Here is a 54,839-nt window from a genome sequence, read left to right as displayed (position 1 = left end):
GTCCTCGCCCTCGATCTTGATCTCGGTGCCCGCGTACGAGCCGGACGGCTTCGCCTCGCTGTCCTCGGCCATGGCTCCTCCTTTCGGTCGACACGGTGTCGACCCGCGCCGATCCTGCCATGACCAACCGTCACCGGGCTATCGCCCTCGGTGGACCAGAGCTTCCCTGTTGATGCCAACCTGCCGATGACATCGGTGACTTGATGTCATTTCAGAATTTCGGACGCGTTGCCGCCGACGGACCACGGGCCGGACGGGTCCGGACTTCGTCACACCGAGGTCAGGGTCAGGTTCGCGGGGCCGCTGGCACCGGTGATGGTGCCGCCTCCGACCGGACACAGCTCCGGCCTGGTCCCGGTGATGTCGGCAGCCTCCGTGGCCTTCACGGCGGCATCGCCCAGGTAGCGGCCGGCGGTGACGGTGCCGGTGAAGGTGGCGGCGCCGCCGGTGTCCTCCACGGAGGCCCAGTGCACGGTGCTCGTCGTCTGGTCGCTCCAGGTGATGGTCTCGTCGAACGGGGTGAGGGTGTGGAGCACGTTGAGGCAGGTCTCGCCGGGCTCGCTGTTGGTGACCGAGCTCGACCCGGGGAGGCCGGTCACGCACGTCGCGTAGGAGTTCTGGGTGGCGATGGTGACGTTCTGCGGCTGGTTGGTCAGCGCGGGGGTGAACTCGTCGGTGAACGTGCCGGTGCACTGCACGTCCATCACCCCCTGGGCACGGGCCGGCGCGCTCGCCGGGACGAGGAGGAGCCCGCCGGCCAGCGCCACGGCCCCGGCCGTCGCGGCGAGGCGGGAGAACACGACTCGGGACGGAACAGCGTTCATGCGAACCTCCGACGAGGGAACCCCGAACTGCTTTGCCCACTGACGGTGCCACGGAGCGCCGCCGCCCGGGAGGCGTGCGAGGACGGCGTGACGGATCGCGGCGGCCGCCCTGGCCCGTCCGCGCCCCGGCGGGCACAGCGGACGGGCCGGGCACACCGCGCCGGACTCTGCTCGTCGGCGGGCCCTACGCCCCGTCCGGGGCGCCGAGGAGGTCGGCGACCAGGTGGCGGGCGTAGGCGGGGGTGAGGCCGGAGGGGCGGAAGAGGATGCGGTACATCAGGGGGGCGACGAGGCGGTCCATGGCGGTCTCGACCTCGGGGGTGTCCTCGCCGCGGGCGCGGGCCCGGGCGAGGACGAGGTCGAGCTGGTCGGCGGCGTAGGCTGAGCACTGGCCGGCGTTGCCGCCGTCCGGGTCGCCGAGGAGGGCGTCGCGGACGTAGGCGCGGCCGGAGGCGGAGGCCATCTCGTCGAGGAACTGTTCGGCCCAGGCGGTGAGGTCGGCGCGCAGGCCGCCGCGGTCCTCAGGTTCGGTGTCGGGGCGCAGCCGCTCCACCGCGACGTCCGACAGCAGCTCGGCGAGGTCGCCCCAGCGGCGGTAGACCGTCGACGGGGTGACGCCGGCCCGCTGGGCGACCATCGGCACGGTGAGCGCCTCGCGGCCCACCTCCGCGAGCAGTTCGCGGACCGCGGTGTGCACCGCCTCCTGGACGCGGGCGCTGCGCCCGCCCGGGCGGGCCATCTGGCGAGGACTCATACCGTCATCTTAAAGCGTCGCCTTTGCGTTAAGGCGGGCCGGGCCCGGTCAGACCACCGGTGCGAGCGCCCGCGCGGGCTGCGTGCGCTCGTAGGCGTGGCCCACCCGCAGCAGCGTGCGCTCGTCGAAGGGCCGCCCGAGCAGCTGCAGGCCGATCGGCAGGCCCGCCGCGTCGTGGCCGGCCGGGACGGACAGGGCGGGCAGGCCGGTGACGTTGGCCGGGGCGCAGAGCCGGACGTAGGCGTCGGCGACGCCCTCGGAGGTGCCGTCCGGCCAGGTGACCGTCTCCTGGCCGGCCCGGACCGCCGTGGTCGGCACCGTCGGGGCGGCGATCACGTCGACCTCCTCCAGGATCCCCGCCCACGCGTCGCGGATCAGCGTCCGGGCGCGCTGGGCGCGCAGGTGGTCGCCCGCGTCGATCAGCTCGCCGGCCTCCAGCAGGACCCGGACGTCCGCCTGGTACAGCTCGGGGACGGTGCGCAGGGTGCGGGCGTGGTAGGCGGAGGCCTCCGGCGCCACCAGGCCCCACAGGGTGGGCAGGAGGTAGCGGGCCAGCGGGACCTCCACCTCGACGGGCCGGGCACCGAGCGCCTCCAGCCGCGCGACGGCGTGGTGGACGGCGGCCGCCACCTCCGGGTCGACGTGGTCGACGTAGTGGTTGACCGGCACGCCGACCCGCACGCCCGTCAGGTCCGGCTCCCGCTCCGGCCGGTAGTCGACGGCGGGGGCGGCCACCGAGGCGGGGTCGCGCGGGTCGTGCCCGGCGAGGGCGGCCAGGACCAGCGCCGCGTCCTCCACGGTGCGGGTGATCGGGCCGACGTGGTCGAGCGACCAGGACAGCGGGGTGACGCCGTGGCGGGGCACCAGTCCGTAGGTCGGCTTGAGGCCGACCACCCCGTTCAGCGCGGCGGGCACCCGGATGGAGCCGCCGGTGTCGGTGCCGAGGGCGAAGGTCGCCGCCCCGGCGGCCACCGCGACGGCGGACCCGCCACTGGAGCCTCCGGCGACCCGCTCGCGGTCCCAGGCGTTGGCGGTCTGCGGGGTGGTCAGGCCGTAGGCGAACTCATGGGTGTGGGTCTTGCCGGCCAGGACCGCGCCGGCGGCCCGCAGCCGGGCGGCGACGGTGCTGTCGGCGGCCGCGCGGTGGCCGTCCCGGACCCGGGAGCTCGCGGTGGTGGGCGATCCGGCGACGTCGATCAGGTCCTTGAGCCCGACCGGGACGCCGTGCAGCGGCCCCCGGTACCGGCCCCGGGCGATCTCCCGCTCGGCCTCGCGCGCCGCGTCCCGGGCCTGTTCGGCGGCGACGGCGACGTACGCGCCGAGGTGGGGCTCGACCCGGTCGATGCGGCCGAGGACGGAGTCGACCAGCTCGACGGGGGACAGCAGCCGCTCCCGGATCCGCGCCGAGGCGGCGGCGATGGTCAGCTCATACGGCTGCATCGGGGTGCCCCCCTTCCGCACGGAAGGCGGCGGCGGGCGGGGCGTCCCCGAGGTCCAGCTCCCGCAGGACGGCGACGACGGACCGGATGTGCCCGGCGGTGGCCGCCACCGCGGCGTGCCGGTCGGCCGGCAGGTCGAGCCCGGCCCGGGCGGCCCGGCGGGCCGCCTCGGGCGGGGTGAGCTCCGCATTGGACATGGATGCGCTCCTGATCGTGGGCGAGGCGGGGGTGGTGCGAGGCACCACGAGGCATCCCCGCCAAAAGCTAAGGGTTTGCGTTAGCGAGACTGTAGGTTCTATGGTCGCGTTAACGCAAACGAATGGCTTTTGCAGCGGAGGAACCGCCCCATGCCGAACACCCCTACCCCCTCCTGGACGGTCGGCGACCTCACCGTCCACCGCGTCGACGAAGTCCCGCTGCCGCCCGCCACCGGGCCGTGGCTGCTGCCCGACGCCACCCCCGAACTGGTGGCCGGCCAGGACTGGCTGCGCCCCGACTTCGCCGACGCCGACGGCGTGCTGCGCCTGGACAGCCACAGCTTCGCCGTCGTCGTGGACGGGCTGCGTGTCCTCGTCGACACCGGCATCGGCAACGGCAAGCAGCGGGCCAACCCGGCCTGGCACGACCTGCGCACCGACTACCCCGAGCGCCTGGCCGCCGCCGGCTTCCCGCCGGACTCCGTCGACCTGGTGGTCCTCACCCACCTGCACGCCGACCACGTCGGCTGGAACACCCGGCAGGTGGACGGCGCGTGGGAGCCCACCTTCCCCGGCGCGCGCTACCTCACCACCCGCGCCGAGCGGGAGTTCTGGGCCGGGTACCCCATGGACGAGGCGCGCGCGCAGCTGTTCCGCGACTCGGTGCTCCCGGTCGAGCGGGCCGGCCTGCTGGACCTGGTCGACGTCCCGGCCGAGGGCCTGCGGATCGTCCCCGGCCTGCGCCTGCTCCCCACCCCCGGCCACACCCCGGGGCACGTCGCCGTCGAACTGACCAGCCGGGGCCGGACGGCGCTGATCACCGGCGACTGCCTCCACCACCCGGTACAGCTCGCCCACCCGGCCATCGGCGCCTGCGTCGACATCGACCCCCGGCGGTCCGCCGCCACCCGCCGGGCACTGCTCGCCTCCCTCGCCGGTACGGACACCCTGCTGCTCGGCACCCACTTCGCCCCGCCCACCGCCGGCCATGTCCTCGCCGACGGGGAGGCCTACCGGCTGCGGCCCGTGCCCCCGACGGTCGGGGAGAGCGGCCCGCCCGTCGGCGCCGACGGAGCGCGGTGAGTGCGCACCGGGCGGGGCCGCCGAGCCGGCGCGCCGTCGGTTCGCCTCCGCTCGACCCCCTGACCGTCAAGTCGACCCGTCCGAGCGCCGGTCCGATCGTCTGATGAACCGTAGGCTCGACGGCACCCGCTTCGCCGAACCGGGATCGGTGCCCGCCCTCCCGGGGGCGGGCGGGACGATTGAGACGGCAGGAGGAGTTGAGGACGCTGGGAGCGTTCGTCGAGCCCTTCGGGCAAGGATGGGTCCACTTCACCGACTTCGCCATCGCCCTGGTCCTGGCCAGCGCGATCGGCCTGGAACGGGAGATCAGACAGAAGGCCGCCGGACTGCGCACCTACACCGTCGTCGGCCTCGGGGCGGCGCTCTTCACCCTGGTGAGCAAGTACGGCTTCAGCGATGTGGTCCAGTCCGGCGTGGTCACCCTGGACCCGTCCAGGATGGCCGCCCAGATCGTCTCCGGGCTGGGCTTCATCGGCGCCGGGGTGATCTTCGTCCAGCGCGGCTCGATCCGGGGGCTGACCACGGCCGCCACCGTCTGGCTGACCGCCGCGATCGGCACGGCGGCCGCCGCCGGACTGCCGCTGCTCGCCACCGCGGCCACCGCCGCCTACTTCTTCGTCGGCTACGTGCTGCGGCCGCTCACCCACCGGCTGCCGAGGCTGCGCACCCGCCCGGTCAGCTGCCACGTCACCTACACCGAGGGCAACGGCCTGCTGCGGCTGCTGCTCGCCCGGATCACCGCCGCGGGGTTCGCCGTGGCCGAACTGGCGACCGTGGACCGGGCCGGGCCGCCCGACGAGGGCGGCGGCGGCGTCGACGAGCGGATCGCGGAGGTGCACATCACCGTGCACGGCCGCGGGGACCTGTCCGCCCTCACCGCCGAACTGGCCCGCCTCCCGGGCGTCCTGACCTGCGCGGTCAGTCACGCCGAGGACTGAGGCCGGCTCAGTCCGCCGACCCGGCCAACGCCGCCGGCGCCACCGGGGGCGTCCGGACGGCGAGCAGGGCGGTGTCGTCCGTCAACCGGCCGCCGGTGTGCCGGAGGACCTCGGCCGCCACCTCGTCGACCAGGCGCCCGGGGTCGACCACCCCGGGGAGGGCGGCCAGGCGCTCCAGGTGGTCACGCAGGGCGAAGAAGGCGCCCGTCCGGTCGCGGGCCTCGGTCACCCCGTCCGAGACGATCAGGACCGTCTCCTCCGGGCCCAGGCTCAGCCGCCGGACCTCCGGCAGCCCGCCGGCCAGCTGGGCCAGCCCGAGCGGTGCGCCGTTGCCCGGCGGCAGCTGGCGCACCCCCGCGGGCCCGAGGACGTGGGGGCTGTCGTGGCCGAAGTTGACCACCTCCACCTCCCCCGGGGCGTCGGCCGGGAACCAGACGACCACCGCCGTGGCGAACCGCTCCTCCTGCTCCCCCAGCCGCTCCGCCAGCAGGTTCTGCCGGTGCAGCCGCTCCTCCAGCCAGGACGCGACGGTGGCCAGGTCCGCCTCGTGGAAGGCGGCCTCCCGGAAGCAGCCCACCAGGGCCGCCGCCGCGGAGACCGCCGGCAGGCCCTTGCCCTGGACGTCGCCGAGGATGACCCGCGCCCCGAACGGGGTGGCCAGCACGTCGTAGAAGTCGCCGCCCACCCGGGCCTCGACGTCCGCGGCCAGGTAGCGCGCCGCCGAGTCCACCCCGCCCCAGCCCGGCGGCACCGGGCGCAGCACCACCTGCCGGGTGGTCTCGGCCGTGCCCTGGAGGTGGTGGACGTAGGCGGCGGCCCGGGCGCGGAAGATGCTGATCGGCACCGAGACGGCGGCCCCCGCGATCACCAGCAGGAAGTCCTCGATCCCCTGGGACTTGCTCCAGATGCTGTCCAGGGCCGGGTAGGCGACGACGGCGAGGAGGGCGAACAGCATGGTGGCCGCCGGCCCGCAGAGCCCGGCGGCCACCACCGGGACCATGGCCAGCCAGCTGACGGACGCGAACGTGGCGGGGGTGGCCGCGTCCACGCCCACCACCGCCGCGAGCACCGCCAGCGGCACCAGCCAGGACCGGTGGCCGTACCTGATCAGCACCGGCAGCCGCGGCCCCGGCTCCTCGACGGAACGCGCCCGCAAGCCGTCCCTCCCGTTCTCGCGACGTCCCCCGCTGTTCGGGCGCCCCGCCCGGCGCGCAGCCGCCCGGCGGAGGTTGCGCCCAAGGTACGGGGCCCGGTCACGGCAGGGGCGGTGCGGCGGCGTGGTGGGTCCGGCGGTCGCACGTTCGGCCCAGTCGGAGCACCGCTCGCGACACCCCGCCCGGCCCGCCACCGCTCCACCGCGTGCGGCTTTCCGAGTGAGGGGGCAGGGTGGTGCCGTACGGACCTGCCCGAACCACGCGGCGCCACCGGTGACCCGGCGGCCGGCCGAAGGAGGCGCCATGCGCACCCTGAAGATCCCCCGTCGGAGCCTGGCCCTGGCCGCGGCCCTCGCCGCCCTGCCGACCGCCGCGCTCGTCGCCCCGGCCCAGGCCGCGACCGGTGCCCGGGCCGCGACCGCCGCCGCGCCGGTGTCCTTCGTGGAGCTCCCCGAGACCGCGCTGCCGCGCGACCACGCGACCCGGCCGATCACCGTCACGTACCGCAACGACTCCTCGGCCGACCGGACGGTGGCCCCGCAGATCCTCGTCGAGTCGCCGGACAACGGGCCCTTCCTCAACCCGGCGAGCATCCGGATCGAGGTGCTCTCCCCCGACGGCCACTGGCGCGCCATTCCGCTCGGCAGCCAGACCGGCACGCTGTACACCCGGCTCGTCCCGGCCAAGACCGTCCTGCACGGCCACCAGACCCTCACCGCGCACTACCGGGTCACCGTGGTCGGGAAGGCGCCGCTCCAGGGCACGGTCGAGCCCCGGGTGGCGCTCTACCGCTGAGTCACCGGCTGCCCCGAGCCGGTGCCACGGGACACCGGCTGCCCCGGGTCACCTGCGGCTCAGGGCAGCTGCACCGGGGTGAAGGTGCCGGCCGGGGTGCCCGCCAGCGCGCCGTCCATGGCGTCGCGCCAGATCGGGCCGGCCAGGGTGCCGCCGAAGGCCTGGCCGACCACCTGGCCGCCGATCCGCTGGCCGTCCAGCGGCTTGGGGTTGTCGGTGTCGCTGACCACGGTCGCGCCCGCCATCTCCGGGGTGTAGCCGACGAACCACACCTGGCGGCTGTCGTTGGTGGTGCCGGTCTTGCCCGCGCTGTCCCGGCCGGTGAGGCCGGCCGTCTGCCCGGTGCCGTCCTCGACCACGCCCTTGAGCATCGCGCTGACCGTGTCGGCGGTGCCGGCCGACATCACCGCCGAGCAGTTCGCCTGCGGCACCGCGAGCGGCTTGCCGTCGGGGCCGGTCACCGAGGCGATGGCGGTCGGCGCGCAGTAGGTGCCGTGGGCGGCGAAGGCCGCGTAGACGGCCGCCATCGTCAGCGGGGTCAGGTCGTTGCTGCCGAGCGTCATCGACGGGACCACCTGGAGCTTCTCGCCGCCCGCCTGCTGGGTGATGCCCAGCTTGTTCGTCATCCGCGCGACGTTGCACAGGCCGGTGTCGGCCTCCAGCTTCGCGAAGTAGGTGTTGACGGACTGCGCCATGGCCGACTTCATGTCGAACCGGCCGGTGAGGCTCTGGCTGTCGTTGTGCACCTGCCCGGAGGACGGGAACCTCCCGCCCGAGCAGTCCGTCATGGCCGGCCACGGGATGCTGTAGTCCGTGGTGTAGGCCTGGTCGGCCGGGATGCCGCTCTCCAGGGCCGCCGCCGCGACGACCGGCTTGAAGGTCGAGCCGGTCGGGAACCCGAGCCCGCCGCCCATGGCCTTGTCGGCGTTGTAGTTGATCTGGGTCTGGTGCTGCTTGCCGTCGACGCCGTACGGGCGGCTCTGGCCCATCGCCAGGATCTTCCCGGTGCCCGGCTGGACGATGCTCATCGCGGTCGCCGCCTGGTCGCCAGCGTCGACGTGGCCGGTGACCGAGGCCTGGAGCGCCGCCTGGGCCTTCGGGTCGAGCGTGGTGCGGATCTGCAGGCCGCCGCGCTTCCAGACCGCCTGCCGCTCGGCGGCCGACGCGCCGAAGGCCGGGTCGGTGAGCACCGTCTCGCGCACGTAGTCGCAGAAGAAGCCCTCGCCCTGCTTGGCCAGGATGCACCCCTGCTGCGGCGCCTGGACGTTCAGCCCGAGCGGGGCGGCGATCGCCTGCCGGGCCTCCTCCTGGGTGATGTGCCCGTATCCGGCCATCTTGCGCAGCACGGTGTCGCGCCGCTCCTTCGCCGCCGTCGGGTTGACCGTCGGGTCGTAGCCGGTCGGCGACTGCACCAGGCCCGCCAGCAGCGCCGCCTGCGGCAGGGTGAGGTCCGCGGCGTGCACGCCGAAGTAGCGCTGGGAGGCCGCCTCGATGCCGTAGGCCTGCTCGCCGAAGAAGGTGATGTTCAGGTAGTTGGTGAGGATCTGGTCCTTGCTCAGGGTCTCCTCGACCTTGATCGCGTACTTCAGCTCCTGGATCTTGCGGCCGACGGTCTGCCGCTGCGCCTCGGCGACCTTCTGCGGGTCGTCGCCCGCCTCCTCGACGAAGACGTTCTTCACGTACTGCTGGGTGAGGGTGGAGGCGCCCTGGGCGGTGGTGCCCGAGGAGGCGTTCTTGTCCAGGGCGCGCAGCACGCCCTTGAGGTCGATCGCGCCGTGCTCGTAGAAGCGGTTGTCCTCGGTGTCCACCAGCGCGGTCTTCACCAGCGGGGAGATCCGGTCCGCCGGGACGACCGTGCGGTCCCGGTCGTACACGGTGGCGATCGTGCCGCCCTGGGCGTCGAGGATCGTCGTGGCCTGGGACAGCGGAGGGGTCTTGAAGTCGTCGGGCAGGCTCTGGAAGTCGTCCGCCGCCGACTGCGCGCCGAGCCCGACCGCCGCCACCGCGGGCAGCACCATCCCCGCCGCCACCACCCCGGCGACCACGCTGACCGCGACCAGCCGCGTCCCGTGTCCCAGCTTCCGTATGCCCGCCACCACCCGCAGTTCCGCCATGACGCGTGACCGTACGCGGCGCAGATGAGGAACTCCTTGGAAGCCCGGCCTGCCGCCGGGCGCGGACGGCGCACCCGGCGGCAGGCCCGTGGGGCGGGGTCAGCAGGCCTTGACGTACCAGACCGGGGCCCAGTTGGCGTTGGGGTCGCCGTAGGGGGCGCCGGGCGTGGTGTAGATGAGGTTCTTGTACTTGTCGTACATCTTCGCCTTGGTGCCGGTGGACTGGTTGTTGTACCAGGACCCGCCACTGTTCAGGCCGTTGGGGATCTCCTGGAGGACGCCGCAGTCGCTGAAGCGGAACGCGAGCCCCTGGTAGTTGCTGTACTTGTAGCCACAGATGTAGCCCTTGTAGCAGTCGGACGGGGCCGCCGAGACGGCCGGCTGGGCGTTCGCCACGGGGGCGAGGAGCGTGGTCGCGGCGGCGAATCCGGCCGCGAGGACGATGCCGGCCTTGTGGACGAAGCGCATGGGGGACCTCCTGGGAGCAGTGACGTCGTGGTGCGGGCCGCCGGGTCCGGCGCCCGCACCTCAGTCTCGGAGTCCGGGGCACCGCCGCTCGACGTGTTTCGGCCTGGCCCGAATCACGGACGCACCGCTCAACTCCCCTACGAACCGGGCACATCGGGAACGTCGGGCGCGTCGCCGAGCAGCCCGAGGCCGAGGGCGGTCGGGCTGTGCAGCGCGGTGTTGCGGTACCGGGAGGTGCCGATCAGCCTGGCCTCGCGCAGCACGGTGGCGTGCTCGCTGGCGCTGGAGGGGGTGATCCCGGCGAGGGCGGCGAGCTCCTTCGTCGAGCAGCCCGGGTGGTCGGCGATCACCCGCAGCACGGCGGCCCGGGTGCGCCCGAGCAGGGCGGTCACGGTGGGCCCCGACCCCGCCGGGGCCGGCTCGGGGCCGAGCAGGTCCGGCCAGCCCGCGGGGCGGCCGTCGTCGATCGGGAAGGTGACCGCGGGCTGGGGCAGGCCGTGGGAGTCGTCGCTGACCATGGCCCGCTTGGCGAACACCGAGGGGGCCAGCAGGACGCCCTGCCCCTGGAGCCGCAGGTCGTGGTCGACCCTGCTGCGGACCTCCAGCACCGGCGGCTTCCAGCGCATCCACCGGGGGCTGGCGCCGGCGAGCAGGAGCTCGACGCCCCCGCCGAGGAACTGGCGCATCCGCACCGCCCGGTCCGCGGCGTAGCAGTCGGTGATCCGCGACCAGTAGCGGCCGACCAGGTGCTCGTAGAGGAGGCCGAGGCTCTGGGCGAGTTCCTCGCGCAGCGCGCCGTCCTCGGCCAGGCGGCGGGCCCACCCGGGGACGGGCTGGTGCTCGGCGATCGCGGCCAGCTCCGCCGCGACGAGCCGGCCCGGGGTCGCCCGTACCCGCTCCAGCAGCTCCTCCGGCCGGCCTGCCACCGCGGGCATCAGGAAGGTCGGCCCCCAGCCGTCCGCCGGTGCCAGGGAGAGCGCCATCCGGGCCCGCTCGGGCAGCCGCCCCAGGACGCTCCGCCGCCACGGGTCCAGCCGCGCCGCGCGGCTCCGGTCCTGTAGGGCCCGCGCCGCGGCCAGGAGTTCGGCGAACGGCATCGGACCCGCTGGCCGGGTCCTGGCCAGGTCCTGGGAGGTGAAGTGGATCCGGTAGACCATGGGTTCCCTCCGGTGGCGGGCGACGGGGTCAGGTGCGTTTGAAGAACTCCACCTCCGCGAGCGCGATGGCGCGGCCGGGGCCGGTCCCGGCGGCCTCCCGGACGGTGAGCTTCACTTGAGTGACGTCGCTGATCCCGGTCTGGACGGTCTGCGGGCCCGGCTGGTCGTTGAGCGGGACCTGCTGGGTGTGGACCTCGCCGTCCTTCCCGGTGACCTCCAGGGTGAGGACGACGGGGCGGGCCTGCTGCTGGAACTGCTGGGGCTCCGGGGACGCCCCGGTGTGGACGATCAGGTCCACCAGCCGGAACGGGCTGCGGAAGGAGAAGGTGACGGAGTCCCCGATCGCGGGCGCGCCCCAGTAGGTGTTGCTGAGGCCGTCGTCGGCCAGGGTGGCCGGGTGGCCCTCGACGGCGGCGCTCGCCGAGGTGGCGGCGGGGGCGATCGGCGCGGTGCCGCGGACCTTGTCCAGGACGTCCTGGAAGACCCGCTGACCGGCCGGGAAGAGCAGGACCCCGGCCACGACCACCGCGACGAGCGCGAGCAGGGCGATGGTGCGGCGCAGCGCGTTGCCCGAGCCGCCGATCCGCACCCGGCGCCGGAACGGCCAGCGGGTGCGCCACCAGGGCAGTTCGGCGACGGCTTCGGTGGGGGTCAGCGGTGCGGCGCAGCGGCGGCAGAACTTCCGCCCGGGCAGGTTGGGCGTGCCGCAGCTGGGGCAGGGCGGGCCGTCCTGGGTCTCGACGGCCTCGGTCGCCCGGCTGACGGGGCGGGGCGCGACGGGCTTGGCGGGCTGGACGGCCACCGGGTCGGCCGGGGCTGCGGGGGCCTGCGCACCGGGGACCTGCGCTGCGGGGTCGGGGGCCGGGGTCCGCGCGGGGGCCGGCCGTACGGGGGCGGTCGCGGGGCGCGCGGGGTCGGCGGCGGCCGGGGGTTCGGCGGCCGGGACGGGCGGTTGCGATGCTTCGACCCGCTCCTTCGCCTCCTGCTTCGCCTCGCCGTCCTTGGCTTCCGGTTCGGCGCGCGCCGTCCGGCGCGAGGCGCTTCGCCGTACGGGTTCGGCAGGCGCGGAGGCGGGCTTCGGCTCGGGCGCGGGCGTCGGCTTGGGCGCAGGCGTCGACTTCGGCGCGGGAGCAGGCACCGGCTCCGCCTGCGCGGCCGCGGGCGCGGCCGGCGCGGCGCCGGCGGTGCGCGACCAGCCGAGGTAGGCGCCGCAGTTGCCGCAGAAGTCGTCCCCCTCCCCGTTGGCCGTTCCGCATTCGGGGCACACCGGCATTCGTCAGCCCTCCGCTCGCCCGGGTGGGCCGGGCAGGATCTCCACCCGGCAGGTCAGATGGACCGGACAGCCGGTCCTGACGACGGACCGCACCTGGTCCTCGTCCGGTTCCGCTCCGCGCAGCGGCCAGACCCGGACCAGCAGCTCGCCGCTCGGCGCGGGCGGCAGCGGGGCGTCCGGGTCGGCGGACCAGGAGGCGCCGCCGCCGTCCACGATCTCGGCGCCGACGCCGAGCACCAGCCGCAGCCGTTCGGTGAGGCCGCGCCGGGTGCCGCGCCAGCGGTGCAGTTCCACCGCGCGCCCGACCACGGCGCGGCGCACCTCCACCGGCCAGGCCGGGTCGACCTCGACGGCGACCCAGGAGGCCAGCCAGTCGAGGAAGTCGGCGGGCGCGAGGCCGGGTTGGAAGTAGGCGGGCAGGTTGTCCAGGGTGGCGAAGACCGGGGCGAGGACGGTGTCCAGGCCGGACGTGAACCGCTGGGCGAAGTCGTCCTCGGCGAACATCGCGGGCAGCAGTTCGCCGATCGGGTGCGGGCTGGGCAGCCCGGGGACGGCGGCTCTGGTCATGACCGCCCGTCCTCGGCCTGCGCGGTGACCACGACCTGGTGCTGGTGGGAGAAGACCAGGGCGTCCGGCGGGACCTCGACCCGCTCGGTCGGCGCGCCCCGGCGGCCGGTGATCGGGTCGGCCGGGAACAGCCGCAGTTCGTCGACGCCCGCGACGGCGGCCACCCGCTGGAGCACCGCGAACACCTCCCCGTACTGCACCGCCCGGCCGAACGGCCAGCCCGTGCCGTCGGCGCCGCCGCGCAGCGGGTTGAGGTACCGGTACAGCGCGGCGAGCACCTCCTCGCGGACCCGGTCGGGGTCGGCGGCGCGGGTGGTGAGCCGGGCGACCACCGTCACGCCCTGGTAGGCGGGCGGCTGGACGACCAGCCGGGTGCCGATCAGCCGCCGCTCGTCGAGGGCGGTCGCGACGGCGGCCAGCACCTGGTCGTCGGGGATCAGCTGCTCGAAGCGCAGCCGGTCGCCCTCGTCCGCGACGGCGTCGGGGACGACCAGCACCCGCACCGCGCCCGCCTCCCCGCCGGTGGCGGGCACGCAGCTGATCCGGGCGGCGGACGGCGCGGCCTGCCGGGCGATCAGCTCGAAGTCCCCGGCGGTGACGGCACGTTCCTGCAGGCGCAGCTGGTGCGGGGCGCGGGCCTTGGCGTTCTCGACGGTCTCGCCGTCGACCCCGCCGCGGGCCGCCTCCCGGTTGTCGACCCGGGCGATGTACGGGACGGAGCTGCGCAGCACTGTGATGGTGCCGCGGGCGACGTTGCCCGCGATCCCGCCGCCGGTGCGGTAGCGCGGGACGCGCAGGTGGGCGCCCTTGGGCGGGACGGCGCCGAAGGCGCGCAGGCTGCCGTCCGGTTCGCGGACCGCGGGCGGGAAGAGGAACTCGCCGGTGGTGGCGTCCAGCACCACGTGCCGGTCGGTGGGCGAGGACTCGCCGAAGTGCTCGACGACCGTCCACCGTTCCCAGCCCTCGCCGGCCGCGACCTCGACCACCGGGGGCTCGCCGTCGAGCAGCACCGGGGGCCGGGCGAGCCGGAAGCGCTGGCCCGCGACGCCCTCCGAGGTGCCGAGCGGCGCGTCGGTGACGGTCTGCGCGTGGACGGCGGTGACGGTGCCGCCGACGGTGAACACCTCGGCCCGGCGGATGGTGGGCGACTCGGAGTAGAACGGCTGGCCCGGCTGCGGCTCGGTGACCCGGCAGCGCAGCCAACCGGCCCGCCGTCCGGCGACCACCGAGGCGGTGTGCCCGGCGGGCACGAAGACGACCACCTCGCCGGGCCGGTTGAGGCCGCCGGTGGTGTCGCTGCCGGTCTCGCAGGCGATCCAGCGCGCGCCGTCCCAGACCTCCCAGGCCAGCGGCGGCTGGCGCGGGTCGACGCCGACGCCCTCGACCCGGCTGTCCAGCCGGACGACCAGGATGCAGCGCGGCACCACGGCCGGCAGGGCGAAGAGCATGGCGTCCCCGGCCACCGGGCGCTGCTGGAAGCACCGGACGTCCGCGCCGTCGGCCAGTCGGGCCGTGCCGTCGGACTGCTCCCCGGAGGCGGAGACGGTGACCAGCCGCTCCAGCGAGCTGGGGACGACCGGCAGGTCCTCGGCGGTGGAGAGGACCACCGCCTCGTCGGTCTCGGTGCGCAGCGTGGAGACCTCGGTGCCGGCCCGCAGCAGGACGGTCTCGGTCTGCGGGGCGGAGAGCCAGAAGTCGACCTCGGCCCGGGCCGCGGCCGGCGGGAAGAGCCGGATGCCGAGCAGGTCGAGGAAGGCGGCGTAGTTCTTCTCCGGCACCCGGTTCAGCCGGTAGAGCAGCTGGTCCACCAGGTAGGCGAAGGTCTCGATCAGGGTGACGCCCGGGTCGGAGACGTTGTGGTCGGTCCACTCGGGGGCACGCTGCTGGACGTACCGCTTGGCCTCGTCGACGAGCTGCTGGAAGCGGCGGTCGTCCAGGTTCGGGGAGGGCAGGGCCATCAGTTCGCAGACCCCTCGGCCGAGTTCGGGTGTTCCGGGATGGTGTAGAAGGGGAAGACCAGGTTGCGGCGGTCGTTGGTGGCCCGCACGGTGTAGTGGACGTCGATGTAGAGGGTGCCCTCCTCGACGCTGTCGAAGGCGATCACCACGTCGTCCACCTCGATCCTCGGTTCCCAGCGTTCCAGGGCGATGCGCACCTCGCGGGCGATCCGCCCGGCGGTGGTGCTGTCGCCGGTGGCGAAGACGTACTCGTGGATGCCGCAGCCGAACTCCGGGCGCATCGGCCGCTCGCCGGGGGCGGTGCCGAGGATCAGCCGGATCGCCTCCGCGAGTTCGCGGTCGCGCTCCACCAGGGCGATGCCGCCGGTGGCGTTGACGCGCAGCGGGAAGGCCCAGCCGCGGCCGATGAAGCTGCCCGTCATACGGCGCCGCCGATCAGCACGTTGAACGCGCCGACGGTGACGGTGGCGCCGCAGGTGGTCTTGTCCCCCACGCGGGCCGCGGGCAGGCCGCCGATCAGCACCACTCCCCCGGCGAGCGCGCCCGGGGAGGGCAGCACCACGTCGCCGGGGCCCAGGGCCAGGTGCGGGGGGACGACGCAGGCGTGGACGGTGCCGACGACGGCGGCGGGGCGGCCGCCGATCAGCACGGTCGCCACCTTGAGGGCGCCCGGCGGCGGGGTGGTGAGGGCGCCGCCGTGATCGGTCAGGTCGCCGGTCCGGGCTGCGGGGGGCATGTGCGGTCTCCGTTTCGGATGGTGCCCGCTGGTCGTGGGGCACTCGTCTACTGCCAAGTGTCTGTGACGATACGTCAGTTGATCCGGACGATGGCCCCCTTGAGCACCGCCTCGGCGCCGCCTTCCACGGTGACCGCCGTCGTGCCCCGGACGGTGACCGATCCGCCGCGCACGTCCACCGTGCCGGTGCCCGCGTCCAGGGTGATGCCGGAGGGGGAGAGCCGCACGGTGCTGCCGGCCGCGCCGCCGAGGCCGTGGACGGTCAGCACGATCTCGCCGCGCTGCTGGTCCAGCTTGACCTCCAGCTTGCCGTCGCCGCTCGCCAGCCGGACGCCGGACTTGCCGCCCGGCACGTCCAGCAGCTCCATCCGGTGGCCCGAACGGGACACCACGGAACGGCGGTTGACCTTGCCGGAGCCCGTGTCGACCAGCGGCACGTCGTGCGGGGAGGGCCGGTCCACGCCGTTGTAGAGCCCGCCCAGCACGTACGGGCTGTCCAGGTCGCCCTGCTCGAAGCCGACCAGCACCTCGTCGTTGACCTCGGGGCTGACCACCCCGCCGCCGCCGGCGCCGCCCCACTGCACGGTGCGCACCCAGTCGGAGACGTAGGTGTCGTCCAGCCAGGGGAACTTGAGCTTCACCCAGCCGCGCTGCCCGCCGCCCGGCTCCCGGACGTCGGTGACCACGGCGACGGCCAGGCCGGGTATCCGCGGCCCGCGCGGCGGCGCGTTGCCACCGCTGGTCAGCCCGGCCAGCGAGCGGTCGGGGGCCGCGCTGACCACCACGGTGGTCCGGTAGCCGCGGAACGGTTCGAGCAGGTGGCGCACCCCGGTGGCGGTGTAGCGGCCGGAGAAGGCGGCGCCGACGTTGCCCAGGGCGACCGCGGTGCCCGCCCGCAGCCGCGGGTTGCCCTCGGCGACGACCTCCAGCTCGCCGAAGCCGGCCGCCACCGAGGCGGCCAGCGACCGGGCCACCGAGGCGGTCTCCGCCTGGGTGCGGTACGGGGTGTCGGCGACGGTCAGCCGGGCCCGGCCGGGGAAGGCGGAGGTCACCGCCGAGGGGCTCATCCCCGGCTGCACGGTCTGCGACGTCACCGCGGGCTCGGTGGCGACCAGGGCGCTCTTGGTGGTGACGTTCCAGCCGCGCGCCTCGACGGTGTCCGCCCCTCCGGCGCCGGTCAGCACACCGCGCAGCTCCAGCAGGTTGCGCCCGTACTCCAGCACCAGCGGGTTCTGCGGCGCGGGGGTGGAGGGGGCCGGCGCGCCGGAGGCGGGGTCGGGCTTGACGAACTCCAGCTTCCCGTCGTCGTCCACCCGCACCTGGGCGCCGCTCTCCTGCGCCAGGAACTGGAGGAACTCCCAGTCCGGGACGTTGGCCTGGGAGAGCTGCTGGTGGACGACCGGGAAGGCGTCGACCCGCCCGCAGGTCAGGCCCGCTCCGGAGGCGACCTCGCGGACGATGTCGGCGGTCGTCATGTTCCGGAAGGCCTTCACCCGGCGCCCGCGCATCAGCCGGTGGGTGACGGCCGAGGCCCGCACCACGGTGTACGAGCCCGTGGTGTCCACCTCCAGCTCCAGCGCCGTCACCTCGCCGGTGAACAGCCGCGCCCGGGTGTTCCCCTGGACGGTCACCACGGACACCTTCAGCGGGGTGCCGATGGTGATGCCGGTGGCGGAGAGGAAGGTGTGGTCGGCGTCCCGGAAGGACAGCACGGCGGTGTCGGGCAGGCCGACGCTCTCCTCGATGTCGCAGGAGACCAGCTGGGTCGCCCAGATCGGCGGCAGCGGGCCGGGCGCCTCGACGACGGGGTCGGCGGCGAAGGAGCGGCCGCCGCGGGCCTCGGGCGTGGTCATGGCCGTACCCCCTGCGCGGAGCCGCTCGGGGTCCGTCCGCTCTGGGTGAGCTCCTCGATCCCCGGCACGATCAGCTCGGCGCCCGGGATCAACGCCAGCGGATCGTCGATGTCGTTGGCCTCCGCGATGGTGCGCCAGGCGGTGGCGTCCCCGTAGGCGCGCCAGGCGAGCAGCGGCAGGCTGTCGCCGGCGATCACCCGGTGGGTGCTGCGGGCCTCCGGCGAGCCCGAGGTCGGGTTCTGGCCGGCCGGGTCGACACTGGCCTCGTCGATGGTGAGCGAGCAGACCGCCCGCAGCGGCTTCCCATCGACGTCGAAGAGCGAGTAGGTGACCGAGAGGCCGGTCAGCACCCCGTTGAACGACGTGGTCTTCAGGGTGCCCCAGTCCAGCCTGATCCACGGGCTGGCCGGGGTCTTGCGCGCCAGGCTGGCCGGGGTGGGCACGCAGGCCGTCATCAGCTGCTCCACCGCCCGCTCCACCGAGTTGTCGTGGGTCGCGGTGGAGTCCAGGAACACGTCGAGGGAGAGCGAGCGCGGACCGCTGCCGACGAACTCGGGCAGCGCGGACTCGCCCGCCATGCGGGACGGGGTGCGCCGCCACTCGGTGGTCTTGCGCAGCACCAGGGTCGCCGGGTTGAACTGGAGCCGGAGCTGCGCGAGCGTGCCGCCGGGCTGGGCGCCGACCGTGGACGGTGGCTCCATGATGGTCAGTTGGGCCCGGGTGACGCTCGCGGGGACCGCTGGGGACATCCTGGTGCTCCTTCCGTGGGTCGGGCCGTCGGGCGGGGGTCGGGTAGGCGGGTGGTCGGGTCAGAAGGGGCGCAGGCCCGCGTGGGCGATCTCCAGGGTCTCCATCGCGGCCTGGGAGTTGGCCGGGTCGAAGGACGGGCCCTCCCAGCGCACCGGGACGATCCCGAGCACCTGCCAGCCGACGATCCGGCTCAGGTCCGGCCGCAGCGCCACGATCTCGCCGTCCTTCGGCTCGACCTTGCGGACGATCTCGGACAACCAGCGGGCGATCTTCGTCGTATCGGCGGTGACCGCCCGGGTCAGCGTGATGTTCGTCCAGGTGATGCGGCCCGGCAGCTGCCAGGCGAAGCCGTTGTTGCCGCCCTCCGCGTACTGCTCGATCTCGACCTGGGCGCCGAGTCCCGAGCAGGTGGTGAACTCACCCAGGTCGTTGCCGCCGATGGTCAGGCTGAAGAACACACTGGTCGCGAAGATGGTGTCGGTCATCGGTTCGGCTCCCTGCTCCCTTGCTTCCGATCACGTCGCCGCGGCCCGCTGGCGGCCGTCCGGCTGGTGTGCGTCGTTCTGGTGTGCGTTTCCCGCTCCGCGCTCAGCGGCGCATGTCGTACGGCTTGCCGCCGCGCTCCCGGCCCCTGCGCAACTCGGTGCGCAGCAGCCGGCCGACCGGTTCGACCAGCCGCCGGGCCAGTTCGTCGAGGTCGGCGGGGTCGGCGGACGACGCGGCGGGCGGTCCGCCGGGGGCGTTCCCCGGGGTGGTCGCGGCCGTCGAGGCGGCCGGGGACGGCGCTGCGCGCTGCACCGTGGTGGGCGTACGCGCCGGGACGGCGGTCAGCGGCACCCCGGTCAGGCCGTTCTGCTCGGCCACCCGCTGCAACAGCCGCGCCGTGGCGGGCGAAGGCGGGGCGGGCGCGGTGACTGCGGCGTTGGCGGCCCTGGTGGCGGTGGTGGCGTGCCCGGTGGGCAGGGCCCGTGACACGACGAGCGCGGGTGCGCCGGAGGGCCCGGTGGCGGCCGGGACGGCGGGCTGCTGCGCCGGGGACGGCTGCGGGGGCCGGGACGTCGCCGGGAGGCGCTGGACCGGCGCGGCCGTCACGGGCCTGAGCCGGACGACCGGCGGGCGTGGGGCGGCGGCCGCCGCCGTCGTGGACGCCGTACCGGGGGTGCCGGGGCTCGGGCGGCCTGCCGACGTCGGCATGGCGGAACGCTGCAACGCCGGGGCGCTCGGGTTCGGGACCACCCCACGGGGTCGGTCGGGCACGGCGTACGACGGGTTCGCGGGTCCGGCTGCGGTCGGGCCGGTGCCTGGCTGCGCTGACGGGTGCTCCGCCGCCCGGTCCGACGACCGCCGGGAGAACGCGCGTTGCACGGCAGCCATGACCCCGCGCGACGCCCCCGCATCGGAGACGGCCGCCGCCGGGGTGCTGAACCGCGCCGGGGGGCCGAACCTCGCCGGGCCCGCCTGCGGAGCCGACGTCCTGGCGGTGGCACCGCTGCCATCCCCGGTGCCCGACGGGCGCCGCACCTGCGCACGCGCGTGCTGCGGAGCACCCGTGGCCGGCGCGGCCGCCGCTCCGCCGTCCGTACGGGAGGCGAGCGCGTTGGGCCAGACGGCCGGGACCACGGGCTTGGCGGGCGCCGTGCCCGCGCCGGTGGGCACGGAGGTGCCGGTCGCGGGCGGCGCCGGCGGAGTGGCGAGGGCGACCGTCATCCGGCGATCGCCGAGCAACCCGCGCCGCTGGCCGATGAGTTGGACGGCGCGCTGCACGCCCAGACCGCCGGAAGCCGGACGTGCGGGAACCGTCACGGGAACCACCTGGCCGCTGCCACCTGCGGGCGCGGCGCCCGCAGGGCGGGGCCGGGCGCCGGGGACGATCGGCTGCGCGGAGGTACCCGGCCGCCGCTCCGGGCCGCCGCCGGACGGCGAGGCGGCGGGGGTGCCCGTCGTTGCCTGCGGGGCCTCGGAGGCTGCCGGGCGTCCGGCGGCCGGTCCGCGATGGCTGCGTTCCCCCTGCGGGTGCGCACCGTGGGTGCCGGCAGCCGGGCTGGTCGAACCCGCCGATCGTCCGCCATCACCGCTCCGGGACAGGGAGTTGGGCTCCGCCGGGCTGTCGCCGGGCTGCCCGACGGCGCGCTGCACGGGCAGCCCCTCACCGGCCACCGTCGAGGTGACGGCAGGGACGGCCTGGCCTGCCGCCGGAGGCGTGATCCGCTGGACCGGTCGGCGCCCGCCGAGCAAGGGAGCGGCGCCCCCCGCCACGGCCGCCGTCGGCGGCAGCGCGTCGAGCGGCGCGCCCAGGCCCCCGCGCGTCCGGGCAGGGGCCGGGTCGGGCTGGGTCGGTGCTGACGGCGCGGGCGAGGACGTCGCACGCTGGACGGACGTACCCTCGGCGGTCCCGCTCCTGCGGGCGGGGGCCGGGTCGGGTTGGGTCGGCGCTGACGGCGCGGGCGCGGACGTGGTGCCCTCGACGGTCCCGCCCCGACGGGTGGAGGTCGGGTCAGGCTGCGCCGACGCGGCACGACCGGGAGCCGGTGCTGACGGCGCGGGCGAGGACGTCGCACGCTGGACGGACGCGCCCTCGACGGTCCCGCTCCTGCGGGCGGGGGCCGAACCGGACTGGGCAGGCGCGGCACGTTCGGGAGTCGGCGAGGACGTAGCGCGCTGGACCGGCGCACCCTCGACAGTCCGGCCGCTACGGGCGGGGGCCGAACCGGGCCGATCCGACGCGGCACGACCCGGGGTCGGCGACGACGAGGGTGCGGGCGCGCCGGTCCCGGACGGCGCGCGCTGGACGGATGCGCTCCCGGCGGACCCACGGTCGGGCCGCACCGGTGCCGAGTTCCCCGACCCGGAGGCCGTACGGGCACGGCGGGCAGGGGTGGTGGCGGCGTCACGGCCCCCGCCGCCGGACGGCCGGGCGCCATCGGTCCCGCCCGCCTCGGGGCCGGTGGGCCCTGGGTCGGCGGCGGAGACAACGGGCATGGCCGGCGCACCCGAAGGGGCGTCAACGGCCCGGGGGCCGCCGGTGGCCAGGGGCGAGGCGCTGGCGGGCAGCGCGGTCAGGGGTGCGCCGAGGACCGGGCGGGCGGCCGCGCCACCACCCGACACGGCGGCGCGCTGGACCACCCCCGCGCCCCGTTCGGGCACAGCGGCGGCTCCCGCACCCGGCGGCGTCCGTACGACAGCCTCGGGGTTCGCGGACGGCCGCGAGCCGTCGGCGGATTCGGCCGTCGCCGCCGCGAGTGGCGGCGGCGCGTCCGTGGCCCGGCTCGACGGCTCGGCGACGGCATCCCGCCTGCCGACCGCCCCCGGGACGGCCGTCACCGGGCGCACGGGCAGGGCCCGGGGGCGCCGTGCGACGGTCAACGGTGCGCTGACGGAACGCGGACGGACCGGACGCTCGGCCCCGTAGGGACGCGAGGAGGCGGCGCCCGCAGCGGGCGTCACCCCGGCAGGAGCCGACCCACCGGGCGTCCCGACGTCATTCGCCGACACCACGGGACGAGGCGAACTCCCCCGCACCCCAGCGGACTTCGGCTCACCGTGCTCCGCCGCCCCGGCTGCCGTGGCCGCAGGCCCCGGCGCACCGCCGTCGGCCTTGACCGTACGCGCCGGACGCGGCCCCGAGCGCACCGGAAGCCGCCGCAGCCGGACGGACCGCTGGACCGGCCGGGCCGCCGCCGGCTCCCCGCTCTCCACGGGCTCTTCCGCCCCGGACTCCCTCGGGAGGACCGGCACGACGAGTTCGTCCCCGCCCGTGCGGACGGGCGCCGGAGAGCCCGGCCCGGCCACCGCCCGCAGGATGCCGGCCGGCGCGGTCGGGAGGACCGCGTGGCCGAGCGGCCCGCAGAGCGAGGGGTCCTGCCACGCGCTGAGCCGGGACCGGAACCTCAGGCCGTCGCTGACGCCGTGGCCCGGCCCGGCCAGGGTCGGGACCAGCGGCGCGACCGCGCGCCAGCCCCCGTCCCCGGCCGCCCGGCGCCGCTGAACGACCTCGCCCGTACCACCGGGCGCACCCTCAGCACCGCCGGACGCGCCGTCGCCGACAGCGGCGTCGCCGCCGCCCCGACGCCGGCCGATCCAGTCCCGAAGCCCCACCCGGCTCACCCGCCTTCGCTGATGCGGGTGTTGAGCCGGGCGATCTCCCTGACCCACTGCCCGCGTTCGCGGTGGGTCAGGTCGAGGATGTCCTCCCGCTGCCAGTGGAAGTGGTAGGCGATGTACGCGATCTCCTCGTACAGCCGAGCAGGCGCGTACGTCACGATTCCCCCAGGCGCCCACCGGCGAGGTCGACCTCGAAGGCGCCGTCGCAGTGCGGGCAGGTCACCGCGGCGCGCGTGTGGCCTTCGCTGTTGATCCGCTGGTAGAGGTCCTGGAGGAAGGCCACGTCGGTGGCGTACATCCGCTCGACGATCCCGGCGTGCACGTCGGTGAGGTCGCCGAGCCGGGTGATCACGTGGCTGAGCAGCACCACGCTGAGGTAGGCCGGGTTCTCCTTGACCCGCAGGTCGATCTGCGGCATCAGCTCGTCACGGGCGGTGGCCAGGCGCATGGCACCGTGCCGGTGCACGGTGCCGTCGTCGTCCACGTACCCGATCGGCAGCTCGAACTCGAACTCGGTGTGCGGCACCCGCCCCCGGGGCTGCGCCGCCGCCGCTGCCGCCGGGGCCTGCTGCTGCGGCGCGGTGTTCTGGGGGGCCGGAGCCCGTTCCAGCAGCTCCTCCAGGCCGATCTTGCGCCTCACTCGACCGAGATCTCCTCGAACACGATGGTCACGGTCTCGGTGGCGGCGCTGGACTCGCCGGCGCTGAGGGTCGGGCCCTCCCAGCGGCTGGCCCAGGCGTTGAGGAGCTGGATGCGCCGCAGGGTGGCACCGGTGGTGTCCTTGACCTCGATGGTGAGGTTCTGCCGCGCGGTGTTGATCGCCCCGTTGTTGAGGGTCTCCTTGATCCAGTCCGTGAACGCGCCGCTCTTGTCCAGGCCGCGGGTGATGGTCACCTCGCCGGGGAGCCGGGCGCCGGGCTGCTTGCGGACGATCAGTTTGCCCTCTTGGGTCACCTGCTTGTACTCGACGACGTCCTGTTCGACCGTCAGGTTGCTGATCTCCTTGACGGACTCGACGTTGTAGCCGCCGAGTTGGACGCCGAATATGTGTGTGGAGAGCGGATCGCCTTCAGCCATGGGTCTGTGTCACCTTCCGATGCGAGGGGTGCCGAGGGTGCCGAGGAGCGGCACGGAGGGGTGGTGCCGACCGAGCCGGCCGGTCATTCGTTGACGAGGCTCGTGCTGTCGGAGAACTGGGACAGCCGGAACACCACGAACTCCGCGGGCTTCACCGGGGAGACGCCGATCTCGCAGATCACCTGGCCGAGGTCGATGGACTCCGGCGGGTTGTTGTCGCGGTCGCACTTGACGTAGAAGGCCTCGGCCGCGGTCTGGCCGAACAGGGCCCCCCGCCGCCACTCCTCGGTGAGGAACGCGGTGATGTTCCGGCGGATGCTGGACCACAGCCGGTCGTCGTTGGGCTCGAAGACCACCCACTGGGTCCCCAGGAGGATGGACTCCTCCAGGTAGTTGAACAGCCGGCGGACGTTCAGGTAGCGCCACGCCGGGTCGGAGGAGAGGGTGCGAGCGCCCCAGATCCGGATGCCGCGTCCGGGGAACGCCCGGACGCAGTTGACGCCGATCGGGTTCAGCAGGTCCTGCTCGCCCTTGCTGAGGCGCAGCTCCAGGTCCACCGCGCCGCGGATGACCTCGTTGGCGGGCGCCTTGTGCACGCCGCGCTCGGCGTCGCTGCGGGCCCACACCCCGGCGACGTGCCCGCTCGGCGGGACCAGCACGTTGCGGCCGCTCGCCGGGTCGAACACCTTGATCCACGGGTAGTAGAGCGCGGCGTAGCGGGAGTCGAAGCCCGCCTCGTCGTTGCGCCAGGTGCGCATCCGCTGGGCGTTGAGGCCGGGCGGCGGGTCCAGGACGGCGATCCGGTCGCCCATCTGCTCGCAGTGCGACATCACCGCCAGCTGGACGGTGCGCAGGCCCTCGTCGTCGAGGTCGCCGCGCTGGTAGGCGCTCATCAGGTCGGGGACCGCGACCATGGTGATCTCGTCGATCGCCTCCAGGCCGCCGAAGCCGGTCCGGGCGGCGGCGTCGCCGACGTACTCGGCGGGGTCGAGCCGGCCGGCCGGGGCCGCGGCCGGCGCGGGCGCGGCGGCCAGGGCGTGGCCGCGGCGCTCGGGGCGGCTCGGCGCGGTGCCGGGCTGTTCGGCGACGGCGACCAGCTTCGACTCGCGCAGCTGGGTGACGACGTAGCCCTTGGTGCTCTTGCGGGTCGAGACGTCGTACGTCTCGACGACCTCGGCGCCCCGGCGCACCAGCAGCCGGAACCGGTCGTCGGGGACGTTCTCGCCCTCCGCGTCGACGACCTCGACGGACACCTCGCCGCCCGCGCCGGGCAGGGCGGAGAAGAGGAAGCCGGCGATCTCGACGGGCGGGGCCGCGGTGACGGCGGGGGCGGCGCCGGGCGTCCGCCGGGCCGGGTCGCCGACCCGCACGACGTAGGCGGAGCCGCCGCCGTTGGCGAAGAAGCCGTACACCGAGTGGGCCAGGTAGGTGCCCTCGGTGAAGCCGCCGAACCGCTGGACGTACTGGTCCCAGTTGGTCACCAGTGTGGGCTCGTGGAAGGGGCCGGTCTCGGCGAAGCCGACGAACGCGGCGACGGCCGTGCCGACGCCCTCGATCGGCCGGGCACCGGACTGGACCTCCTCCACGTACACGCCCGGGGTGAGGTACGACGGCATACGCGCTCCTTCGGCTGGCCCTGCATTTTCGCCGGTCATTCGCCCCCGAGTCTGCTGCCCGGGCGGCACCCGGGGACATGTCCCCAGGTGCCGGACCGGGGGCAATGCCGCTGCCCCCGGCGGACACCGCCGTACGTACCCACCGGCCTCCGCCGCCCCGGAAGTGCTCGGCCGTGCCCGCTGGCCACGCGGGAGGCGCTCAGCCGTGCCCGGCGTCGCCGAGGACGCCCAGCCACGGCCCGAACTCGCTCGCCAGCACCAGCCGGCCGAGCTTGCGGTACTCGCCGACCACCGCGGAGACCAGCTGGGCCATGCCCAGCGGGGCGCCCGTCCCGGCGGCCAGGTAGGCCGCGGAGACGGCGCAGGCCCGGATGGAGCCGCCGGTGAGCTCGAAGTTCCGGGCGCAGTAGTCCAGGTCGAGGTCGTCGCCGCGGGGCACCAGCGGTCCCAGGCAGCGGTCCCAGAGCCGGCGCCGCTGCGCCTCGTCCGGGAGCGGGAACTCCGCGATGACGTCCAGCCGGCGGGTGAACGCCTCGTCGAGGTTGGCCCGCAGGTTGGACGTCAGCACCGCGATCCCGTCGAAGGACTCCATCCGCTGGAGCAGGTAGGCCGTCTCCACGTTGGCGTGGCGGTCGCGGGCGTCCTTGACCTCCGAGCGCTTGCCGAACAGCGCGTCGGCCTCGTCGAACAGCAGGACGCCGTTGACCTGGGCGGCCTCGGTGAAGATGCGTTCCAGGTTCTTCTCGGTCTCGCCGATGTACTTGTCCACCACGGTCGCGAGGTCCACCACGTACAGCTCCATGCCGAGTTCGGCGGCGACCACCTCGGCGGACATCGTCTTGCCGGTGCCCGACTCCCCGGCGAACAGGGCGACCACCCCGTTGCCCCGGCCGCCGCCCGGGCGCATCCGCCAGCTCCCGAGCACCTGGTCGCGGTGCCGGGCCCGCAGCACGAGTTCGCGCAGCCGGCCCGCGGTGGGGGCGGGCAGCACCAGGTCGGACCAGCCGACCGCGGGTTCGATCCGGCGGGCGAGCCGGGCCAGGCCCGCGCCGTTCTGCGCCCGCACCGCCGTCCGCAGGTCCTCGGCCCGCACCGGGCGGTGTTCGGCGGCCGCCGTCCGGGCCGCCACCGAGGCCGCGCGCGCCACCTGCTCCTGGTCCAGCCGGTACGCGGCGACGGCCTCGGCCAGGTCCTCGCTCAGCTCGCCGCCCGGCTGCCCGCCCAGCGCCTGGGCCCACTGCCCGGCGCGGTCGTGCTCCTGCGGCGGCGGGACGGTGACCACCACGGGGCTCCGCGCCGCCCAGGCCGGGTCCCAGACCTGGGGGCCGTGCACGACCAGCGGGACGCCGTCGAGTTCCGCGCAGAGCTCGCGCAACAGCGCGGCCCGCTCGGGCCGTTCGGGTTCGAGCCGGTCCAGCGGTCCGAGCACCACGCCGCCCCCGCCCAGCCGCGCCTCGCGGGCGAGCACCCGGACGGTGCCCTCCGGCCGGCGGGCGGCGAGCGCGGCGGCGTCGACCACCAGCGGCGGCGGGCCGTCGGCCGCGAGGGCGGCCACCGCGAGCGGGCCGGCGTGCCCGCCCCGGTCCAGCAGGTGCACCAGTCCGCCGTCGGCGGCCAGCGCGCGCAGCCGCTCGTCCGGCCGTTGGAGGCGGGGCCCGGGACCGGCGCGGTGGGCGAGCCCGGCGAGCGCGCCGTCCGGCTCGTCGTCGCCGAGCAGGTGGGCCGTCACCCGGTCCGGGACGCGCAGGGTGCGGGAGAGCAGCGGGCGGTCCGGCTCGGTGATCTCCAGCAGGCCGCCGGCGACCAGCGGGGACCGGGCGGAGAACCGGAAGCGGCCGGCGCCGGCCCCGGGCAGTCCGCACAGGTCGAGGGCCAGGCCGATGGTCGCCCGGCGGCGGGTCAGGTCGTCGTTGAGGTAGCCGTAGAGCTGTTCGAAGCGGGAGTCGAGGTCGGGGGCGAGCGCCACCAGCAGCAGGTCGAGGTCCACCGGGAGCAGGCCGAAGGCGGCGGTGAGCCGCCCGAGCCGGGAGCCGGGCGGCGGCGCGGGCCCGTCGCCGGGGTCCGCGGCGGCGCGGTGCACGGTGGCGGAGGCCGCCAGGATGCGCTCCACCGCGTCCGGGCCGAGGTACTGGCCGCGGTACGGGTCGTCCGGGTCCGGGTCGTCGGCGCGGCGTTCGCGCACCGCGGCGCGGACCCGCTGCTCGACCCGGTGCAGCCGCTCCCAGAGGGGGTCGTGGCCGGGCGGCGCACCGTCGACCGCCTCGTCCAGGTCGACACTCACAGCGTCCTGCCCCTCGTCCAGGTCCACGCTCATCGGGCCCTGCCCCTCGGCCTGCGGCCGGGCGGCAGCCCGCGGTCCCGGGGCGCGGCGAAGCCGTCAGGACCGGGGTCGGTGGCGTCCTGGTAGCGCAGTCGGCGGCCCGGGCCGTCGGCGGGCGGCGGGCCCGCCGGGGTGGTGTCGCCGGCGCGCAGCACCAGCCCCTCGGTGACGGGCGGTCCGGCCGGGGTGCGTCCGCCGGGCAGCGGGGCGAGCACCCGGAGGTCGACGGAGGGCCGCAGTTCACCGCCGAGCGAGGACCAGACGTCGGACACCGACGGCAGGCCGGTGTCGCGTCCCGCGATGTCCAGTCCGACGGTCAGTCCGAGTTCGGCGAGCGTGCCGGTGAGCAGCCGGGCGGGCAGCGTGTCGGTGGCGGTCAGGCACTGCAGCACCTCGGCGAGCAGCCGGTGTTCGTCCTGCGGCCGGTTGGTCCAGGCGGTGACCAGGTAGGCCAGCTCGAACCAGCGGGGCGCGGGGCGGTGGCCGGTCACCAGGCCGTCCGCGTCGTGCTCCGCGACGGTGCCGGCCTGTCGGCGGCCGGTGTCCTCGCGGAGCCCGTACAGGAAGACGCTGACGGTGGGGGCGTTGCGCCGGGCGGCGAAGTCCCGGGTGGGGGCGTCGAAGACGACTTCGATGCCGCGTTCGGGCAGCCCGGTCTCGGCGAGCAGCTGCCGCAGTGCCTCGTCGACCTCGTGGATCACCGGCGCTCCACCTCCCCGGGCGGGCCGATGCTGCCCTCGACGACGAGGAAGGGGCAGGTCACCGGGGAGAATCCGGGGCCTTCGGCGGTGATGGTGCGCGGCCCGGTCTCGTCCTTGGGGAGGATGAGCAGCTGGCCGGCGAAGGTGCCGTCGCCCTTCGGGCGGGTGGGGGCGGCCGCGGCGGTGATGCCGGGCTGCCAGGTGAACCGGACGGGTGCGCCGGGCGGGAAGTCCACGCCGCGCACCGAGGTGACGAAGCCGGGCTTGCCGATCGGCGGCACCGCGACGATGCGGGGCTGGAGGATGCGCAGCGGGGTGCCGGCCCGGTGCGGTCCGGGGGTGGCGTCGGTGCCGGTGGTGGTGAGCTCGGCGGTGATGGTGGTGTCCAGCGCCGCTACGGGTGAGAGCACCACCCGGACGACCGCGCTGCGGCCCGGGGCCAGGTCGCTCACCGTGCAGGTGCCGTTGCGGCAGCCGGGGGGCAGGGCCCCGGTGGGCACGCCGGCGGGCAGGCCGAGGGTCAGGCGCAGTCCGGTGGCGCGGGCCTGGCCGGTGTTGCGCACGGTGTAGCTGACGGTCACGCGGCCGCCGACGTAGCCGGGGTTGGGCTGGGCGCCGACGGTGATCTCCGGACCGGCCTGCGGCGGCGGTGCCGGGGCGGGGGCCGGGGGCGGCGGCGGTGCGGGGCTGGGCGTCACGGTCGGGGGCGGGGTCGTGGTCGGGGTGGGTGTCGGGGTCGGGGTGGGCGTCGCGGTCGGCGAGGGGGTCGGGCTCGGGCTCGGCGAGGGGGTCGACGGTTCCAGCACCGGTAGGAAGGTCCGGGCGGAGTCGTCGTCGGGGTACGGGTCGACGACCGTCCCGGTGACGGTCCAGCCGAAGTCCGGGACGCCGGGCCGGGTGCCGACCAGGGTGGCCTTGATCCGGACCACCTGGCGCGGGGTCAGGGTGCCGAGTTCGCAGCGCAGGGCGGCCGCGTCGCACGTCCCGGTCGGGGTGGTCAGCTTGTCGAGCCGGGCGCCGGTCGGCACCGAGACGGTGAGGGCGGTGCCGGGTGAGGGCGCGGGGCCCTTGTTGGTGACGGTGACGGTCACCTCGGTGCTGCCGTCGACGGGGACGGCCGGGGTCCGCTCGGGCACGCTGACCGCCAGGTCGACGGACTGCTGGACGGCCGGCTCCTTCTGGCGGCCCGGCAGCCGCCAGTCGAGCTCGGTGAGCTTCGCGCTGGCGAAGTCGTAGACCTTGAGCCCCTCCGGTGAGCTCGGCGGCGCGGCGCGGCGGGAGGTCAGGACCAGCTGCGCGCTGTTCGCCGTCCAGGCGACGTCGCGGGGCTGGAAGGGCCCGGTGGTGGGGCGGTCGGGCAGCGGCCGGGTGCAGGCGCCCTGGCCGAGCCCGGTGGGCACGACCACCGTGCAGTCCTCGCCGGTCGGCGAGGTGACGACGACGCCGTCCTGCTGGTTGTTCCCGCCGTCACCGGCCTTGCGGTTGAAGGCGATGCGGCGGCCGTCGGGGGCGAAGGCGGGGCTGTCGTCGATGACGTCGCAGCTGCCCGGGCAGGCCGTCCGGCTGAGGTCGGTCTGCCGGGTGAGGTCGTCGGCGGTGACGGTCCAGACGTGCAGGTTGCCGGCGTTCCCGTTGACCACCGCCGTCCGGGAGAAGGCGATCAGCTTGCCGTCGGGGGACCAGAACGGCTGGCCGTCGGAGGCGCCCTGCTGGCCGGCCGGCGGCTGGACGGTGCCGACGATCTTCCCGGTGGCGACCTCGGCGACCAGCACCCGCCCGGGCCGGGCCGGGTCCTGGCCGGTGGCCGGGGTGCTGCGGCTGAACACGATCAGCCGGCCGTCCGGGGAGATCGACGGGTCGGTGTCGCGGTCGTTCGGGCCGCGTCCGGCGAGGTTCATCGGCTGCGGGTCGGCGCCGTCGCCGTCGGCGGTCCAGATCCGCTGGATCCGTCCGGCCGGGCCGTCCTCGTAGCGGGTGACCACGATCCGGCGGCCGTCGGGCGTGTAGGTCTGGCGCTCGTACCAGGGGTCGAAGCCGGGGCGGGGGTGGAACAGCGGATCGGCGCCCGGGTCGGTGCTGGTGTTGTCGGCGGCGGCCGGGTCCTCGCGGAGCACGCTGATGCCGAGGTCGCGCGGGTCGGAGCCGTCGGGGAGGACGTCCTCGACGTCGGCGACGTTGGCGCCGGAGGCGCTGGTCTGCTCGACGACGGGGCCGCCCTCGTTCTGGGTGCCCAGCCAGGTCGGCGTGGCGATCAGCCGGTTGGCGCGGTAGAGCACCTTCGGCGCTTCGCAGTTGCAGGTCAGCGCCCGGTAGAGGTTCACCACCGGCGGCCGGGACGGGTCGGGCTGCGGGGTCGGGTCGTTGGGGTCGAGCAGGTCGGCGCTGAGGAAGAGCACCCCGCTGCCGTCGGCCATCCAGCCGGCCGAGCCGGTCTTCCAGGTGGAGCCGGTGCCGGGGAAGAAGGCCTTCTCGCCGCCGGTGGGCGAGGTGAGGACCAGGGTGCGGCCCTGGGCGCCCTCGTCCCGGGTGTAGACGATCTCGTTGCGGTGGGCGTCGTCGTTCACCGGGTTCCAGGCCGGGTCGACGGCGTCCCCGCTGGTCACGCTGGTGACCTTGACGGGCGCGCCGCCCTCGAACGGCCGCAGGTAGATCTGACGGTGCGACGGTTCGCCGTCGCAGGAGTACGCGATCCACTTGCCGTCGGGCGAGACCGTCGGGTGGGTCTCGTCGGCCGCGCCCTCGGTGATCCGGCGCAGTCCGCTGCCGTCCCGGTTGACGGCCCACAGGACGTGCCGGGGGCCGGCGTCCCCGGCGCGGGGCTCCAGGGCCTCGAAGACGACGCCCTTGCCGTCGGGGGCGAGCGCGGGGTGGGCGGTGTCCATGCCGGTGGTGAGCCGGTGCACCGCGCCGGCCGCGTCGCGCAGGTACACCTGGGGAAGCGGGCCGTCCCGCAGGCTGGTGAAGACGAGTTCGCCGCCGCGGGCGGACGGGTCCCGGTCGAAGTGGATCGGGCCGGGCCCGAACAGCGGGGTGCTGTCCGTCATGCCGGTCACCCGGCCGAGGCCGCGGTGGTCGGTGCCGGCGAAGACGATCCGCCCGGCCGCCGGGTCGACCGCGGCCGCCGGGGCCGCGGCGGCGCCCTGCCCGCCGGGGGCGGCGCCGGCCAGGGTCACCAGGGCCGTCGCGAGCGCGAGCAGCGCCGCGAGGGCGGCCCGGGCCGGCCGCCGGGCGGAGCGGGGAGTGGCGGTGGCGCCGATCACGGCTCGACCTCACAGGTTGCAGGGGCGGTCTCCCCCGCAGTCTCCCGGGCCCGGGCGCCCGGGGACAGAGCCCGGGCACCCTTGGCGGGGGAAGCACCTCCTGTCCCCAAAGGGCAGACCGCCGGCGCCGTGCACGGGAAGTCGGCCGGGCCGACTTCCCGTGCGGGCCTGCGCCGCCGGCCTACAGCGCGGCGAGGTGGTCGACCAGGTCGTCGAGGCCGAGCGAGCCCAGCGACAGCGCCTTCATGTGCCAGGCCTTGAGGTCGAAGGCCGCGCCCTGCCGGCGGCGGGCGGCTTCCCGCCCCTCCAGCCAGGCGCGCTCGCCGAGCTTGTAGCCGATGGCCTGCCCGGGCCAGCCGAGGTAGCGGGCGATCTCGCTGCCGCGCATGTCGGCGGGGCTGCCGTTGTAGGTGGCCATGAACTCGGTGGCGAGCTCCGGGGTCCAGCGCTCGCCGGGGTGGAAGCCCGAGTCTGCGGGGATCGGCAGGCCCAGGTGCATGCCGATGTCGATGATCACCCGGATGGTGCGCAGCATCTGCTCGTCGAGGAAGCCGAGGCGGTGGGCGGGGTCGGTGAGGAAGCCCAGGTCGTCCATGAGGCGCTCGGCGTACAGGGCCCAGCCCTCGACGTTGGCGCTGACCATGCCCAGCGTGCTCTGGTAGCGGCTCAGCCGGTCGGCGACGGCGACCCACTGGGCGAGCTGCAGGTGGTGGCCGGGGACGCCCTCGTGGTACCAGATGCTGACGAGCTGCCAGGTCGGGAACGCGTCCCGGCCGAGCGTGGGCAGGTAGGTGCGGCCGGGCCGGCTGAAGTCCAGGCTGGGGCCGGAGTAGTACGGTGCCGCGGCGCTCCCGGCGGGGGCGATCCGGGACTCCACCTGCCGCACCGGTCCGGAGATGTCGAAGTGGGTGCCGTCGAGGGCCTCGATCGCCCCGTCCATGATCTGCTGAAGCCAGTCGCGGATCCCCTCCTCACCCGCGACCCGGTGGCCGTGCCGCTCCAGGTGGTCCATGGCGTCGAGGGCGCCGGCCCCAGGCAGCACGCGCCCCGCCTCGGCCCGCATCTCGGCGGCCGTCCGGTGGAACTCGCTCCAGGCCCAGGCGTAGGCCTCGTCCAGGTCGACGTCGGCGCCGGTGTGGTGGCGCACGGCGAGCCGGTAGCGGTCCCGGCCGACGGCGTCCGGGGTGTCGGCGGTGGCGGGGGCGTAGCTGTCGCGCAGCCAGCTGCGGAACCCGGCGACGGCGGCGGTGGCCTGGCCGGCGGCCGCGTCCAGGTCGCCGCGCAACCGGTCGGGGCCGGGGGCGACGAAGTCGGCGAACCACCCGGCTCCGGTGCCCGCCCGCTGGTCGGTGGCCTCACCGGTCCAGGCGGTGAGCTGGTCGATCACCACGGCCGCCTGGCGGGGCGCGGCGAACAGGCCCCGGGCCATCCCCTCGGTGAGCGTCGCCCGGTAGCCGTCGAGCGCGGCGGGCACGTTGCGCAGCCGCCCGGCCACGGCCGCCCAGTCCTCGTCGGTGACGGTCGGCATGTAGGTGAAGATCTCCCGCACGTGGTGCACGTGCGCGCCGATGTTGCGCAGCTGGCGGAAGTTCTCGCCCGCGTCGTGCAGGGCGAGTTCGGCGGTGAGGCGCTCCCGCAGCAGCCGGGCGCAGGCCCGGTCGGCGGGGTCCTCGGTGGCGGGTGCGGTGTCGAGCGTACGGAGGGTGCGCCGGGCGATGTCGGCGAGTGCCTCGAACCCTTCCGGGGAGAGGTCCGGCTGCCGTTCGTCGCCGGGGTGCAGGCCCAACCAGGCGGCCTCCAGCGGGTCGTGTGCGGCCACCTGGTCGAGGTGGTGGTCGGCGATGGTGCGCGGGGTGATCTTTTCATCTGCCATGCGGCCATCCTGGCGCACCGTCAGAACACACCGCCGCCCGGGTGTCAGGGCCTCAGCAGTCCGCCCACCCACCAGTCGTGCGGCTGGCCGTCGTTGGCGTAGTCACGGTTGCGCAGGGTCCCCTCGACGGTGAAGCCGAGCTTCTCGGCGACGGCACGCGAGCCGGTGTTCCCGACCATGGCCCACCACTCGATGCGGTGCACGTCGATCGTGGCCCAGCCCCAGTCGCACAGGGCCCGGGCGGCCTCCACCGAGTACCCGCGCCCGCGCTGCTCCTTGACCGCCCAGTAGCCGAGCTCCCAGACGCCGCGCCGCCTGAGGCTCAGGCCGTACAGGCCGGCCAGGGCTCCGGTGTCCTTGCGGAACGCGCCGAGGGTGTAGTCCTTGTCCTCCGCCCACTGGGCGGGCAGCCGCTCGCCGACCAGGTGCTCCGCGTCCGCACGCCGGTAGGGCACCGGCACCGGGGTGAAGAACTGGATGTCCTTGTCCTGGCAGGCCTCGTACACCGCGTCCACGTCGGCGGGCGTGAAGGCCCGGAGCAGCAGACGATCGGTCTCAAGCGTCACTGGATCCATCGCGGCAGTATGACCACCGTCGGCAAGCGGCGGCCAGTGATTTTCCCGACCGGCCATGGAGCGCGTCAGCCCGTGGGCATGCCGATCTGGTCGCGCTCCAGGGCGGAACGCAGCTCCGCGAGGGCCTGTGCAGCGGCCGCCACGGGGGACGTCTTGAGCGCGTCCGCGGTCAGCTCGGCCAGGCGCTCGGTGAAGGTCCCTTCCGCCGCGTCGACCAACTGACGGCCTTCGTCGGTCAGTTCCAGCAGTGACGACCGGCGGTCCGAGGGGTTCGGCACGCGGGCGACCCAGCCCTGCCGCTCCAGGCGGTCGACGCCCTTACTGGTGGACCCGATGCCGACGGCGAACTCGGCCGCCAGGTCCGCCACCCGGGCCCGGGGGTGGTCGCGGAGGTGGCGCAGGAACTCGAACTGGGACGTGACGATCCCGTGCCGCTCGCGGAGACGGTCGTTGAGGGCGTTGTACAGGCGCGTCTCGCATCGGACGAGGTCGGCGAAGAAGCTCGGGAGGTCGACCGTCTCGCCGGTCACTTTAGATGCCATGGCATATAGTCTACGTTAGATGCCTCAGCATATAGTGCCGAAGAAGCCACTTGCGACAGGAGCAGCCATCATGAGCAAGGAACAGCGAGCACAGGTCGACGCGATGCTGCGGCAGCCCCGGCCCGACGGCCCCCGGTCGGTCGAGGAGATCCGGGTCGGATTCGAAGCGCTGATGGCCCGGATGATCGTCCCGGACGGCCTTCGCACCACGCGGACGACGCTCGGCGACCGGCCGGCGCTGTACGTCGAGCCGGGCGACGAGCTGGGCGAGGGGACACGCACCGGGACGATCCTGTACTTCCACGGCGGCGGCTGGGTGTTCGGCTCCCCCGAGACGGCGATGTCGCTGACGGGGAACCTCGTGGCCAGGACCGGGTTCAGGGCGTACTCGCTGGACTACCGGCTCGCCCCCGAGCACCCGTTCCCGGCCGGAATCGAGGACGCGCTGGGCGCCTACCGCGCCCTCCTCGACAGCGGCCAGGACCCTGCCGGCATCGCGTTCGCCGGGGACTCCGCCGGGGGCGGCCTCAGCGTCACCACCTGCCTCGCCGCCCGCGACGCCGGCCTCCCGCTGCCCGCCGCGATCGTGGCCTTCTCCCCCGGCCTCGACGCCACCCGGACGGGCGAGAGCATGGACACCAAGGCGGGCATCGACCCGATCTTCACCCGCGAGAACCTGGAACACACCGGGGCCATGTACCTGGCGGGGGCCGACCCGCACCAGCCCCTGCTCAGCCCCGCCGTCCTCGCCGACCTGACGGGCTTCCCGCCGATGCTCCTCCAGGCGGGCACCAACGAACTGCTCCTGGACGACTCCACCCGCATGGCCGCCCGCGCCCGCGCGGCCGGAGTGGACGTGGTCCTCGACATCACCGCCGACGTACCCCACGTGTTCCAGTCCTTCGCCGGCGTGCTCGACGAGGCCGACCAGGCGCTGGACCGCGCGGCCCTCTTCCTCGCGCAGCACGTCCACGGCCCCGACGCTGCGGCCGAGTCGGCCCGGTAGAGCTCGGAGCCCTCCGGTCCGTACGGTCGCGACCCGGCCCGGCCCGGCCGTCATGGTTGTGAAGGTTCTCGGCCTCCGTGTCATACGGGCAACCATGCGACCTGTGACTCCGCCCCCGGTCTCGGCCGGATGGCGCAGCTTCGGATCCTCACAGTTGTGACAGATCCTCGCGATCGCGGTGCCGCCTCTCGATGCGGTCGACCGGCGCCCTCAGGGCGGGTGAGGTCAGTTCCAGGTTGCGGTTGTCGCGCCCGGCGAGCATGTGGTCGAGCCAGCGTTCGTACCAGGCCAGGAAGTCCGTGGCCGACGAGACGTTGGGGCCCCAGAAGCCGTCAGCGTTTCCGGTGACGACCCGGCCCGCCAGGGGACCTGTGATGCCGAGAAGCACCAGGTCGGAGCACCCCGCCTCGATGATGTGCAGGAACAGATCACTTCGGTGAGACGGGCCGCCGGCGAACGTGAACCCCCGAGGGCGGCCGGGCTCCCCGTGGGGGTCCATCGTGAAGAGCCGACATGACTGCAAAGGCAGCAGGCCATAGAAAGGCGATGCCCCTCCCCCGCCCAGCATGGTCAGGAACTGGCACAGGATCCGAGAACCTACCGGCTGGGCCCCACGACAACTGGACGACCGGCATTCCGAGTTCGGCCCGAGCAGCACCATGCGCAGGAAGTCGGCCGGGCCGACTTCCTGTGCGTACGCCCACGCCGCCCGGCGGGTCCGGCCGGGCGGCATGGGCGAGTGGGGCTTCAGGCCACCGGTTGGCGGTCTCGGCCTGGGCTGGGAGTTGCGGCGCGTTCATCCGGGCGGTGGGGCATCCGCAGGACGGCGACCGCGCCGAGGCCGACGACGGCGATGGCGAGGAGCAGGAGGAGCGGGAGGACGAGGCCGATCAGGAGTCGCACGGGGCTTCGGTCCTCTCGTAGTGCCGGAGGATCGCGAGGAGGTTGAGAACGGTACTGGCGGGAGCCATGCCGAAGCGGACCGAGACGCGGCCGTCGACCCCCACGTGGTCCGTGGCCGCACCGGGCCAGAGGAGGCCGAACTTGCGGCCCCGCTCGTGGAGTTCGTCGAGCAGGGAGGCGACCTCCGGCTCGGTGTAGGTGCGCATGATCGCGTCGGCCGGCCCGGTCGGGCGGCGGTGGTCGGCGGTCACGCGGCGGCGTCCAGCTCGAACCAGCAGGACTTGCCGGACTTCCGGGGCTCCGTACCGAACCGGTCGGTGAGGGAGCGGACGAGGCGCAGGCCCCGGCCGGAGACCGCGAGGAGGTCGGAACCGTCGCGCTGGATCGGGGCGATGGGGTTCCCGTCGCTGACGGAGACCCGGAGCACGTGGTCGATCAGCGCGATGACGACGAGCGGCGCCGCACTGCCGCCGTGGCGCCAGGCGTTGACGAACAGTTCGAGGAGCGCGACCTCGGCATCGGCGACCAGGTCGGCGTCCCACCCGGCGCGCGCCGTGAGCTCGCGCAACTCTTCGCGCGCGGCCGACCAGTCAGGGGGGAGTCCAAGGGGAGACACGAAGGAACCTCCATGGGAGTCGAGAGATGACTCCGAGCGACCGATGATCAGTCAGGAGAGTCGACCCGGAGCATGATCGCGACGTGTGCACACGATGAAGCATCCAGCAATTGCTGTCAGTGTGCAGCCCGTCACACACAGCATGGGGCCAGGCGTCTGTGTTTGGCAACTCGTCATGATGTTTTGGATATATTCAAATCGAACGCCCAGCAGGGCCCCTACAGTGGCCATAGCCGGTGGCGAACGTGCCCGCCGGGAAGGCAAACTGGTCCACTGAGGCTCAGAGAGGGCGGGGATGGGCGGAGCAACAGGTCCGACGGTTCGGCGGAGGCAACTCGGGGCCGAACTCCGCCGCCGGAGAGAGGAAGCCGGCCTCTCACATGAGGAAGTCACCGAAGCGCTGAGCGGGATGAGCCAGCCGAAGCTGTCCCGCCTTGAGAACGGCCGGGGTGCCACCAAGGTCGATGACGTCAAGCGACTCCTCGCCCTCTACCGGTGCGAGGACCACGAGTTGATCAACGCGCTCGTGGATCTGGCCAAGCGCGGCGCACAGCGCGGAATGTGGTGGCAAAGCTACAGCGCTGACATCGGGGAGCCGCTTGGCAACCTCATCTCGTTGGAGGCAAGCGCCTCATCGATGCGCTCCTACGAAGGCTTCTTCATCCCAGGTCTTCTTCAGACTCCCGCCTACGCGCGCGAGATCATCAGGAAGCTCACTCTCCGCCCTGGAGTCAACGTCGAGGCACTCGTCGATGTCCGCATGGCACGCCAGAGCGCGCTGACCCGAGCCGAACCGCTCGCGCTGTGGGCAGTGATAAACGAAGCCGCAATCCGGTCCGGAGTCGGCGGGCCGAAGGTCATGGCTGAGCAACTCGCCAGGATCGCCGACAGAGCAAGCCAGCCCAACGTCAAGATCCAGGTGATGCCCATTGGTGCACCTGCGCACCATGGCATGGGCGGTGCCTTCTCCATCCTCGGATTTCCGCAACGGCAGGATCTCGACGTCGTCCTCGTGGAGGGCGCGTTGAACGACCTCTGGGTCGAGGACGCCGCCGATGTGGCGCTGTACTCGGCGAAGTTCGACGCCATCCGAGCGGATGCTCTGGGCCTCGACGACTCCCTCGCCCTGATCATCGAACAGAGAGACAAGCTCACATGACGTTCATCCCGAACGCAGCCACCATCGCCGCAGTCTGGCGCAAGTCATCACACAGCAACGAGTCCACGAACTGCGTCGAGTTCGCCCTGGGTGAGCCGGTCTCCTACATCCGTGACTCGAAGAACCCCTCCGGCCCCGCCCTGGCCTTCGACCGCGCGGCCCACTCCTCCTTCATCGCCGCCGTCGCCACCGGTGAGTTCGACTTCGGGCTGCTCTGATCACCGAATAGAGAAGCAGGCTCACATGCCCATATCCCTGAACCACACCATCGTTCCGGCCGTCGACAACGAGGCGGCAGCCCTCTTCTTCGCCTCCGTCATGGGCCTCGACTACCAGGGCGCCGACCGGCACTTCGCGCCGGTGCGGGTCAACGACTCCCTCACCCTGGACTTCATGACCGTCGAGGACCCGGTCGGCCATCATCTGGCCTTCGACGTGGACCCGGCCTCCTTCGACGGGATCCTCGCCCGGCTCCGCGAGGCCGAGGTGCCCTACGGCGACGATCCCCGCGAACCCGGCAACGGCCGGATCGACCACCCGTTGTGCCCTCGCGGGCTGTACTTCACCGACGAAGCCGGGAACCTCTACGAGGTCATGTCCCCCGCGTGAACTCCTCCGCTCCACGCGGTGCCCCGCCCACCCGGGCGGGGCACCGTCATTGCCGCTAGATCAGCCCGCGCCGCATGGCGTAGCCCACCGCGTGGGCCCGGTTGCGGAGGCCGAGGCGGGTGATGATCTCGTGCAGCACGTTCTTCACCGTGCGCTCCGAGTACGACGTCTTGGCGGCGATCTCGCTGGTGTCGAAGCCCTCCGCCACCAGCTTCAGCATCTCCGCCTCCCGTGCAGTTAACGTCGAGAGGGTCAGGCCGCGCCCGTCGAGCATGGTGCGCTGGAGGATGCCGATCCGGTCGAGCAGTTCGCCGAGCAGGTCGCCGGGCATCACGCCCTCCCCGTTGGCCAGCGCGGTGATGAGGTTCACCAGCCGGTCCTGGTCGGCCTCCGAGCGGCGCAGCACGGCGGCGACCCCGTTCTCCACGATGGTCTGCAGCCCGCCGGCCTCGAAGTGCCCCACCACCAGGCCTATCCGGCCGGTGGTGGCGAGTCGCAGCCGCCGCAGGTGTTCGGTCACCGTCTCCGTCAGCGCGTCGACCACCAGCAGGGAGACCTCGGCCTGCCCGGCCTCGCTCTCGTTCAGCAGGACGACCTCGGGCCGCTGGCGCAGCTGTTGGACCACGCCGGTCTGCAGGATGAGGTCCTCCGCGTAGACCGCCACCCGCACCTGGCTGGGCCTGCCGCGGAGTTGGGCGGGTACGCGCGGGACGGCGGCGCCGGCGGGCTTCGGTGCCACCGTGGCGCGGCGGGCTGTGACGGCTTCCTCACGGGTTGTATCGGTCGACGTCATCGAACTGCTCCATTCTGCAAGTGCCTGCGAGGGTGACGGCCGGGCGCCGCGGGGCGGTGCCGGCCGGGGGCTTGGGGGCGGGTCACGTGGAGCCGGGCCGGGCCCGCGACGGGACCGGGCGGGGTCTCCGGTCGGTCCGTACGGGCAAGGGGTGTGGCCCCCAGCTTGCCCGTACGGCCCTCTTCTCCGGCGCGGTACGGCCCTACCGTCACGCTATGACCACATCCGCCGAACTCGGCCTGCCAGCACTCACGGTGGCCCCCGGTGGCGTGGCCACCACGACCCTGACGGTCCGCAACGACCTCGACATCGTCGAGGCTTACACGTTCGAGGTGGTCGGCGACTGTGCCGGCTGGACGAAGGTGGAGCCGGCCCGGGTCTCGCTGTACCCGGGGACGTCCGAGACCGTGACGGTCCGGCTGGCCCCGCCCCGCTCCCCCGCCACCCGGGCCGGCGAGTTCCCGCTCGGCATCCGGGTGCTGCCGGTCGAGCGCCCCGACCTGGTGACGGTGCCGGAGGCCACGGTCACCGTGACGCCGTTCCAGGAGCTTCAGGCCGCGCTGGCCCCGCGCCGTCGCCGCGGCTGGCTGCGCGGGCGCTACCGGGCCTCGGTGCGCAACCTCGGCAACGCGCCGACCGGTGTGACGTTCACTCCGGGACAGGCCGGTGAGGACCTGCGGTTCCGGGTCACGCCGGAGAAGCTGCGGCTGGAGCCCGGCGAGTCCGGGGAGGTGCGGGTGCAGGCGCGCACCCGCAAGCTGATCTGGTTCGGCAAGCAGGCGACCTGGCCGTTCGAGGTGACGGTGGGCCCGGAGGAGCGGGCGGACGGCAAGGACGCGAAGGACGGCAAGCCCGGCAGGGACGGGAAGGACGCGAAGGAGGAGAAGGCGCCGGAGGCCGCACCGGGCGCCGCGCAGCCGCCCGTCCAGAAGCCGCTGCTGGACGGCGAGTTCCTCCAGCTGCCGATCTTCCCGAAGTGGCTGCTCGCGCTGCTGGCGGCGCTGATCGCGCTGCTGCTGGCCTGGTTCGCCCTGGTCCGTCCGGCGGTGCGCAGCTCCGCGAAGCAGGCGGCCGAGAAGGCCGTCGCCCAGCAGATCGCCACCCCGGCCCCGCCCGCCGGCGTTCCGGCCGGTGACACACCGGGCAGCCCCGGTACCGGGAGCACCCCGGGCGGCCAGACCAAGCCGGGCGCCGGGAAGCCGACCACCGGCCCGGGCAGCCAGGGCGGTCCGGGCGGCCTGGCGGTGCCGGGGACCGGCCGGCAGAGCTCTGCCGCGATCGACGTCGTGACCGAGACCGGAACCGCCAAGACCGGCAGTTACCAGGTGCCGCACGGCAAGGTCTTCGACATCACCGACCTCGTGGTCGCCAACTTCCAGGGCGACCAGGGGCTGGTGACCATCATGGCCGGCAACACGACCATCACCACGATCGCCTTGGAGACCTTCCGCAACCAGGACTACCACTGGGTGACTCCCCTCCAGGTCCCCGAGGACCAGGCCGTGACCGCGAACGTGACCTGCGAGGTGCCGGGCACCCCGGCCTCGGGCAAGCAGGCGCCCACGTGCCACGAACTCCTCAACGTCAGCGGGACCCTGAGCGACATCCGGCAAGGAAACTGAGCGTTTCCAGGCCGTTCGTCTCCGAATTCCCGCTCCTCCCCCACGTCCCCCTCACGTCTCGTGACCATGTCAATACCCGACGGACACTGTTGCATCGTGCACCCGTCCGAACCAAACCGACCCGCCCGTAACCTGCTGTGATCTGCCCCTGAGGGCAACCGGCCTGGTCCCTGAGGGCAACCGGTACGCCCCCACGGGCGGTTCGGGATGCCCGACCCGGAAAAGCCGAACGCCGGTCCCCGCCCAACCAGGGCGGGGACCGGCGTTCGGTGTCTGTCGCGGGTGGCGGCCGCCGGATCAGAACCAGTGCAGGCAGTGCGGCGTGCGCTCGGCGCGGAACAGGGCGTCGGCGAGGGCGGCCGCGCCGGGGCGGTGGGCCAGGACGTGCCCGGCCCGGACGAGCGCGCTCGGGGCGGTGCCGCCGAGGTAGACCGCGCCCAAGTCCCGGATGTCCAGGGAGAGGTCCGGCTCCCGGTCGGTCGGGACGCACTCGGCCTTCCCGTCCCGGACGGTCAGCAGGTGGCGGTGGTGCTCGCCGAGGAACGGGTCGTCGACGTCCAGGACGAGCTCGCCGTCCGTGAACCAGCCGCGCGAGGTCAGCGCGCGCGGGACGTCCAGCAGCCGTACCCAGAGCCAGTCGGTCTCGCCGCCCGGCTGGACGGCGCGGAAGTCCTCCAGCTGCCAGCGCAGCGGGTGCTCCGCCGGGACGTGCTTGAGTACGACCTGGGCGGCCAGGTCGTGGCCGAGCACGAACCGGGCGAGGTCGGTGTAGCCGGCGTCGTCGACGGCGATGGTCTCGTCGACCGTCAGGGTGTCCCCGTCCATCGAGTAGCTGGCGTACCCGTCCGGCGTTCCGTCGGCGCCGCGGTGGACGGCGACGTGGCGCACCGTCGGGGCGGTCGGCACCTGGCCCGCGCCCAGCTCCCACCAGCGGCGCGGCCGGGACAGCGCGCCGGGCTGGGCGCGGCGGTAGCGGTCGTAGACCTCCTCGATGATCCGCCCGCAGTCGGCCCGCTTGAACAGCTCGACCGAGCCGCCCGCCTGAGCCCCGGCCGCCAGGCGCACCGCCCGGGGCGCGGCGAAGGCGGCCTGGTGGCGCTGCACCGTCAGCCGCTGGGTGTACGTCGCCGGGCCGTAGCCGAACCGGCCGTAGATCCCGGCCTCGGAGGCCAGCAGCACCGACAGGAACTCCCCCCGGCCCCGCAGCTCGGCGAGCTGGTGCCGCATCATCGCGGTGAGCACGCCCTGGCGCCGGTGGGTGGGCAGGACGCCGACGGCCGTCACTCCGGAGGTCGGGACGACGACCTGCCCGGGCAGGGTGAGTTCGAAGGTGTACGCACCGGCGGTGCCGACGGGCCGCCCGTCCGCCGTCACGGCGAGCAGGTTGCGGTCCATCTCGGTCGCGGCCCACCAGACCCCGCCGCCGTCCGCGCCGGGGGTGTCCGAGAAGCGCCCCAGCGCGGTGTGGAAGGTGGCGACGAACGCGTCGAGGTCCTGGTCGGTCGTGGAACGGATCTCCATGTGGTGCTGCTGCCTCCCCGTGTTGCCGACGCCACTTCGTTTGGCGCCCCCCGAAGTTCAGCGCGGCCGCGCGACCGGGTCAACCGAATTAGGAGTCGTCGGAGGTCCTCCGTGCCGGCGGTCCGGGTGGCCCGCGCCGCGCAGCAGCGAGCCGAGCGAGAGCATCGCGGACAGGCCGAGCAGCACCGTGGACCAGAACCAGAAACGCACCCAGGTGTCGGGGACGGGCAGCAAGACCGCCAGCACCGCCGGATACAGGACCAGCAGCCACGCCAACCGCCGCTCCGCTCCGGCCTGTTGGCGCAGCCGCCCGGCCGCCCGCTCGCCCTGCCCGGCGGCCCCACCGGTGACCAGCCGCAGCCCCTCGGCGGTGGTCAGCCGACACGTGTGCACCAGCGCCGCGATCATCGTGAGGAGCAGGGCGAGCCCCAGCAACTGGGCCCATTCGGGCACGCTGGGCCGGCCTGACGTGGTGACCACCAGCATCGGCACCGCGAAGAGCAGGGTGCTCGACGCCTCGAAGGCGACGAGCCGGGCGGCGGGGGTACGGGGCGCGGCCACCGACGTCTCCCAGGACAGGAGTCTCCGGTGGCCGCGGGCGCAGCCGTTCGCCCGGCGGCGGTGCGAACCCGTCATGACCCCGGCTGCGCTTCACCGGCGCCCGCGCGGACGGGCCCGTCGGAGCCGGACCGGTCCGGGGCGACGCGCGGCGCCGTCAGGACGTACTCGTCCGGGTCGATGGCCCGGGTCCGACGGCGGAACCGCCAGGTCGACGCGGGCCAGATGGTGGTGACACGGCCCGTGCGGTCCTGGTACCAGCCGGAACAGCCGCCCGCGGCCCAGACCGTGGGGGCCATCCGCTCCTCCAGTTCGGCGTTGTACGCGTGCTGCGCCTCCGCGCGCACGTCCACGGAGCCCAGACCGCGGCTCCGCATCAGCCGCAGGGTGCTGAGGAGGTAGTTGATCTGCGACTCGATCATGTGGATGAGGCTGGTGTGTCCCACGCCCGTGTTGGGTCCCGCCATCAGGAACAGGTTGGGGAATCCCGCGACGGTCGTGCCGAGGTGTGCCTGCGGGCTGCCCTGCCAGACCTCGTCCAGGGACCGTCCGTCACCACCGATGACGTGCTTCGCGTAGGAGGCGTCGGTGACCCGGAATCCGGTCCCGAAGACCAGGACGTCCACCGGATGCGCGGTGCCGGCGGATGCGGTGCCGGCGGACGCGGCCGGAGTGCCTCCGCGCGGGGTGGTGAGGACCGTGTCCGGTCCGATGCTCGCGATCGGGTCGGTGACGACGCGGACGTTGGGTTGCACCAGTGCCGGGTAGTAGTCGTCGGAGAGCAGGACCCGCTTGCAGCCCAGCGCGTAGTCCGGGGTCAGCTTGGACCTCAGCTCGGGGTCCTCGACCTGGCGGTGCAGGTGGGCCAGGGCCTCCCGGCGCCCCAGCTCGGACATGGCGCGGTTGCCGAGCAGGGCCGGCAGCGTCGCCTCCCGTGCCAGGTACTCCCAGCCCCGCGCCAGTCGCTGCGCCGTCGGGGACAGCTGGAACAGGCGGTGCTGCCACGCCGGTACCGGCCGGTCCCGGCGCGGGGCGATCCATGACGGAGTGCGCTGGAAGACGGTCACCTGCCGGGCCGTGCGCTGCAGGTGGGGGACGAACTGGACGGCGCTCGCGCCGGTGCCGATCACGCCCACCCGCTTGGCCGACAGGTCCAGGTCGTGCCGCCACCCGGCGGAGTGGAACGCCTCTCCGGTGAAGCCGGCCAGACCGGGCAGCGCGGGGACGGCCGGCTCCGAGAGGGGCCCTTGGGCCATCACCAGCAGCCCGGCGCTGAGCGGTCCGGTGCTGGTGTCCAGCTCCCAGCGCAGCCGCTCGGCGTCCCAGGTGGCGCGCCGCAGTTCGCAGCCGAGCCGCAGGTGGGGCGCCAGGCCGTACCGGCCGACGCAGTGCTTCAGGTACCGGTCGATCTCCTCCTGGGGCGCGAAGCGCCTGCTCCAGGCGGGGTTGGGTGCGAACGAGAACGAGTACAGGCGCGAGGGCACGTCACAGGCGCAGCCGGGATAGGCGTTGTCCCGCCAGGTGCCGCCGACCTCGTCGGCCCGCTCCAGGACCAGCAGGTCGCGGTGGCCCTCCCGCAGCAGCCGGATGGCCGTGCCGAGGCCCGCGAATCCCGCGCCGACGATGACGACGGACACGTGTCCGGGTGAGGCGCCGGCCGCTTCGCGCGGGGCCGGGCTCGTGGTGTGCGGGTCGGTCATGGTTCCCCTCCGGCCGAAGACTGTTCGAACTGAATGCTATCGTAGACATAACGATCGTAACTCTTACGATAGATGGAGTGGCGAATGAGGATTCTGGCTCTCGGAGGCCCCGGAGCGATGGGCGCCGTGGCGGTACGCGTGGCCGCCGGACTCACCGGCGTCACCGAGATCGTCGTGGCCGACCGGAACCCGGAGGCGGCCCGGACGCTGGTGCGCCGGCTCGACGAGGGCGGCACGGGTGGCGCGCCGATGCGGGCGCTGACGGTGGACGTCACCGACGGCCCCGCCCTGCACGCCGCCCTGGAGGGCGCGGACGCCGTCCTCAACACCGTCGGCCCGTACTACCGCTTCGGCCTGACCGTGCTGCGGGCCGCGATCGCGACCGGCACCCACTACCTGGACATCTGCGACGACTGGGAGCCGACCCTGCGGATGCTCGGCCTGGACGAGGAGGCCCGGGCCGCCGGGGTCCGTGCCGTGGTGGGCATGGGCGCCAGCCCCGGTGTCAGCAATCTGCTGGCCACACGTGCCGTCCGGCACCTGGACCAGGTCCAGGACCTGTACACCGCCTGGCCCGTCGACGTCTCCGGCAGCGGTGGGGACGACGAGCAGCTCAGCGACCCCGACGGGCGCCCCAGCGCGGCCGCCGTGCACTGGATGGAGCAGATCAGCGGGAAGGTCGCGATGGTCAGCGGCGGACGGCTCGTCCACCGGCGGCCGCTCCAGCCGGTCGCGCTCTCCGTGTCCGCCGGACGCACCGGCACGGCCTACACCGTCGGCCACCCCGAGCCGGTCACCCTGCACCGCAGCTTCCGACCGGCCGGCGAGGCCGCCAACCTCATGGTCGTCACCCCCGGCACACTCGCCTACCTCGACGTCCTGCGCCGCGACATCGACGCCGGAAGACTCACCAACGAGACCGCGGCGGCCGCACTCGCCAAACCCACGGTGGGCCGCGCGCTGCGGGCCACCGCGGGTGCCATGACCCGCAAGGGACCCGGCTCACTGCCACCGTTCTTCGCCGCCGCCACGGGCACCCGCGACGGCCGCCGCGTCACCGTCCTGGCCCGGCTCGCCGACACGCCCGGAGCCTCGGCGCTGATCGACGACATGGCGGAGGCGACCGGCCTGCCCCTGGCGCTGGGGCTCGCGCAACTGCTGGACGGCACCGGTGGCCGCCCCGGCGTCCACCCGCCGGAGACGGCCATCGACGCCGACCGCTTCTTCCTCGACCTGGCACGCCACGTGCCCGACCTTCCCGGCGACGACGGCCCCCGCGACGGCGTGGTCATCGACGTGACCCCGGCCCCGTGAGACTCGTCCACCGCACCCGCGGCCGCCCCGGTCCGGATCGGGGCGGCCATGACGGCCGACCTCGCCCCGCGCCCCCGACGGGCGGCAGGCACTACATTGGAGCGGAGAGGGGCGCCGATCCCGAGCGGGGTGGCCGATGCACTCGATCACCGACTGGCTGAGCGGCCTGTCCGGCCCGGTCGTGTGCGTGGTCGTCGCGGCCCTCGTGTTCGCCGAGGACGCCCTCTTCTTCAGCTTCTTCCTCCCCGGCGAGACCGCCGCCGTCCTCGGCGGGTTCCTCGCCCACCAGGGCAGGGCCCCGGTCGGCTGGCTCGTCCTGGCCGTGGTCTGCGCGGCCGTCCTCGGCGACACCGCCGGCTACGAGATCGGCCGCCACCTCGGCCCGAGGATCCTCGACACCCGCCCGATGCGGCGCCACGCCAACCGGGTCGACCAGGCGCAGGAGCTGATCCGCCGGCGCGGGCCGGCCGCCGTCTTCTTCGGCCGGTTCGTCGCCTTCTTCCGCGCCATGGTGCCCACCCTGGCCGGCATGTCCCGGATGCCCTACCGCCGCTTCGTCCTGTTCAACGCCCTCGGCGGGGTCCTCTGGGGCGTCGGGTTCACCCTGCTCGGCTACTTCGCCGGAGCCGCCTACGCCCGGGTCGAGGGCACCGTCGGCCGGGTCCTCGCCCTGGTGATCGGCGCGTTCGTCGTCGTCTCCCTCGCCGTCTGGTGGTTCCTGCGCCGACGCGGGTCCGGGGAGGGCGACCGCACCCCGGCCCGGGCCCAACGGGACGGAGAGCAGCGGGACGGGGAGCGGCGGGAGCAGGAGCGACGGGACAGCGGGCAGCGGGGCGGGCGGCCCTGACGCCGCCGCCCCCTCACCGGCGCCCGCCGCCGCTTCCGGTCACCAGCGGCCGTGCACCTGCGCCCGGATCCGCCGGTCGTACAGCTCGCGCACGGCGGCCAGGGTGGCCGGCGGGAGCGGCGCCGAGTCGGCCGCCGCCGCGTTGGCCCGGGCCTGCGCCACGTTGCGCGCCCCGGGGATCACCGTCGTCACCCCCGGCTGCTGGGTGACCCAGCGCAGCGCCGCCTGCGCCGAGCTCACCCCCTCGGGCGCGAACGCGGCGAACTCCGCCGCCGCCTCGACGCCCGTCGCGAAGTCCACCCCGGAGAAGGTCTCCCCCTGGTCGAAGGACTCGCCGTGGCGGTTGTACGTGCGGTGGTCGTCCGCCGCGAAGACGGTGTGCTCGTCGTACCGGCCGGACAGCAGCCCCGAGGCCAGCGGCACGCGGGCGAGGATGCCCACCCCGGCCGCCTCGGCGGCGGGCAGCACCTGCTCCAACGGCTTGAGCCGGAACGCGTTCAGGATGATCTGCACGCTCGCGACGTTCGGGCGCGCGATCGCGGTCAGCGCCTCCGCACAGGTCTCCACGCTCACCCCGTACGAGGCGATCCGCTCCTCCGCCACCAGGGTGTCCAGGGCGTCGAACACCTCGTCCGAGGAGTAGACCGGCGTCGGCGGGCAGTGCAGCTGCACCAGGTCGAGCCGGTCCACCCCCAGGTTGTCCCGCGAACGGTCGGCCCACGCACGGAAGTTGGCGAGGTTGTAGTGCTCGGGCCGCTGCTCGACCCGGCGGCCGAACTTGGTGGCGACGAACACCCCGGCGTCCGGGCGGTCCTTCAGGAAGCGGCCGATCAGCCGCTCGCTGCGGCCGTCGCCGTAGACGTCGGCGGTGTCGAAGAGGGTGACACCGGCCTCCACCGAGGCCTCCAGCACGGCGAGGGCGTCCTCCTCCCGGACATCCCCCCAGTCCGCACCGAGCTGCCAGGTGCCGAGTCCGACGATCGAGACGGGACGGCCGGTCCGGCCGAGTACGCGCTGTTCCATGGGGGCGAGCCTCTCACGCGGCGACCCCAGCGCACCACGCCGCACTCCGGCGCACTACGCGGCACCGCAGGCACACCGCGTCGCACCGCCGACGGCTCCGGACGTCCGGGTGGAAAGCTGGGGACACCGACGTCGGCACCACCTGCGAGGCCCACCCGTGACCGTATCGATCGCCCTGTTCACCCAGGACCTCCGGCTGCACGACAACCCCGTGCTGCACGCCGCCCGCGCCGCGGCCGACCGGGTCGTCCCGCTGTTCGTCCTGGACCCCGCCGTCGAGGGCGCCGGCTTCGCCGCGCCCAACCGGCTGGCGTTCCTGGCCGACTGCCTCGCCGACCTGGACGCCTCGCTGCGCCGGATCGGCTCCCGGCTGGTCGTGCGGCGCGGCGAGCCCGCCGAGCAGGCGGCCAGGGTCGCGGCCGAGGCCGAGACCGGTGCCGAGGCCGGTGCCGCCACCGTCCACGTCGCCGCGGGCGTCAGCGCCTTCGCGCACCGACGGGAGGAACGGCTGCGCGAGGTCTTCGGCGACCGCCTGCACGTCCACGACGCCTCGCTGACGGTCGTCCCGGCGGGCCGGATCACCCCGGCCGGCCGGGACCACTACGCGGTCTTCACCCCGTACCACCGCGCCTGGCAGCAGACGCCCCACCGCACGGTGCTGGGCGCGCCCCGGACGCTCGACACCCCGGACGGCATCGGCGGCGAGCGCCTCCAGCCCACCGGGCCGCTCTCGCCCGCGCTGCCGCCCGGCGGCGAGACGGCGGCCCGGCGGCGGTGGCGGCGCTGGGACGTCGACGCGTACGCGCGGGTGCACGACGACCTCGCCGCCGACGCCACCTCCCGGCTCTCCCCGTACCTGCACTTCGGCTGCCTGTCCGCCACCGAACTCGTCGAGCGCGCCCTGCGGCACGACGGCGAGGGCGCGCAGGCCTTCGTCCGGCAGCTCGCCTGGCGGGACTTCCACCACCAGGTGCTCGCCGCCCGCCCGGACGCCGCCCACCGCGACTACCGGGACAGGGACGACCACTGGCACCGGGACGAGCGCGAGGCCGAAGCCTGGCGGCAGGGCCGCACCGGCTACCCGATCATCGACGCCGGGATGCGCCAGCTCGCCGAGGAGGGCTGGATGCACAACCGGGCCCGCCTGCTGACCGCGGGCTTCCTCGCCAAGTCCCTGTACCTGGACTGGCGGATCGGGGCCGCCCACTTCCTGTCGCTGCTGGTCGACGGGGACGTGGCCGACAACCAGCTCAACTGGCAGTGGGTCGCCGGCACCGGCACCGACACCCGCCCCAACCGGGTGCTCAACCCGCTGCGCCAGGCCGACCGCTACGACCCGGACGGCGCGTACGTCCGCCGCTGGGTCCCCGAGCTCGCCCACCTGCCCGGCCCGGCCGTCCACCGCCCCTGGCTGCACGACGCCGACTACCCGGCGCCGCTCATCGCCCCGGACGCCCTCACCGAGCGGTTCCGCCGGGGGCGGGGCCTGGACTGAGTTTCATAGCCCGGACCGAGCGCGAGGGCCTGGGCTGAGCCAGGAGGCGGACGGGCGCACGGTACCCCGGTACTACGGCCCCGGCGATGATCGGCCCCGGGTACCACGGATCGCCGCGCCGTCGAACCTAGCGTGGAAGGTACCGGCGGCCGGGACGACCCGGCCCACGAACGTTGAGGGTGAGCGATGATCGAGGCGCACCAGCTGACGAAGCGGTACGGGGAGAAGACCGCCGTCGATCGGCTGGACTTCACGGTCCGGCCGGGTACGGTCACCGGCTTCCTCGGGCCCAACGGGGCGGGCAAGTCCACCACCATGCGGATGATCGTCGGACTGGACGCGCCGACCGGCGGCTCGGTCCGCGTCAACGGCCGCCGCTACGCCGAGCACGCCGCTCCGCTCCAGGAGGTCGGCGCACTGCTGGAGGCCAGGTCGATCCACCCCGGCCGCTCGGCGTTCAACCACCTGATGGCGCAGGCCCACACCCACGGCATCCCGCGCCGCCGCGTCGACGAGGTGATCGAGCTGACCGGCCTGCGGTCGGTGGCGCGGAAGCGGGCCGGGGCGTTCTCGCTCGGCATGGGCCAACGGCTGGGGATCGCCGCCGCCCTGCTGGGCGACCCGGCGACGGTGATGCTCGACGAGCCGGTCAACGGGCTCGACCCCGAGGGCGTCCTGTGGATCCGCAACCTCCTCACCTCGCTCGCCGCCGAGGGCCGCACCGTCTTCGTCTCCTCCCACCTGATGAGCGAGGTCGCCCTCGTCGCCGACCACCTGATCATCGTCGGACGGGGCCGCCTGCTGGCCGACACCACCGTCCAGGACCTGGTCCGCGAGGCCGGCGGCGACGCCGTCACGGTGGCCAGCGCCGACCCGGCCCGGCTGCGCACCCTGCTCGCCGGCCCCGGCGTGGAGATCTCCGGCCGCTCCGGCTCCGAGGAACTCCTCGTCACCGGCCGCACCGCCCGCGAGATCGGCCTGACCGCCGCCTCGCACGGCATCGCCCTGTTCGAACTCGCCACCCGCACGGTCTCCCTGGAGCAGGCGTTCATGGACCTCACCCGGGACGCCGTCGAGTACCACGGCGCCACCACCACCGCCACTGTCGAGACCCCGAGGAGCGCGGCATGAGCACCCTCGCACCGAGCCAGACCGCCACGCCCGCCGGCCCCGGGCCCGAGCGCCCCGTCTACAAGGTCACCGCCGCGCGCGTGCTGCGCTCGGAGTGGGCCAAGCTGTGGTCCCTGCGCTCCACCTGGATCACCCTCGGCCTGGCCCTGCTGTTCCTGGTCGCGTTCGGCCTGATCGCCGCCGTCCAGTTCAAGTCCAGGCTCGACTCCGGCCGGCACCTGGACCGGGACTTCTCCGACGCCACCGCCCTGAGCCTGTCCCTGTTCGGCACCAACTTCGCCCAGCTCGCGCTCGGCGTCCTCGGCGTGCTGATCGCCGCCGGCGAGTACTCGACCGGCATGATCCGCTCCACCCTCGCCGCCGTGCCGCGCCGCCTGCCGGTCCTCTGGTCCAAGGCGGCCGTGTACGGCGTGATCGCCCTGCTGCTCGGCACCGTCGGCGTGTTCGTCGCCTTCCTCACCGACAGCGGCATCCTGTCCGGCACCCGCGTGGCGATGGACCTCTCCAGCGCCGGCGCCGTCCGCGGACTGCTCGGCGCGGGCCTCTACCTCGCCCTCGTCGGCGTGATCGGCGTCGCCCTGGGCGCGCTGCTGCGCTCCGTGGCCGGCGGCATCTCCGTCCTGGTGGCCACCCTGATGCTGGTCCCCGGCCTCGTCTCGCTGCTCCCCACGTCCTGGCAGAGCCACATCAGCCCGTACCTGCCCAGCCACGCGGGCGAGGCGATGTTCGCCCTGCACCACGACTCGACCACCCTGTCGCCCGCCGCCGGGCTGGCGGTCTTCCTCCTGTGGACGGTGCTCGCCCTGGCCGGCGCAGCGGTGCGACTCGTGCGCAGCGACGTCTGAGAGACTCCGCTGCGGCACCCGGTCCTCCGGGTGCCGCAGCCCCGCCCCTCCCTCGTACGACAGGTGACGACCGTGAGCCACCTCGACACCCGGGGACCGGTCCCGTCCGCGCCGCCGCCCGTGCCCGACCCGCTCCCCTCCCACCCGGCCTTCGCGCGCCTGGCCCGCCTGGGCCAGCGGATCCGGCAGGCCGACCGCTCCGACCCGTGGGTCCTGGACACCGCCGTGGTCGTCATGGTCCTCCTGATGTTCGGCCTGCCGGACCTCCTCCACGGCGACGTCGACCACGCGCGCGAGCACCGGATCCACTTCACCCGGCTGCCCCTGGCCGCGACCCTCGCCCTCCAGGCGGGCCTCGTCCTGCCCCTGCTGTGGCGCCGGCGGCGCCCGACGGCGGCGTTCGCGGCCATCATGACCGTCTTCGTCGTCCAGTGGTCCACGGGCGCGGCACTGCGGGCCGACGCCGCCCTGCTCGTCGCCCTCTACAGCCTGGCCCTGCACGGGAGCCTGCGGCACCTGGCCTGGGCGTGCGCGGCCATGGCCGCGGCGAGCACCCTGGTCGCCGCGGAGGTGTCCTCCGGGCTGCCCGTCGGCGACGCGCTGTTCTTCCTGTTCAGCGCCGCGACGGCGGCCGTCGCCCTCGGCATCGCGGTACGGATCCGCCGCGCCCAGCTCGCCGGGCTGCGGGAACGCGCGGCCCGGCTGGAGATCGAGCGCGACCAGCGCAGCCGGCTGGCCGCCGTCACCGAGCGCACCAGGGTCGCCCGGGAGATGCACGACATCATCGGCCACAACCTGTCCGTCATCGTCACCCTCGCCGACGGCGGCGCCTACGCGGCCGAGGCCTCCCCCGAACGCGGACGCGAGGCGCTGCTGCTGATCGGCGACACCAGCCGCCAGGCGCTCGGCGAGCTGCGGCGGATGCTCGGCGTCCTGCGCGACCAGGGCGAGGACGCCGAACTCACCCCGCAGCCGGGCATCGCCGACGTCGACGGGCTGTGCGCCCGCATCCGCGCGGCCGGCCCCCAGGTGGTGTACACGGCCGCCGGGGACCTCGACGCCCTCGACCGCGGGGTCCAGCTGATGGCCTACCGCATCGTCCAGGAGTCGCTCACCAACACCCTGAAGCACGCCGGCCCCGGCACCCGGGCCCACGTCACCCTCACCTCCGAGGACGACCGGCTGCGGGTGCGCGTACGGGACAGCGGCCCGCCCGACGGCCCCCCGCCGTCCGCCCCCGGCCGGCCGCCCCGCGAGGGCCACGGCCTCGCCGGCATACGGGAACGCGCGGCCCTGTACGGCGGCACCGTCACGGCGGGCCCCGGGCCCGGGGCAGGATGGACCGTGGAGGCCGTACTCGACCTCACCCCCGACCCGACAGGCGGCCCCGCGTGACCACCCTCCTCATCGTGGACGACCAGCCCTTGCAGCGGTACGGCTTTCGCATGCTGCTGGAGAGCCAACCCGACACCGAGGTCGTCGGCGAGGCCGCCCACGGCGCCGAGGCCGTCCGGCTCACCGCCGACCTGCGGCCCGACGTCGTCCTGATGGACATCCGCATGCCCGGCATGGACGGCATCGAGGCCACCCGCCGGATCGTCGCCACCGGCGGCCGCTCCCGCGTCCTCGTGCTGACCACCTTCGACCTCGACGAGTACGCCCACTCCGCCCTGCGGGCCGGCGCCAGCGGCTTCCTCCTCAAGGACGCCCGCCCCGAGGAGCTGCTCTCCGGGATCCGCGCCGTCGCGGTCGGCGACGCCGTCGTCGCCCCCGCCATCACCCGGCGCCTCCTCGACGCGTACGCCCACCACCTGCCGACCCGGCCGCCGGGCGCCGCCCCCGTCGAGGACAGCCGGCTGAACGCCCTCACCGACCGCGAGCGCGAGATCCTCGTCGCCGTCGCCCAGGGCTGGAGCAACAACGAGATCGCGAGCCGCCTCGTGCTCGCCGAGTCGACCGTCAAGACCCACGTCAGCCGCGTGATGGCCAAGATCGGCGCCCGCGACCGCGTCCAGGCCGTGATCTTCGCCTACGACCGCGGCCTCACCCGCCCCAACCCGCCCGCCTGACGGCCGCCCGGCCCCGGCCGCCCCTGCCGCGCGCGCCGAAGCCCGGCCCGGAGAACCGGGCCGGGCGTGATATCCGCCCCACGGCACCGCGATGGCGGCCCGCTGGGGTGGAGACGGTCTTCGCTCGTTCAGGGCCCCTCCCTCGATCCGCAATCGCTCCCGCCGACCGGGCTCCGGTCAACGCCGGACTGCCCACCTTCACCCGCATGTGCGATATCCGGTGCGGCCCCTCTCCGAGACGATGAGCCCAGGAGCTGTACACGCTGACAGGGAGGCCATATGAACCGCTCTCGTTTCGGGATGCGACACCTGGCACGCATCGCGGCGGCCGCAGGCTGTGCCGCGGTCCTCGCCGTCACCCAGGCCTCACAGGCCTACGCGGCAAGCCGAACGGTCAGTTTCGAGTACGAGCACCTGTGGATCACCCCGGAGTTCGAGGCCGGCGACGGCAACATCCACTTCACTGTGAAGAGCTGCGACCACCCCAAGTCGGACATGACCGTCACACTGCGCCGAACCGATGGAATCAACACGGACCTCGGCCACGAGACCATCCTGTGCCACGAGGGCTACAGGGCCACGTTCGACGGACTGCGGGGAGGTACGTTCGAGTTCGAACTCGGCAAGCTCGACAACGGGAAGGCGTTCAAGGGCACCGCCACCTACTCCTTCACCGCCCCCAAGTAGCGACAGCGAAGTTCAGGCGGGCCCCGACCTGCCGAGTTCATCAGGCAGCGGCCGGGCCGTATGGAGACCGGACAACCGAGGCTGGAAGCACTCCGTCAGTTCCACGGGGTTCAGTCCCAGTCGGTGAACTCGTGCGTCCGGCGGCGGTAGGTCCTCGGGAGGGCGGCGAGGCGGTTCGGCGGCCAGAGGTCGGAGCGCTCGTTGAGGACCAACTCGCCGTCCTGGCGCACCAGCCAGACGTCCTCGTAGTCGAGGTGCAGGACCGCGTCGCCGGGTACCTGCGCGAGGAGGCCGTCGGTCAGGCGGGTCATGTCGTCCTGCTGGCCGGGGATGTCGGTGTGCTTGCCCAGCCGGAACGCGACCGAGACGGTCGGGGTGAAGACGCGGCCGCCGATCCGCGGGTCCCCCCAGGGAGTGGGCCTGCAAGGGGTCACCCGGATCCAGGTGCCGTGCTCGGTGAGCGCGCCGTCTCCGAGCAGGGTGTCGACGCTTGCGGTGGCGTCGAAGAGCCGCATCGGCCGGGCGGCGTCGGTGAGGCTCCGGGCGACCTCGGCCGTGGTCCACGTGGTCACCAGGTCGAGGCTGTAGGAGATCGCCATCTCCGTCCCTCCCTCTTTCTCCAGGCTGAGGGAAACCACCTTGCCGCACATGTCGATCACCGTGATGGTCGCGCCCGCCCCGGACACAGGACAGCGGTGTGACGTGGGGGTTGCCCCGCGGGGCACACCCCCGCACGTACCCACAGTGAGGGGGGGGTATGGCCCATCACCCCCGGGGGGCGGGGCCCCCCCAGCGGGCCCCCCCGGGGGGGGGTTG

At 74.4% G+C, this 54,839-nt stretch carries 54 protein-coding genes (1 of these 54 running past the window's edge); 16 read left to right on the top strand and 38 right to left on the bottom strand.

Annotated features, from left to right (window positions below):
• The 5 genes from ACFY4B_RS23045 to ACFY4B_RS23025 all read right to left on the bottom strand — a co-directional run.
• Positions 1-72 carry the 5' portion of a hypothetical protein gene (locus tag ACFY4B_RS23045; RefSeq protein ID WP_259316342.1) on the bottom strand. It extends 51 nt beyond the left edge of the window, so 72 of the gene's 123 nt are visible here — the first part of the coding sequence; its start codon is at positions 70-72; the stop codon falls past the left edge of the window.
• 197 nt (positions 73-269) lie between these two features.
• Positions 270-824: a hypothetical protein gene (locus ACFY4B_RS23040; RefSeq protein WP_387970439.1), complete on the bottom strand. Its 555-nt coding sequence runs from the start codon at positions 822-824 to the stop codon at positions 270-272.
• A 184-nt stretch (positions 825-1,008) separates the two neighbouring features.
• Positions 1,009-1,578, bottom strand: coding sequence for a TetR/AcrR family transcriptional regulator (locus ACFY4B_RS23035; protein WP_387970436.1), 570 nt, complete (start codon positions 1,576-1,578; stop codon positions 1,009-1,011).
• 48 nt (positions 1,579-1,626) lie between these two features.
• On the bottom strand, positions 1,627-3,018 hold the full coding sequence (locus ACFY4B_RS23030) for an amidase (protein WP_387970433.1): 1,392 nt from the start codon (positions 3,016-3,018) through the stop codon (positions 1,627-1,629).
• Positions 3,005-3,214 carry a hypothetical protein gene (locus tag ACFY4B_RS23025; protein ID WP_387970431.1) on the bottom strand — a complete coding sequence of 70 codons (210 nt, stop codon included), beginning with the start codon at positions 3,212-3,214 and terminating at the stop codon, positions 3,005-3,007. Before ACFY4B_RS23025 ends, ACFY4B_RS23030 begins: the two co-directional genes overlap by 14 nt.
• Before the next feature lie 150 nt (positions 3,215-3,364).
• Here ACFY4B_RS23025 and ACFY4B_RS23020 point away from each other — a divergent pair, with 150 nt between their 5' ends.
• The gene (locus ACFY4B_RS23020; protein ID WP_387970428.1) at positions 3,365-4,297 is read left to right on the top strand and encodes an MBL fold metallo-hydrolase; all 933 of its coding nucleotides are present in this window, start codon (positions 3,365-3,367) and stop codon (positions 4,295-4,297) included.
• A 197-nt stretch (positions 4,298-4,494) separates the two neighbouring features.
• Complete coding sequence (locus tag ACFY4B_RS23015; RefSeq protein WP_375873120.1) at positions 4,495-5,235, top strand: MgtC/SapB family protein; 741 nt, start codon at positions 4,495-4,497, stop codon at positions 5,233-5,235.
• A gap of 7 nt (positions 5,236-5,242) precedes the next feature.
• Here the strand turns inward: ACFY4B_RS23015 and ACFY4B_RS23010 are convergent, their stop codons facing one another.
• Positions 5,243-6,391, bottom strand: coding sequence for a PP2C family protein-serine/threonine phosphatase (locus ACFY4B_RS23010; protein WP_387970426.1), 1,149 nt, complete (start codon positions 6,389-6,391; stop codon positions 5,243-5,245).
• A gap of 301 nt (positions 6,392-6,692) precedes the next feature.
• On the opposite strand from ACFY4B_RS23010, the gene ACFY4B_RS23005 reads away from it, so the two are divergent.
• Positions 6,693-7,184 carry a signal peptide protein gene (locus ACFY4B_RS23005; RefSeq protein WP_387970423.1) on the top strand — a complete coding sequence of 164 codons (492 nt, stop codon included), beginning with the start codon at positions 6,693-6,695 and terminating at the stop codon, positions 7,182-7,184.
• A 59-nt stretch (positions 7,185-7,243) separates the two neighbouring features.
• Here the strand turns inward: ACFY4B_RS23005 and ACFY4B_RS23000 are convergent, their stop codons facing one another.
• The 22 genes from ACFY4B_RS23000 to ACFY4B_RS22895 form a co-directional block, all read right to left on the bottom strand.
• The gene (locus ACFY4B_RS23000) at positions 7,244-9,298 is read right to left on the bottom strand and encodes a transglycosylase domain-containing protein (RefSeq protein WP_074002692.1); all 2,055 of its coding nucleotides are present in this window, start codon (positions 9,296-9,298) and stop codon (positions 7,244-7,246) included.
• Between the two features lie 99 nt (positions 9,299-9,397).
• Positions 9,398-9,766, bottom strand: coding sequence for a peptidase inhibitor family I36 protein (locus ACFY4B_RS22995; RefSeq protein ID WP_387970421.1), 369 nt, complete (start codon positions 9,764-9,766; stop codon positions 9,398-9,400).
• Between the two features lie 137 nt (positions 9,767-9,903).
• A complete protein-coding gene (locus tag ACFY4B_RS22990; RefSeq protein WP_387970418.1) occupies positions 9,904-10,923 on the bottom strand; it encodes a winged helix-turn-helix domain-containing protein in 1,020 nt (339 codons plus the stop codon).
• Positions 10,924-10,951: 28 nt separating this feature from the next.
• Positions 10,952-12,196 carry an NADase-type glycan-binding domain-containing protein gene (locus ACFY4B_RS22985; RefSeq protein WP_387970415.1) on the bottom strand — a complete coding sequence of 415 codons (1,245 nt, stop codon included), beginning with the start codon at positions 12,194-12,196 and terminating at the stop codon, positions 10,952-10,954.
• Positions 12,197-12,199: 3 nt separating this feature from the next.
• Positions 12,200-12,763, bottom strand: a complete 564-nt coding sequence (locus tag ACFY4B_RS22980) for a phage tail protein (RefSeq protein ID WP_387970412.1) — start codon at positions 12,761-12,763, stop codon at positions 12,200-12,202.
• Positions 12,760-14,721 (bottom strand): putative baseplate assembly protein, encoded by a 1,962-nt coding sequence (locus ACFY4B_RS22975; protein ID WP_387970409.1) that lies wholly within the window; start codon positions 14,719-14,721, stop codon positions 12,760-12,762. Before ACFY4B_RS22975 ends, ACFY4B_RS22980 begins: the two co-directional genes overlap by 4 nt.
• Positions 14,721-15,143 (bottom strand): GPW/gp25 family protein, encoded by a 423-nt coding sequence (locus ACFY4B_RS22970; RefSeq protein WP_049657621.1) that lies wholly within the window; start codon positions 15,141-15,143, stop codon positions 14,721-14,723. The genes ACFY4B_RS22975 and ACFY4B_RS22970 overlap by 1 nt, the downstream gene beginning before the upstream one ends.
• On the bottom strand, positions 15,140-15,457 hold the full coding sequence (locus tag ACFY4B_RS22965) for a PAAR domain-containing protein (protein ID WP_049657623.1): 318 nt from the start codon (positions 15,455-15,457) through the stop codon (positions 15,140-15,142). Before ACFY4B_RS22965 ends, ACFY4B_RS22970 begins: the two co-directional genes overlap by 4 nt.
• A 74-nt stretch (positions 15,458-15,531) precedes the next feature.
• Complete coding sequence (locus ACFY4B_RS22960) at positions 15,532-17,310, bottom strand: VgrG-related protein (protein WP_375873113.1); 1,779 nt, start codon at positions 17,308-17,310, stop codon at positions 15,532-15,534.
• On the bottom strand, positions 17,307-18,059 hold the full coding sequence (locus ACFY4B_RS22955; RefSeq protein ID WP_117485891.1) for a LysM peptidoglycan-binding domain-containing protein: 753 nt from the start codon (positions 18,057-18,059) through the stop codon (positions 17,307-17,309). The genes ACFY4B_RS22960 and ACFY4B_RS22955 overlap by 4 nt, the downstream gene beginning before the upstream one ends.
• Positions 18,060-18,119: 60 nt before the next feature.
• Positions 18,120-18,545 carry a phage tail protein gene (locus ACFY4B_RS22950; RefSeq protein WP_049657629.1) on the bottom strand — a complete coding sequence of 142 codons (426 nt, stop codon included), beginning with the start codon at positions 18,543-18,545 and terminating at the stop codon, positions 18,120-18,122.
• Between the two features lie 103 nt (positions 18,546-18,648).
• Complete coding sequence (locus ACFY4B_RS22945; RefSeq protein WP_387970404.1) at positions 18,649-19,254, bottom strand: hypothetical protein; 606 nt, start codon at positions 19,252-19,254, stop codon at positions 18,649-18,651.
• A 2,906-nt stretch (positions 19,255-22,160) separates the two neighbouring features.
• The gene (locus ACFY4B_RS22940) at positions 22,161-22,319 is read right to left on the bottom strand and encodes a DUF6760 family protein (RefSeq protein WP_181970396.1); all 159 of its coding nucleotides are present in this window, start codon (positions 22,317-22,319) and stop codon (positions 22,161-22,163) included.
• On the bottom strand, positions 22,316-22,801 hold the full coding sequence (locus ACFY4B_RS22935) for a hypothetical protein (RefSeq protein ID WP_074002702.1): 486 nt from the start codon (positions 22,799-22,801) through the stop codon (positions 22,316-22,318). The genes ACFY4B_RS22940 and ACFY4B_RS22935 overlap by 4 nt, the downstream gene beginning before the upstream one ends.
• Positions 22,798-23,238 (bottom strand): phage tail protein, encoded by a 441-nt coding sequence (locus tag ACFY4B_RS22930; protein ID WP_049660364.1) that lies wholly within the window; start codon positions 23,236-23,238, stop codon positions 22,798-22,800. The genes ACFY4B_RS22935 and ACFY4B_RS22930 overlap by 4 nt, the downstream gene beginning before the upstream one ends.
• Positions 23,239-23,321: 83 nt before the next feature.
• Positions 23,322-24,854, bottom strand: a complete 1,533-nt coding sequence (locus ACFY4B_RS22925; RefSeq protein WP_074002703.1) for a phage tail sheath family protein — start codon at positions 24,852-24,854, stop codon at positions 23,322-23,324.
• Between the two features lie 199 nt (positions 24,855-25,053).
• The gene (locus ACFY4B_RS22920) at positions 25,054-27,168 is read right to left on the bottom strand and encodes an ATP-binding protein (RefSeq protein WP_387970402.1); all 2,115 of its coding nucleotides are present in this window, start codon (positions 27,166-27,168) and stop codon (positions 25,054-25,056) included.
• Positions 27,165-27,875 (bottom strand): DUF4255 domain-containing protein, encoded by a 711-nt coding sequence (locus ACFY4B_RS22915; RefSeq protein ID WP_074002704.1) that lies wholly within the window; start codon positions 27,873-27,875, stop codon positions 27,165-27,167. Before ACFY4B_RS22915 ends, ACFY4B_RS22920 begins: the two co-directional genes overlap by 4 nt.
• Positions 27,872-31,132 carry a hypothetical protein gene (locus tag ACFY4B_RS22910; protein WP_387970784.1) on the bottom strand — a complete coding sequence of 1,087 codons (3,261 nt, stop codon included), beginning with the start codon at positions 31,130-31,132 and terminating at the stop codon, positions 27,872-27,874. Before ACFY4B_RS22910 ends, ACFY4B_RS22915 begins: the two co-directional genes overlap by 4 nt.
• Before the next feature lie 184 nt (positions 31,133-31,316).
• Positions 31,317-33,008, bottom strand: coding sequence for a DUF885 domain-containing protein (locus ACFY4B_RS22905; protein ID WP_387970399.1), 1,692 nt, complete (start codon positions 33,006-33,008; stop codon positions 31,317-31,319).
• A 44-nt stretch (positions 33,009-33,052) separates the two neighbouring features.
• Positions 33,053-33,583 (bottom strand): GNAT family N-acetyltransferase, encoded by a 531-nt coding sequence (locus ACFY4B_RS22900; RefSeq protein ID WP_074002706.1) that lies wholly within the window; start codon positions 33,581-33,583, stop codon positions 33,053-33,055.
• A 65-nt stretch (positions 33,584-33,648) separates the two neighbouring features.
• Entirely contained in the window at positions 33,649-34,125 is a 477-nt protein-coding gene (locus tag ACFY4B_RS22895) for a MarR family winged helix-turn-helix transcriptional regulator (protein WP_387970396.1), read from the bottom strand.
• Positions 34,126-34,195: 70 nt separating this feature from the next.
• On the opposite strand from ACFY4B_RS22895, the gene ACFY4B_RS22890 reads away from it, so the two are divergent.
• Complete coding sequence (locus tag ACFY4B_RS22890) at positions 34,196-35,131, top strand: alpha/beta hydrolase (protein WP_387970394.1); 936 nt, start codon at positions 34,196-34,198, stop codon at positions 35,129-35,131.
• A 148-nt stretch (positions 35,132-35,279) separates the two neighbouring features.
• On the opposite strand, the gene ACFY4B_RS22885 is transcribed toward ACFY4B_RS22890, so the two are convergent.
• The 4 genes from ACFY4B_RS22885 to ACFY4B_RS22870 are packed head-to-tail and all read right to left on the bottom strand — an operon-like array spanning position 35,280 to position 36,650.
• Entirely contained in the window at positions 35,280-35,864 is a 585-nt protein-coding gene (locus tag ACFY4B_RS22885; RefSeq protein WP_387970391.1) for a hypothetical protein, read from the bottom strand.
• A gap of 14 nt (positions 35,865-35,878) precedes the next feature.
• Positions 35,879-36,034, bottom strand: coding sequence for a hypothetical protein (locus ACFY4B_RS22880; protein ID WP_387970388.1), 156 nt, complete (start codon positions 36,032-36,034; stop codon positions 35,879-35,881).
• The gene (locus tag ACFY4B_RS22875; protein ID WP_117485911.1) at positions 36,022-36,285 is read right to left on the bottom strand and encodes a hypothetical protein; all 264 of its coding nucleotides are present in this window, start codon (positions 36,283-36,285) and stop codon (positions 36,022-36,024) included. Before ACFY4B_RS22875 ends, ACFY4B_RS22880 begins: the two co-directional genes overlap by 13 nt.
• Positions 36,282-36,650 (bottom strand): ATP-binding protein, encoded by a 369-nt coding sequence (locus ACFY4B_RS22870; RefSeq protein ID WP_387825295.1) that lies wholly within the window; start codon positions 36,648-36,650, stop codon positions 36,282-36,284. The genes ACFY4B_RS22875 and ACFY4B_RS22870 overlap by 4 nt, the downstream gene beginning before the upstream one ends.
• A 295-nt stretch (positions 36,651-36,945) precedes the next feature.
• On the opposite strand from ACFY4B_RS22870, the gene ACFY4B_RS22865 reads away from it, so the two are divergent.
• From ACFY4B_RS22865 to ACFY4B_RS22855, 3 genes are read left to right on the top strand one after another with little or no spacing between them, the layout of a single operon-like run.
• Positions 36,946-37,809: a helix-turn-helix transcriptional regulator gene (locus ACFY4B_RS22865; RefSeq protein WP_074002712.1), complete on the top strand. Its 864-nt coding sequence runs from the start codon at positions 36,946-36,948 to the stop codon at positions 37,807-37,809.
• Entirely contained in the window at positions 37,806-38,027 is a 222-nt protein-coding gene (locus ACFY4B_RS22860; RefSeq protein WP_387970386.1) for a DUF397 domain-containing protein, read from the top strand. Before ACFY4B_RS22865 ends, ACFY4B_RS22860 begins: the two co-directional genes overlap by 4 nt.
• Before the next feature lie 25 nt (positions 38,028-38,052).
• A complete protein-coding gene (locus tag ACFY4B_RS22855; protein ID WP_387970384.1) occupies positions 38,053-38,418 on the top strand; it encodes a VOC family protein in 366 nt (121 codons plus the stop codon).
• A 55-nt stretch (positions 38,419-38,473) separates the two neighbouring features.
• Here the strand turns inward: ACFY4B_RS22855 and ACFY4B_RS22850 are convergent, their stop codons facing one another.
• A complete protein-coding gene (locus tag ACFY4B_RS22850; RefSeq protein WP_387970381.1) occupies positions 38,474-39,211 on the bottom strand; it encodes a response regulator transcription factor in 738 nt (245 codons plus the stop codon).
• Between the two features lie 215 nt (positions 39,212-39,426).
• On the opposite strand from ACFY4B_RS22850, the gene ACFY4B_RS22845 reads away from it, so the two are divergent.
• Positions 39,427-40,833, top strand: a complete 1,407-nt coding sequence (locus ACFY4B_RS22845) for a hydrolytic protein (RefSeq protein WP_387970378.1) — start codon at positions 39,427-39,429, stop codon at positions 40,831-40,833.
• A gap of 297 nt (positions 40,834-41,130) precedes the next feature.
• On the opposite strand, the gene ACFY4B_RS22840 is transcribed toward ACFY4B_RS22845, so the two are convergent.
• Genes ACFY4B_RS22840 through ACFY4B_RS22830 form a run of 3 tightly spaced genes read right to left on the bottom strand, consistent with a single transcriptional unit; the run spans position 41,131 to position 44,612 of the window.
• On the bottom strand, positions 41,131-42,354 hold the full coding sequence (locus tag ACFY4B_RS22840; protein ID WP_387970376.1) for a GNAT family N-acetyltransferase: 1,224 nt from the start codon (positions 42,352-42,354) through the stop codon (positions 41,131-41,133).
• A gap of 57 nt (positions 42,355-42,411) precedes the next feature.
• Positions 42,412-42,990, bottom strand: a complete 579-nt coding sequence (locus tag ACFY4B_RS22835; RefSeq protein WP_387970373.1) for a hypothetical protein — start codon at positions 42,988-42,990, stop codon at positions 42,412-42,414.
• On the bottom strand, positions 42,987-44,612 hold the full coding sequence (locus tag ACFY4B_RS22830; RefSeq protein WP_387970370.1) for a flavin-containing monooxygenase: 1,626 nt from the start codon (positions 44,610-44,612) through the stop codon (positions 42,987-42,989). Before ACFY4B_RS22830 ends, ACFY4B_RS22835 begins: the two co-directional genes overlap by 4 nt.
• 84 nt (positions 44,613-44,696) lie before the next feature.
• On the opposite strand from ACFY4B_RS22830, the gene ACFY4B_RS22825 reads away from it, so the two are divergent.
• Positions 44,697-45,926: a saccharopine dehydrogenase family protein gene (locus tag ACFY4B_RS22825; protein ID WP_387970367.1), complete on the top strand. Its 1,230-nt coding sequence runs from the start codon at positions 44,697-44,699 to the stop codon at positions 45,924-45,926.
• Positions 45,927-46,062: 136 nt separating this feature from the next.
• Positions 46,063-46,773, top strand: a complete 711-nt coding sequence (locus tag ACFY4B_RS22820) for a DedA family protein (protein ID WP_387970364.1) — start codon at positions 46,063-46,065, stop codon at positions 46,771-46,773.
• A 39-nt stretch (positions 46,774-46,812) separates the two neighbouring features.
• Here the strand turns inward: ACFY4B_RS22820 and ACFY4B_RS22815 are convergent, their stop codons facing one another.
• Entirely contained in the window at positions 46,813-47,796 is a 984-nt protein-coding gene (locus ACFY4B_RS22815; RefSeq protein WP_117485927.1) for an aldo/keto reductase, read from the bottom strand.
• 157 nt (positions 47,797-47,953) lie between these two features.
• On the opposite strand from ACFY4B_RS22815, the gene ACFY4B_RS22810 reads away from it, so the two are divergent.
• From ACFY4B_RS22810 to ACFY4B_RS22785, 6 genes are all read left to right on the top strand, one after another.
• Entirely contained in the window at positions 47,954-49,291 is a 1,338-nt protein-coding gene (locus tag ACFY4B_RS22810; protein ID WP_387970361.1) for a cryptochrome/photolyase family protein, read from the top strand.
• Between the two features lie 186 nt (positions 49,292-49,477).
• Entirely contained in the window at positions 49,478-50,422 is a 945-nt protein-coding gene (locus tag ACFY4B_RS22805; protein WP_387970358.1) for an ABC transporter ATP-binding protein, read from the top strand.
• Positions 50,419-51,267: an ABC transporter permease gene (locus tag ACFY4B_RS22800; protein ID WP_117485935.1), complete on the top strand. Its 849-nt coding sequence runs from the start codon at positions 50,419-50,421 to the stop codon at positions 51,265-51,267. Before ACFY4B_RS22805 ends, ACFY4B_RS22800 begins: the two co-directional genes overlap by 4 nt.
• A gap of 120 nt (positions 51,268-51,387) precedes the next feature.
• On the top strand, positions 51,388-52,662 hold the full coding sequence (locus ACFY4B_RS22795; RefSeq protein ID WP_375873146.1) for a sensor histidine kinase: 1,275 nt from the start codon (positions 51,388-51,390) through the stop codon (positions 52,660-52,662).
• Positions 52,659-53,336, top strand: a complete 678-nt coding sequence (locus ACFY4B_RS22790) for a response regulator (RefSeq protein WP_387970354.1) — start codon at positions 52,659-52,661, stop codon at positions 53,334-53,336. The genes ACFY4B_RS22795 and ACFY4B_RS22790 overlap by 4 nt, the downstream gene beginning before the upstream one ends.
• 279 nt (positions 53,337-53,615) lie before the next feature.
• Positions 53,616-54,023 (top strand): hypothetical protein, encoded by a 408-nt coding sequence (locus ACFY4B_RS22785; protein ID WP_375873093.1) that lies wholly within the window; start codon positions 53,616-53,618, stop codon positions 54,021-54,023.
• Between the two features lie 110 nt (positions 54,024-54,133).
• Here the strand turns inward: ACFY4B_RS22785 and ACFY4B_RS22780 are convergent, their stop codons facing one another.
• Positions 54,134-54,622 (bottom strand): SitI3 family protein, encoded by a 489-nt coding sequence (locus ACFY4B_RS22780; RefSeq protein ID WP_387970351.1) that lies wholly within the window; start codon positions 54,620-54,622, stop codon positions 54,134-54,136.
• Positions 54,623-54,839: the final 217 nt, after the last annotated feature.

Origin of the sequence: Kitasatospora sp. NPDC001261 (assembly GCF_042896795.1) — a bacterium.
GTDB lineage: Bacteria > Actinomycetota > Actinomycetes > Streptomycetales > Streptomycetaceae > Kitasatospora.
Note: the sequence above shows the minus strand (reverse complement) of the source record. Positions and strands in the feature narration are given on the sequence as shown.

What these genes read in the sequence shown, in the direction of transcription:
- ACFY4B_RS23005 (WP_387970423.1), top strand. Translation starts at nt 6,693, where the DNA reads ATGCGCACCCTGAAGATCCCCCGTCGGAGCCTGGCCCTGGCCGCGGCC.
- ACFY4B_RS22960 (WP_375873113.1), bottom strand. Translation starts at nt 17,310, where the DNA reads ATGACCACGCCCGAGGCCCGCGGCGGCCGCTCCTTCGCCGCCGACCCC.
- ACFY4B_RS22985 (WP_387970415.1), bottom strand. Translation starts at nt 12,196, where the DNA reads ATGCCGGTGTGCCCCGAATGCGGAACGGCCAACGGGGAGGGGGACGAC.
- ACFY4B_RS22965 (WP_049657623.1), bottom strand. Translation starts at nt 15,457, where the DNA reads ATGCCCCCCGCAGCCCGGACCGGCGACCTGACCGATCACGGCGGCGCC.
- ACFY4B_RS22990 (WP_387970418.1), bottom strand. Translation starts at nt 10,923, where the DNA reads ATGGTCTACCGGATCCACTTCACCTCCCAGGACCTGGCCAGGACCCGG.
- ACFY4B_RS22945 (WP_387970404.1), bottom strand. Translation starts at nt 19,254, where the DNA reads ATGCCGACGTCGGCAGGCCGCCCGAGCCCCGGCACCCCCGGTACGGCG.
- ACFY4B_RS22840 (WP_387970376.1), bottom strand. Translation starts at nt 42,354, where the DNA reads ATGGAGATCCGTTCCACGACCGACCAGGACCTCGACGCGTTCGTCGCC.
- ACFY4B_RS23030 (WP_387970433.1), bottom strand. Translation starts at nt 3,018, where the DNA reads ATGCAGCCGTATGAGCTGACCATCGCCGCCGCCTCGGCGCGGATCCGG.
- ACFY4B_RS23040 (WP_387970439.1), bottom strand. Translation starts at nt 824, where the DNA reads ATGAACGCTGTTCCGTCCCGAGTCGTGTTCTCCCGCCTCGCCGCGACG.
- ACFY4B_RS22835 (WP_387970373.1), bottom strand. Translation starts at nt 42,990, where the DNA reads ATGACGGGTTCGCACCGCCGCCGGGCGAACGGCTGCGCCCGCGGCCAC.
- ACFY4B_RS22820 (WP_387970364.1), top strand. Translation starts at nt 46,063, where the DNA reads ATGCACTCGATCACCGACTGGCTGAGCGGCCTGTCCGGCCCGGTCGTG.
- ACFY4B_RS22850 (WP_387970381.1), bottom strand. Translation starts at nt 39,211, where the DNA reads ATGACGTCGACCGATACAACCCGTGAGGAAGCCGTCACAGCCCGCCGC.
- ACFY4B_RS23000 (WP_074002692.1), bottom strand. Translation starts at nt 9,298, where the DNA reads ATGGCGGAACTGCGGGTGGTGGCGGGCATACGGAAGCTGGGACACGGG.
- ACFY4B_RS22930 (WP_049660364.1), bottom strand. Translation starts at nt 23,238, where the DNA reads ATGGCTGAAGGCGATCCGCTCTCCACACACATATTCGGCGTCCAACTC.
- ACFY4B_RS22780 (WP_387970351.1), bottom strand. Translation starts at nt 54,622, where the DNA reads ATGGCGATCTCCTACAGCCTCGACCTGGTGACCACGTGGACCACGGCC.
- ACFY4B_RS22890 (WP_387970394.1), top strand. Translation starts at nt 34,196, where the DNA reads ATGAGCAAGGAACAGCGAGCACAGGTCGACGCGATGCTGCGGCAGCCC.
- ACFY4B_RS23020 (WP_387970428.1), top strand. Translation starts at nt 3,365, where the DNA reads ATGCCGAACACCCCTACCCCCTCCTGGACGGTCGGCGACCTCACCGTC.
- ACFY4B_RS22855 (WP_387970384.1), top strand. Translation starts at nt 38,053, where the DNA reads ATGCCCATATCCCTGAACCACACCATCGTTCCGGCCGTCGACAACGAG.
- ACFY4B_RS22980 (WP_387970412.1), bottom strand. Translation starts at nt 12,763, where the DNA reads ATGACCAGAGCCGCCGTCCCCGGGCTGCCCAGCCCGCACCCGATCGGC.
- ACFY4B_RS23035 (WP_387970436.1), bottom strand. Translation starts at nt 1,578, where the DNA reads ATGAGTCCTCGCCAGATGGCCCGCCCGGGCGGGCGCAGCGCCCGCGTC.
- ACFY4B_RS22830 (WP_387970370.1), bottom strand. Translation starts at nt 44,612, where the DNA reads ATGACCGACCCGCACACCACGAGCCCGGCCCCGCGCGAAGCGGCCGGC.
- ACFY4B_RS22955 (WP_117485891.1), bottom strand. Translation starts at nt 18,059, where the DNA reads ATGTCCCCAGCGGTCCCCGCGAGCGTCACCCGGGCCCAACTGACCATC.
- ACFY4B_RS22865 (WP_074002712.1), top strand. Translation starts at nt 36,946, where the DNA reads ATGGGCGGAGCAACAGGTCCGACGGTTCGGCGGAGGCAACTCGGGGCC.
- ACFY4B_RS22800 (WP_117485935.1), top strand. Translation starts at nt 50,419, where the DNA reads ATGAGCACCCTCGCACCGAGCCAGACCGCCACGCCCGCCGGCCCCGGG.
- ACFY4B_RS22860 (WP_387970386.1), top strand. Translation starts at nt 37,806, where the DNA reads ATGACGTTCATCCCGAACGCAGCCACCATCGCCGCAGTCTGGCGCAAG.
- ACFY4B_RS22925 (WP_074002703.1), bottom strand. Translation starts at nt 24,854, where the DNA reads ATGCCGTCGTACCTCACCCCGGGCGTGTACGTGGAGGAGGTCCAGTCC.
- ACFY4B_RS22815 (WP_117485927.1), bottom strand. Translation starts at nt 47,796, where the DNA reads ATGGAACAGCGCGTACTCGGCCGGACCGGCCGTCCCGTCTCGATCGTC.
- ACFY4B_RS22785 (WP_375873093.1), top strand. Translation starts at nt 53,616, where the DNA reads ATGAACCGCTCTCGTTTCGGGATGCGACACCTGGCACGCATCGCGGCG.
- ACFY4B_RS22805 (WP_387970358.1), top strand. Translation starts at nt 49,478, where the DNA reads ATGATCGAGGCGCACCAGCTGACGAAGCGGTACGGGGAGAAGACCGCC.
- ACFY4B_RS22900 (WP_074002706.1), bottom strand. Translation starts at nt 33,583, where the DNA reads ATGGATCCAGTGACGCTTGAGACCGATCGTCTGCTGCTCCGGGCCTTC.
- ACFY4B_RS22895 (WP_387970396.1), bottom strand. Translation starts at nt 34,125, where the DNA reads ATGGCATCTAAAGTGACCGGCGAGACGGTCGACCTCCCGAGCTTCTTC.
- ACFY4B_RS22950 (WP_049657629.1), bottom strand. Translation starts at nt 18,545, where the DNA reads ATGACCGACACCATCTTCGCGACCAGTGTGTTCTTCAGCCTGACCATC.
- ACFY4B_RS23025 (WP_387970431.1), bottom strand. Translation starts at nt 3,214, where the DNA reads ATGTCCAATGCGGAGCTCACCCCGCCCGAGGCGGCCCGCCGGGCCGCC.
- ACFY4B_RS22975 (WP_387970409.1), bottom strand. Translation starts at nt 14,721, where the DNA reads ATGGCCCTGCCCTCCCCGAACCTGGACGACCGCCGCTTCCAGCAGCTC.
- ACFY4B_RS22885 (WP_387970391.1), bottom strand. Translation starts at nt 35,864, where the DNA reads ATGCCGCCCGGCCGGACCCGCCGGGCGGCGTGGGCGTACGCACAGGAA.
- ACFY4B_RS22970 (WP_049657621.1), bottom strand. Translation starts at nt 15,143, where the DNA reads ATGACGGGCAGCTTCATCGGCCGCGGCTGGGCCTTCCCGCTGCGCGTC.
- ACFY4B_RS22995 (WP_387970421.1), bottom strand. Translation starts at nt 9,766, where the DNA reads ATGCGCTTCGTCCACAAGGCCGGCATCGTCCTCGCGGCCGGATTCGCC.
- ACFY4B_RS22920 (WP_387970402.1), bottom strand. Translation starts at nt 27,168, where the DNA reads ATGAGCGTGGACCTGGACGAGGGGCAGGACGCTGTGAGTGTCGACCTG.
- ACFY4B_RS22825 (WP_387970367.1), top strand. Translation starts at nt 44,697, where the DNA reads ATGAGGATTCTGGCTCTCGGAGGCCCCGGAGCGATGGGCGCCGTGGCG.
- ACFY4B_RS22845 (WP_387970378.1), top strand. Translation starts at nt 39,427, where the DNA reads ATGACCACATCCGCCGAACTCGGCCTGCCAGCACTCACGGTGGCCCCC.
- ACFY4B_RS22905 (WP_387970399.1), bottom strand. Translation starts at nt 33,008, where the DNA reads ATGGCAGATGAAAAGATCACCCCGCGCACCATCGCCGACCACCACCTC.